At 65.5% G+C, this 56,668-nt stretch carries 50 protein-coding genes and 2 tRNA genes (1 of these 52 running past the window's edge); 23 read left to right on the top strand and 29 right to left on the bottom strand.

The window, feature by feature from the left end; translation table 11 throughout:
- The first annotated feature begins 99 nt into the window (after positions 1-99).
- The gene (locus tag ACXAJT_RS03845) at positions 100-1,659 is read left to right on the top strand and encodes a D-aminopeptidase (RefSeq protein WP_475233179.1); all 1,560 of its coding nucleotides are present in this window, start codon (positions 100-102) and stop codon (positions 1,657-1,659) included.
- A 451-nt stretch (positions 1,660-2,110) separates the two neighbouring features.
- Here the strand turns inward: ACXAJT_RS03845 and ACXAJT_RS03840 are convergent.
- Positions 2,111-2,200 (bottom strand) — tRNA-Ser (locus ACXAJT_RS03840).
- A 407-nt stretch (positions 2,201-2,607) separates the two neighbouring features.
- On the opposite strand from ACXAJT_RS03840, the gene aqpZ reads away from it, so the two are divergent.
- The gene (gene aqpZ / locus ACXAJT_RS03835; protein ID WP_475233178.1) at positions 2,608-3,339 is read left to right on the top strand and encodes an aquaporin Z; all 732 of its coding nucleotides are present in this window, start codon (positions 2,608-2,610) and stop codon (positions 3,337-3,339) included.
- A 69-nt stretch (positions 3,340-3,408) separates the two neighbouring features.
- Here the strand turns inward: aqpZ and metG are convergent, their stop codons facing one another.
- Positions 3,409-5,118 carry a methionine--tRNA ligase gene (metG, locus tag ACXAJT_RS03830; protein ID WP_475233177.1) on the bottom strand — a complete coding sequence of 570 codons (1,710 nt, stop codon included), beginning with the start codon at positions 5,116-5,118 and terminating at the stop codon, positions 3,409-3,411.
- Positions 5,119-5,257: 139 nt separating this feature from the next.
- The gene (locus tag ACXAJT_RS03825) at positions 5,258-5,944 is read right to left on the bottom strand and encodes a ZinT family metal-binding protein (RefSeq protein WP_475233176.1); all 687 of its coding nucleotides are present in this window, start codon (positions 5,942-5,944) and stop codon (positions 5,258-5,260) included.
- Positions 5,945-6,230: 286 nt separating this feature from the next.
- Between ACXAJT_RS03825 and ACXAJT_RS03820 the strand changes: the two genes are divergently transcribed.
- On the top strand, positions 6,231-7,271 hold the full coding sequence (locus tag ACXAJT_RS03820; RefSeq protein ID WP_475233175.1) for an aldo/keto reductase: 1,041 nt from the start codon (positions 6,231-6,233) through the stop codon (positions 7,269-7,271).
- Positions 7,272-7,367: 96 nt separating this feature from the next.
- Complete coding sequence (trmB, locus tag ACXAJT_RS03815) at positions 7,368-8,081, top strand: tRNA (guanine(46)-N(7))-methyltransferase TrmB (protein WP_475233174.1); 714 nt, start codon at positions 7,368-7,370, stop codon at positions 8,079-8,081.
- A 687-nt stretch (positions 8,082-8,768) separates the two neighbouring features.
- Here the strand turns inward: trmB and ACXAJT_RS03810 are convergent.
- Complete coding sequence (locus tag ACXAJT_RS03810; protein ID WP_475233173.1) at positions 8,769-9,473, bottom strand: GntR family transcriptional regulator; 705 nt, start codon at positions 9,471-9,473, stop codon at positions 8,769-8,771.
- A 162-nt stretch (positions 9,474-9,635) separates the two neighbouring features.
- Between ACXAJT_RS03810 and ACXAJT_RS03805 the strand changes: the two genes are divergently transcribed.
- The 7 genes from ACXAJT_RS03805 (at position 9,636) to ACXAJT_RS03775 (ending at position 17,845) form a co-directional block, all read left to right on the top strand.
- The gene (locus ACXAJT_RS03805; protein ID WP_475233172.1) at positions 9,636-10,406 is read left to right on the top strand and encodes a class II aldolase/adducin family protein; all 771 of its coding nucleotides are present in this window, start codon (positions 9,636-9,638) and stop codon (positions 10,404-10,406) included.
- 75 nt (positions 10,407-10,481) lie between these two features.
- The gene (locus tag ACXAJT_RS03800) at positions 10,482-12,029 is read left to right on the top strand and encodes an ABC transporter substrate-binding protein (RefSeq protein WP_475233171.1); all 1,548 of its coding nucleotides are present in this window, start codon (positions 10,482-10,484) and stop codon (positions 12,027-12,029) included.
- 87 nt (positions 12,030-12,116) lie between these two features.
- A complete protein-coding gene (locus tag ACXAJT_RS03795; protein WP_475233170.1) occupies positions 12,117-13,094 on the top strand; it encodes an ABC transporter permease in 978 nt (325 codons plus the stop codon).
- Positions 13,095-13,107: 13 nt separating this feature from the next.
- Positions 13,108-13,941, top strand: coding sequence for an ABC transporter permease (locus tag ACXAJT_RS03790; RefSeq protein WP_475233169.1), 834 nt, complete (start codon positions 13,108-13,110; stop codon positions 13,939-13,941).
- Positions 13,938-15,548 (top strand): ABC transporter ATP-binding protein, encoded by a 1,611-nt coding sequence (locus ACXAJT_RS03785; RefSeq protein ID WP_475233168.1) that lies wholly within the window; start codon positions 13,938-13,940, stop codon positions 15,546-15,548. Before ACXAJT_RS03790 ends, ACXAJT_RS03785 begins: the two co-directional genes overlap by 4 nt.
- Complete coding sequence (locus ACXAJT_RS03780) at positions 15,545-16,438, top strand: 2-hydroxyacid dehydrogenase (protein WP_475233167.1); 894 nt, start codon at positions 15,545-15,547, stop codon at positions 16,436-16,438. The genes ACXAJT_RS03785 and ACXAJT_RS03780 overlap by 4 nt, the downstream gene beginning before the upstream one ends.
- A gap of 18 nt (positions 16,439-16,456) precedes the next feature.
- Entirely contained in the window at positions 16,457-17,845 is a 1,389-nt protein-coding gene (locus ACXAJT_RS03775; protein ID WP_475233166.1) for an amidase family protein, read from the top strand.
- Between the two features lie 107 nt (positions 17,846-17,952).
- Here ACXAJT_RS03775 and ACXAJT_RS03770 read toward each other — a convergent pair whose 3' ends face one another.
- The 4 genes from ACXAJT_RS03770 to ACXAJT_RS03755 all read right to left on the bottom strand — a co-directional run bounded on the left by ACXAJT_RS03770 (position 17,953) and on the right by ACXAJT_RS03755 (position 21,993).
- On the bottom strand, positions 17,953-19,239 hold the full coding sequence (locus tag ACXAJT_RS03770; protein WP_475233165.1) for a TRAP transporter large permease: 1,287 nt from the start codon (positions 19,237-19,239) through the stop codon (positions 17,953-17,955).
- Positions 19,236-19,826, bottom strand: coding sequence for a TRAP transporter small permease (locus ACXAJT_RS03765; protein ID WP_475233164.1), 591 nt, complete (start codon positions 19,824-19,826; stop codon positions 19,236-19,238). Before ACXAJT_RS03765 ends, ACXAJT_RS03770 begins: the two co-directional genes overlap by 4 nt.
- A 62-nt stretch (positions 19,827-19,888) precedes the next feature.
- Entirely contained in the window at positions 19,889-20,878 is a 990-nt protein-coding gene (locus tag ACXAJT_RS03760; protein ID WP_475233163.1) for a TRAP transporter substrate-binding protein, read from the bottom strand.
- A gap of 44 nt (positions 20,879-20,922) precedes the next feature.
- Positions 20,923-21,993 carry a 4-hydroxythreonine-4-phosphate dehydrogenase PdxA gene (locus ACXAJT_RS03755; protein WP_475233162.1) on the bottom strand — a complete coding sequence of 357 codons (1,071 nt, stop codon included), beginning with the start codon at positions 21,991-21,993 and terminating at the stop codon, positions 20,923-20,925.
- A gap of 107 nt (positions 21,994-22,100) precedes the next feature.
- Between ACXAJT_RS03755 and ACXAJT_RS03750 the strand changes: the two genes are divergently transcribed.
- Entirely contained in the window at positions 22,101-22,772 is a 672-nt protein-coding gene (locus tag ACXAJT_RS03750) for a GntR family transcriptional regulator (protein ID WP_475233161.1), read from the top strand.
- A gap of 539 nt (positions 22,773-23,311) precedes the next feature.
- On the opposite strand, the gene ACXAJT_RS03745 is transcribed toward ACXAJT_RS03750, so the two are convergent.
- The 3 genes from ACXAJT_RS03745 to ACXAJT_RS03735 all read right to left on the bottom strand — a co-directional run bounded on the left by ACXAJT_RS03745 (position 23,312) and on the right by ACXAJT_RS03735 (position 26,543).
- Positions 23,312-24,478 (bottom strand): acyltransferase family protein, encoded by a 1,167-nt coding sequence (locus ACXAJT_RS03745; protein WP_475233160.1) that lies wholly within the window; start codon positions 24,476-24,478, stop codon positions 23,312-23,314.
- Between the two features lie 578 nt (positions 24,479-25,056).
- Positions 25,057-25,133: transfer RNA gene (locus ACXAJT_RS03740), tRNA-Met, on the bottom strand.
- Between the two features lie 102 nt (positions 25,134-25,235).
- A complete protein-coding gene (locus ACXAJT_RS03735; RefSeq protein WP_475233159.1) occupies positions 25,236-26,543 on the bottom strand; it encodes an ATPase in 1,308 nt (435 codons plus the stop codon).
- Between the two features lie 225 nt (positions 26,544-26,768).
- Between ACXAJT_RS03735 and ACXAJT_RS03730 the strand changes: the two genes are divergently transcribed.
- Complete coding sequence (locus tag ACXAJT_RS03730) at positions 26,769-27,554, top strand: pyrroline-5-carboxylate reductase family protein (protein WP_475233158.1); 786 nt, start codon at positions 26,769-26,771, stop codon at positions 27,552-27,554.
- A 5-nt stretch (positions 27,555-27,559) separates the two neighbouring features.
- On the opposite strand, the gene ACXAJT_RS03725 is transcribed toward ACXAJT_RS03730, so the two are convergent.
- The 12 genes from ACXAJT_RS03725 to ACXAJT_RS03670 all read right to left on the bottom strand — a co-directional run bounded on the left by ACXAJT_RS03725 (position 27,560) and on the right by ACXAJT_RS03670 (position 38,454).
- Entirely contained in the window at positions 27,560-28,066 is a 507-nt protein-coding gene (locus tag ACXAJT_RS03725; RefSeq protein WP_475233157.1) for a prepilin peptidase, read from the bottom strand.
- 10 nt (positions 28,067-28,076) lie between these two features.
- Positions 28,077-28,937, bottom strand: a complete 861-nt coding sequence (locus tag ACXAJT_RS03720) for a tetratricopeptide repeat protein (protein WP_475233156.1) — start codon at positions 28,935-28,937, stop codon at positions 28,077-28,079.
- Between the two features lie 57 nt (positions 28,938-28,994).
- Positions 28,995-29,579: a tetratricopeptide repeat protein gene (locus ACXAJT_RS03715; protein ID WP_475233155.1), complete on the bottom strand. Its 585-nt coding sequence runs from the start codon at positions 29,577-29,579 to the stop codon at positions 28,995-28,997.
- 5 nt (positions 29,580-29,584) lie between these two features.
- Positions 29,585-30,556 carry a type II secretion system F family protein gene (locus ACXAJT_RS03710; protein ID WP_475233153.1) on the bottom strand — a complete coding sequence of 324 codons (972 nt, stop codon included), beginning with the start codon at positions 30,554-30,556 and terminating at the stop codon, positions 29,585-29,587.
- Positions 30,557-30,566: 10 nt separating this feature from the next.
- Entirely contained in the window at positions 30,567-31,532 is a 966-nt protein-coding gene (locus ACXAJT_RS03705) for a type II secretion system F family protein (RefSeq protein WP_475233151.1), read from the bottom strand.
- 5 nt (positions 31,533-31,537) lie between these two features.
- Positions 31,538-33,001 (bottom strand): CpaF family protein, encoded by a 1,464-nt coding sequence (locus ACXAJT_RS03700; protein ID WP_475233149.1) that lies wholly within the window; start codon positions 32,999-33,001, stop codon positions 31,538-31,540.
- 12 nt (positions 33,002-33,013) lie between these two features.
- Positions 33,014-34,261 (bottom strand): CpaE/TadZ family protein, encoded by a 1,248-nt coding sequence (locus ACXAJT_RS03695; protein ID WP_475233146.1) that lies wholly within the window; start codon positions 34,259-34,261, stop codon positions 33,014-33,016.
- A 219-nt stretch (positions 34,262-34,480) separates the two neighbouring features.
- Positions 34,481-35,113, bottom strand: a complete 633-nt coding sequence (locus ACXAJT_RS03690; protein ID WP_475233576.1) for an OmpA family protein — start codon at positions 35,111-35,113, stop codon at positions 34,481-34,483.
- Between the two features lie 37 nt (positions 35,114-35,150).
- On the bottom strand, positions 35,151-36,569 hold the full coding sequence (locus ACXAJT_RS03685) for a type II and III secretion system protein family protein (protein WP_475233144.1): 1,419 nt from the start codon (positions 36,567-36,569) through the stop codon (positions 35,151-35,153).
- 238 nt (positions 36,570-36,807) lie between these two features.
- Positions 36,808-37,665 (bottom strand): Flp pilus assembly protein CpaB, encoded by an 858-nt coding sequence (gene cpaB, locus ACXAJT_RS03680; protein ID WP_475233141.1) that lies wholly within the window; start codon positions 37,663-37,665, stop codon positions 36,808-36,810.
- A 315-nt stretch (positions 37,666-37,980) separates the two neighbouring features.
- Complete coding sequence (locus ACXAJT_RS03675; protein WP_475233139.1) at positions 37,981-38,184, bottom strand: hypothetical protein; 204 nt, start codon at positions 38,182-38,184, stop codon at positions 37,981-37,983.
- Positions 38,185-38,265: 81 nt separating this feature from the next.
- Positions 38,266-38,454: a Flp family type IVb pilin gene (locus ACXAJT_RS03670; RefSeq protein ID WP_475233137.1), complete on the bottom strand. Its 189-nt coding sequence runs from the start codon at positions 38,452-38,454 to the stop codon at positions 38,266-38,268.
- A 521-nt stretch (positions 38,455-38,975) separates the two neighbouring features.
- Between ACXAJT_RS03670 and ACXAJT_RS03665 the strand changes: the two genes are divergently transcribed.
- From ACXAJT_RS03665 to ACXAJT_RS03640, 6 genes are all read left to right on the top strand, one after another.
- Entirely contained in the window at positions 38,976-39,818 is an 843-nt protein-coding gene (locus tag ACXAJT_RS03665; protein ID WP_475233135.1) for a lytic transglycosylase domain-containing protein, read from the top strand.
- A gap of 146 nt (positions 39,819-39,964) precedes the next feature.
- Positions 39,965-42,406 carry an ATP-dependent helicase HrpB gene (hrpB, locus tag ACXAJT_RS03660; RefSeq protein ID WP_475233133.1) on the top strand — a complete coding sequence of 814 codons (2,442 nt, stop codon included), beginning with the start codon at positions 39,965-39,967 and terminating at the stop codon, positions 42,404-42,406.
- Positions 42,407-42,756: 350 nt separating this feature from the next.
- The gene (locus ACXAJT_RS03655; RefSeq protein WP_475233131.1) at positions 42,757-43,689 is read left to right on the top strand and encodes a LysR family transcriptional regulator; all 933 of its coding nucleotides are present in this window, start codon (positions 42,757-42,759) and stop codon (positions 43,687-43,689) included.
- A gap of 625 nt (positions 43,690-44,314) precedes the next feature.
- On the top strand, positions 44,315-45,316 hold the full coding sequence (gene meaB / locus ACXAJT_RS03650; RefSeq protein WP_475233129.1) for a methylmalonyl Co-A mutase-associated GTPase MeaB: 1,002 nt from the start codon (positions 44,315-44,317) through the stop codon (positions 45,314-45,316).
- A 117-nt stretch (positions 45,317-45,433) separates the two neighbouring features.
- The gene (gene rpmB, locus ACXAJT_RS03645; protein ID WP_475233574.1) at positions 45,434-45,724 is read left to right on the top strand and encodes a 50S ribosomal protein L28; all 291 of its coding nucleotides are present in this window, start codon (positions 45,434-45,436) and stop codon (positions 45,722-45,724) included.
- Positions 45,725-45,932: 208 nt separating this feature from the next.
- On the top strand, positions 45,933-46,364 hold the full coding sequence (locus ACXAJT_RS03640; RefSeq protein ID WP_475233127.1) for a copper chaperone PCu(A)C: 432 nt from the start codon (positions 45,933-45,935) through the stop codon (positions 46,362-46,364).
- A gap of 3 nt (positions 46,365-46,367) precedes the next feature.
- Here ACXAJT_RS03640 and ACXAJT_RS03635 read toward each other — a convergent pair whose 3' ends face one another.
- Entirely contained in the window at positions 46,368-47,057 is a 690-nt protein-coding gene (locus ACXAJT_RS03635; RefSeq protein WP_475233572.1) for an NAD-dependent deacylase, read from the bottom strand.
- Positions 47,058-47,132: 75 nt separating this feature from the next.
- Here ACXAJT_RS03635 and ACXAJT_RS03630 point away from each other — a divergent pair, with 75 nt between their 5' ends.
- The 3 genes from ACXAJT_RS03630 (at position 47,133) to ACXAJT_RS03620 (ending at position 49,033) form a co-directional block, all read left to right on the top strand.
- Positions 47,133-47,588: a low molecular weight protein-tyrosine-phosphatase gene (locus ACXAJT_RS03630; protein ID WP_475233125.1), complete on the top strand. Its 456-nt coding sequence runs from the start codon at positions 47,133-47,135 to the stop codon at positions 47,586-47,588.
- Between the two features lie 135 nt (positions 47,589-47,723).
- Positions 47,724-48,245, top strand: coding sequence for an acyloxyacyl hydrolase (locus ACXAJT_RS03625; protein WP_475233123.1), 522 nt, complete (start codon positions 47,724-47,726; stop codon positions 48,243-48,245).
- Positions 48,246-48,406: 161 nt separating this feature from the next.
- Positions 48,407-49,033: a hypothetical protein gene (locus ACXAJT_RS03620; protein WP_475233120.1), complete on the top strand. Its 627-nt coding sequence runs from the start codon at positions 48,407-48,409 to the stop codon at positions 49,031-49,033.
- A 122-nt stretch (positions 49,034-49,155) separates the two neighbouring features.
- Here ACXAJT_RS03620 and ileS read toward each other — a convergent pair whose 3' ends face one another.
- Positions 49,156-52,140 carry an isoleucine--tRNA ligase gene (gene ileS / locus ACXAJT_RS03615; RefSeq protein ID WP_475233118.1) on the bottom strand — a complete coding sequence of 995 codons (2,985 nt, stop codon included), beginning with the start codon at positions 52,138-52,140 and terminating at the stop codon, positions 49,156-49,158.
- Between the two features lie 454 nt (positions 52,141-52,594).
- Between ileS and ACXAJT_RS03610 the strand changes: the two genes are divergently transcribed.
- A complete protein-coding gene (locus ACXAJT_RS03610; protein WP_475233116.1) occupies positions 52,595-52,891 on the top strand; it encodes a hypothetical protein in 297 nt (98 codons plus the stop codon).
- A gap of 203 nt (positions 52,892-53,094) precedes the next feature.
- Here ACXAJT_RS03610 and ACXAJT_RS03605 read toward each other — a convergent pair whose 3' ends face one another.
- The 4 genes from ACXAJT_RS03605 to ACXAJT_RS03590 form a co-directional block, all read right to left on the bottom strand.
- Positions 53,095-53,793: a VIT1/CCC1 transporter family protein gene (locus ACXAJT_RS03605; RefSeq protein ID WP_475233114.1), complete on the bottom strand. Its 699-nt coding sequence runs from the start codon at positions 53,791-53,793 to the stop codon at positions 53,095-53,097.
- A 134-nt stretch (positions 53,794-53,927) separates the two neighbouring features.
- Positions 53,928-54,965, bottom strand: a complete 1,038-nt coding sequence (locus tag ACXAJT_RS03600) for a YcjF family protein (protein ID WP_475233112.1) — start codon at positions 54,963-54,965, stop codon at positions 53,928-53,930.
- Complete coding sequence (locus ACXAJT_RS03595; protein ID WP_475233110.1) at positions 54,962-55,441, bottom strand: N-acetyltransferase family protein; 480 nt, start codon at positions 55,439-55,441, stop codon at positions 54,962-54,964. Before ACXAJT_RS03595 ends, ACXAJT_RS03600 begins: the two co-directional genes overlap by 4 nt.
- Positions 55,438-56,668, bottom strand: the 3' portion of a protein-coding gene (locus tag ACXAJT_RS03590) for a YcjX family GTP-binding protein (protein ID WP_475233109.1). 197 nt of this gene lie beyond the right edge of the window; 1,231 of the gene's 1,428 nt are visible here — the last part of the coding sequence; its start codon lies off the right edge, out of view — the gene reads right to left on this strand; its stop codon occupies positions 55,438-55,440. Before ACXAJT_RS03590 ends, ACXAJT_RS03595 begins: the two co-directional genes overlap by 4 nt.

Genomic DNA, 56,668 nt, shown 5'->3' with positions numbered 1-56,668 from the left:
GGTGGTCACGTCTTGTCATGCGAGCGCGCTCTCCAACCGCCCGCGCGGCCACCTGACGGGCGGGTCGGAGCGTGTCAAACCACCAAAAGGACCGCTGTGATGACTATCGATACCGAGAAACTCCATGCTGCTTTGGACGCCTTGCCGGATGCTTATCGCGGGCCGGGCGGTACGGTCGGGGTCGTCAAGGATGGGAAGGTCATCGCGACGCGCGCCTGGGGGTATGCGGACCTCGTCACCGGTCGGCCGTTGACGGCCAGCACGCGGATGCCGATCTGCTCGATCTCCAAGCAATTCACCTGCGCGGTGCTGCTCGCAGCCATCGACGATCCGAGCCGTTTGGACACACGCGTCGCGGAATTCCTGCCGAATTACAGCGGTCCGCTGCCGACCGTGCGCCAACTGTGTGACAACCAGTCCGGGCTGCGCGACTATTGGGCTCTGACGGTGCTTCAGGGTGGGCTGGCAGAGCAAACATTTTCCCGAATGGACGCATTGCCGCTGATCGCCCGGATGAAGACCGGTCACTTCGCGCCGGGCACGCAGTACTCCTACTGCAACTGTAACTTCCGGATCGTGTCGGAATTGATCGAAAGCGAAACCGGACGCTCGCTGGAGGAACTCTATCGCGACCTCATATGGGAGCCCGCTGGCATGACGGGGGCCGTCCTGACCTCCGACACGCGCCACCCGGCAGACGGCGTTTACGGATACGAGGGCAGCGAGGTGGCGGGCTACTTCAAAGCCGACAACGGCATCTACTGGATTGGCGATGCTGGCATTTCCGCCTCGCTCGACGACATGATGGCCTATGAGGTCTGGATCGACGCCACCCGCAACGATCCGCAAAGCCTGTACACCCGGATCTCGGCGCCCCCGGTTTTTGCAGACGGAACGCCTGCGGCCTATGGCATGGGGTTGGCGCACGAGGTGGTCGCTGGCGTCAACACAACGGGTCATGGCGGCGCGCTGCGCGGTTTCCGCGCGCATCGGCTGCACGCGCCGTCAGAGCGGCTGTCTGTCTTTGTTCACTTCAATCACGAGGCTGACGCGCATGGCGCGGCGGTGGAGGTCATGCGGGCGGCGCTCGGCTGGGAAGAGCCCGCTCCGGGACCTGTCGAGGAGGATTGGGCTGGCCAGTGGCTGTGCTCTGAAACCGGCCTTCTGGCGCGCATCGAGCCGGGCCGTCACGGCGCCGATCTGCGGTTTGCCGTCTCGCCTGATCGGCTAAGGCCTTCGGGTGATGGGTCTCTTGTTAGCGACGCTGTGCGGATCACGCGCAAGGAGGGCCTGCTTGAAATGCAGCGCAGGGGCGACAATCTGTCCGCGACGCTGTCGCCTGTCGCGGAGACTGCTGCACCCGACCGTGCGGAGATCGCTGGCCGCTACGAGGCAGATGAACTCGGTGCAGCGATGCTCATCGAGGCGCGCGACGGTGGCGTATACGCGCGTTTCGAGGGGATGCTTGGCGCGGGCCGGATGGAGCGCGTACATTCTGTTTCCGCGGACACCTGGATCCTGCCCACACGTCGGGCGATGGACGCGCCTGCGCCGGGTGACTGGACGCTCAGCGTCACGCGCGACGACAAAGGGGCGGTGACGGGTGCGGTCCTTGGTTGCTGGCTTGCGCGCAATATCGCGTACCGCAAGACGACATAGCTGTCTGACGTGAGGCTGGCGGTCGCGGATCGGGTGCTGGCCCGCACCCTCGCTTGACGAACGCCCGCGCCTGAAGCGCTCGCCGCTGACGGCCCTGATGGAAACAGCGGAGCAGGCCTCAGTTCCTTCGTGAGCCGCGGCGCCCGATGCGTTCGGCAGGCGGTATGGCGCGCTGGAGAGGGGGGCTGTCCTGGTTTGGAGGAGGGCAGTTGAAATGAGATGCGGGAAAATGCGCAAGAGAGCCTATTCCTGTGATCGGTGTAAGGCCGGGTCGCGCGTAACCGGCGCTCTGGATCATGCCTCGCCCCGCTGAGCAAAGTGGCCAGCCTCCGGTCGCCAGCACCGCAATCCGTGATGCGCCGTTCTTTGCTTAGGTGATATTTCGGATTTTTACACGGCCGGCCTTTGCGCCAGTCGCCATACTCCAGTTTCTCCGCACTCAGGCAGGAAATGGCGGAGACGAAGGGATTCGAACCCTCGAGACGGTTTCCCGCCTACTCCCTTAGCAGGGGAGCGCCTTCGACCACTCGGCCACGTCTCCGCTGACCCGTTTAATGAGGAGCGCAGGGGGAAACAAGGCGAAAGTTTAGGTGCCGTGGGGAAAATTCTACGTCCCGTGAAATCCTCAGGGCCCTTGGATTTCAAAGCCTTTGCAAGGGCCAGGCGGCCCGACTGTCGTGCCTGACCTTCGCGAAAGGTTGCGCGGCCTAACGGGCGCACAGGCCTGCGCGACTCGCTTGTGCCGCGGCCCCGAGCTTTGCCAGCCATGAAACATGTGAAGCCCATTATCCCCAGTACCCAGACGGGCGATAAGTCCCGCAGCGAAATGCGGGCGTTCAGGGCAGTCTTCCATCAGACTCATCGAAACCGCTTTGCGGGTGCGAGCTCCGGTGCCAATATCCCTTTCGCGAGATTTTTCAAAACACATTTCAATCTAAGGAGTTTGCTATGGGGACCTCCCGAAAATATGCGGCCGAACTTATCGGCACCTTCTGGCTGACGCTGGGCGGGTGCGGGTCGGCGGTGCTGGCGGCGTCCTTTCCCGAGGTGGGGATCGGGCTGCTGGGTGTCTCGCTGGCCTTCGGGCTGACGGTGCTGACCATGGCCTATGCGATCGGCCATGTCTCGGGCTGCCATCTCAACCCGGCGGTGACCGTCGGGCTGGCGGCCGGAGGGCGGTTTCCAGCGTCGGACATCCTACCCTATATCATCGCGCAGGTTGTCGGCGCGGTCCTTGGCGCGGCGGTGCTTTACGTGATCGCCAGCGGGGTGCCCGAGTTCGATGTGGTGGCCTCGGGCTTTGCCGCCAATGGCTACGCCGAGCACAGCCCCGGAGGGTATTCGATGGTCTCGGGCTTCGTTGCCGAAGTGGTGCTGACGATGATGTTTCTCGTGATCATTATGGGGGCGACGCACGGGCAGGCCCCGGTGGGCTTCGCGCCGCTGGCGATCGGGCTGGGCCTGACGCTCATTCATCTGATCAGCATTCCGGTGACCAACACCTCGGTAAACCCGGCGCGCAGCACCGGGCCTGCGCTCTTCGTCGGGGGCTGGGCGCTGGGGCAGCTTTGGCTGTTCTGGCTGGCGCCGCTGCTTGGCGGCGTGCTCGGCGGGCTGCTCTACAGCTGGCTGAGCCCGACGCCGACCGGCAGCGTCGAGGGCGGCGTGCCGAGCAAGTGATGCAAAAGGGCGCGGCCTCCTCGGACCGCGCCCTTTCCTTGTTCCCAAAATACGCCCGCCGGAGGCGTCTCAGCGGGTCCCGGCGAAGCGTTCTTGCCAGTCGTCGCGCTCGGCGTCGGTGATCTTGCGGAAGGTCACATCGGGCACCTCGAAGGCGTGACCCGCGGGCAGCGTTTGCAGCGCCGCGTCCAGATCGCCGGGCCAGCTGTCGTCCTCGGTCTTCAGCGCCGCCAGAAGCTGCGCCGAGGCGTCGGGAATGAAGGGCGAGGAGATCACGGCGTAGAGGCGGATCATGTTCAGCGCGAGGCGGATCTGCATCGCGGCGGCCTCGGGATCGGTCTTGAAGGTCGACCAGGGCGCGGCTTCTTGCAGGTACTCGTTGCCCAGCACCCAAGCGGCGCGCAGCGCGCTGGCGGCCTTACGCACCTCATGGGCTTCCATCTGCGTCTCATACTCGCGGATCTTCTCCGCAAGGTCGGCGATCAGCTTGGTCTCCAGTTCGCCCATGGCGCCACCTTCAGGCACCACTTCGCCGAACTTCGAGCGGCAGAACTTGGTGACGCGCGAGGCGAAATTGCCAAGCACATCGGCCAGATCCTTGTTCACCGAGGACTGGAAGTTCTCCCAGGTGAACTCTGCGTCCGAGCTTTCGGGCGCGTGGCTGAGCAGCCACCAGCGCCAGTAGTCCGCCGGCAGGATCTCCAGCGCCTGGTCCATGAACACGCCGCGCCCGCGCGAGGTGGAGAACTGGCCGCCGTCGTAGTTGAGGTAGTTGAACGACTTGATGTAGTCGACCAGCTTCCACGGCTCGCCCGACCCGAGGATGGTGGCCGGGAACGACAGGGTGTGGAAGGGCACGTTGTCCTTGCCCATGAACTGCGTGTAGGTCACGTCGTCCGCGCCCTTGTCGGTGCGCCACCAGCGCTCCCAGTCGTCGCCTTTGCCGGCGTCGACCCATTCCTGCGAACAGGCGATGTATTCGATCGGTGCGTCGAACCAGACGTAGAAGACCTTGCCTTCCATACCGGGCCAGTCTTCTTCGCCCTTCTTCACCGGGATGCCCCAGTCGAGATCGCGGGTGATGCCGCGGTCTTGCAGCCCGTCACCGTCGTTGAGCCATTTCTTGGCGATCGAGGTGGTCAGCACCGGCCAGTCGGTCTTGCTGTCGATCCATGCCTCCAGCTCGTCCTTCATGTTGGACTGGCACAGGTAAAGGTGCTTGGTCTCGCGCATTTGCAGATCGGTCGCGCCCGAGATCACCGAGCGCGGGTTGATCAGCTCCACCGGGTCGAGCTGTTTGGTGCAGTTGTCGCACTGGTCGCCCCGCGCATCCTCGAAGCCGCAGTTGGGGCAGGTGCCTTCGATGTAGCGATCGGGCAGATAGCGCCCGTCGGTGGGCGAGTACATCTGCGTTTCCGACACTTCGCGGATCAGCCCGCGCTCGGCCAGCACTCCGGCGAAATGCTGGGTCAGCTTGTGGTTCTGCGGGCTCGACGAGCGGCCGAAGTGATCGAAGCTGAGGCGGAACCCTTCGGCGATCTTCGATTGGGTCGCGTGCATCTCGGCGCAATACTCGGCCACCGGTTTGCCAGCCTTGGCGGCGGCGAGCTCGGCGGGGGTGCCATGCTCGTCCGTGGCGCAGAGGAACAGCACCTCGTTGCCGCGGGCGCGCTGGTAGCGGGCGAAGAGGTCGGCAGGCAGTTGGCTGCCCACGAGGTTTCCAAGGTGCTTGATCCCATTGATATAGGGGATCGCCGAGGTGATCAGATGACGTGCCATGTTCGTCCCGCGTATGAATCTGGAGTTGTCGCGCTCTTAACGGATGTTGTGCGGGCTTGCCAGTGCGGCGGTGCGGGGCTGGATAGGGGGCCGGATATGAGGTCGGGCGCGCGGCACGGTGGGCGCGCCCGATGCCGGTTCAGTGGGCCATCATCTCATTGGCGATCTCTTCGCCGCCGAGCCCGGCGGGATAGTAGGTTGGCCAATTGGTCACTTCCTCCAGCAGGGCGGCGCGATCGTCGCCCCAGTAGAGGTGATAATGATCCGAAACCGCCGGTGCGATGCGGTGGTCACTGAACTGGATGAACGCGGGCGCCTCGGCATCGCCGTCGGACTTGCGGAAGATGTAGCGCACGCCGCGGTTGCCCTTGGCGTAGGTGAGCACTTCGTGGCCATCATCGACGTAGGTGCCCTGCAGTGTGGCGTCGGCACGATGGAAGGTAACGTGGCCGTCCTCGATCTCGATGCGGTCCACGTCGGTGGCGTAGCCGGTGCGGTAGTAGGCGGTGTACTCGTCGGCGGTCATGTCGCCGTTCTTGGCCTTTTTCGCCATCACCGGGGCGAGCGTGCCGTCCTGCAGCAGCGGGTAGACCGACTGCCAGTCGCCGGCCCAGTCCGAGAGCGGGCGGGCCTCGATCTGGCTGTCGTCGAAGTAGCCGTTGTAGATGTCGTCCGAGCCATGATCATGCGCGTGGTCGTGGTCGTGGTCGTGGTCGTGGTCGTGCGCCGCATCATGATCGTGCGTTTGCGCCAGCGTGGGCGCTGCGAGCCCGAGCATGGCGGTGGTGGCGATGGCGGTGATCACGGTCGAGAGCGGGTGTTGCATGGTCTGTGCCTTCTTTGTGAGGGTATGATATAACATACCAATGCACCGGATAGCTTCGCGCTGCCGGGTTTGCAAGCGGGGGGTGGCAAGGATTTTAGAGTACGAGAGCAGCGCGTCGGGGCTGTCCTGACGCGCGCCCAGCTTTGAGGCGACGTGCAGACACTGGCGTCCACGGCGCAGGCAGTTCGCCCACGCGCGTCGGCGCAGGGCGGGGTGTGCGGCCGGGGGGCTTGGCATTGCGGCTCAGGTCACTACTGTCCGCCCGAGCGCTAACAGGAGACTCCCAATGAAGAAAAATCCGCTGGGCCGGACTGGCATGCAGGTCACCGAGCTCTGCCTGGGGACCATGACCTACGGCAACCAGACGCCGCCTGAAGACGCCTTCGCGCAGATCGAACGCGCGCTCGACGCAGGCATCAACTTCATGGACACCGCCGAGATGTACCCGGTGAACCCGGTGCGCGCCGAGACCGTGGGCCGCACCGAAGAGATCCTTGGCGATTGGTTCGAGAAGACCGGCCGTCGCAAAGAATGGATCCTCGCCACCAAGCACAGCGGCCCGACCAAGCTGGTGCGCGACGAGGCTCCGATCAGTTCCGACACGATCCCGGCGACCATCGAGGCTTCGCTTAAGCGACTGAAGACAGACCACATCGATCTGTACCAGTTCCATTGGCCGAACCGCGGCAGCTACGCCTTCCGCCAGAACTGGACCTTCGCGCCGTGGAAGCAGGACCGCGAGGCGACCCGGCAGCACATGGCCGACGCTCTGGGTGCGCTGCAGCGCGAGGTTGAGCGCGGCACCATCCGCGCCTTTGGCCTGTCCAACGACAGTGCATGGGGCACCGCCGAATGGCTGCGCATCGCCGAGGCGCAGGGCGGGCCGCGCGTCGCCTCGATCCAGAACGAGTACTCGCTGCTCTATCGTATGGCCGACACCGATCTGGCTGAGTTGATGGTCAACGAGGACGTCGGGCTGCTGCCGTATTCGCCGCTGGGTGCAGGGCTGCTGACCGGCAAGTATCAGGACGGCGCGCTGCCCGAGGGGTCGCGCATGGCAATCAACGGCGACCTTGGCGGGCGCAAGACTGATCGGGTCTTCCCGGCGGTGGCGGCCTACCACGATCTTGCGCGCGAGTTTGGCATCGACCCGGTGCACATGGCGCTGGCATGGTCGGCGCGGCGCCCCTTCGTGGCCTCGTCGATTTTTGGGGCGACCACGGTTGGCCAGCTTGAGCAGCTGCTTGGCGCGGCGGATGTCACGCTTTCGGACGAGCTGCTGGAGCGCATCGACGCCACCCACAAGGCGCACCCGCTGCCGTACTGACGCGGCCGGGGCAGGGCGCGCGTGGCGCGTCCTGCTCTGCACAAAAGGACGCGGAGAGGATTGCTCCGCGCCCGTTTCGCGGCTAAATCGCCGCGCATGACCACCTCGAACAAGCACCCCGGCGCCCCTTGGCGCAATTTCTATGGCCGCGTGAAGGGCAAGTCCCTGCGCCCGAGCCAAGAGACCTACCTCGAAGAGGATCTGGCGGCGCTGTCGCCGGGGCCGGTCGATTGGGAGGTGAACCCCGAGCGCGAGGCCCTCGACATGGATGCCATGTTCGGTGGCAAGCCGGTGTGGCTCGAAGTGGGCTTCGGCGGCGGCGAGCACATGGTGCATCAGGCGGCCAGCAATCGCGACGTCGGGATCATTGGCTGCGAGCCCTATATCAATGGCGTTGCGATGCTGCTGGGCAAGATCCGCGAGGCCAAGGTGGACAACCTCAAGGTCTACCCGGGCGATGCGCGCAATATGTTCGATGTGCTGCCAGAGGCCTGCCTCGATCGCGCGTTCCTGCTCTATCCCGACCCGTGGCCGAAGAAGCGCCACCACCGCCGGCGCTTTGTGACGCAAGAGCATCTGGAGCCGCTGGCACGTGCGATGAAGCCCGGCGCGATTTTTCGCGTGGCCACCGACATTCCCGACTACGTGCGCCAGACGATGATCGAAGTGCCCAAAGCCGGGTTCGAATGGCTGGCCGAAGGGCCCGCCGATTGGCGTGAGCCTTGGGGAGATTGGATTTCCACCCGCTACGAGCAGAAGGCGCTGCGCGAGGGCCGCACGCCTCATTACATGACCTTCCGCAAGCGCTGAGTGCGGTTCTCCGGCTTGGCTGCGCCTGTTCGGAGAGCACGGGCAGGGGCTAGCGATGTAGTGCTCAACCCATGCGATTGGTGAAAGGTCGGCAGCGGCGGGCCCGGTCAGTATGTCGCAAAGGCGACCACAGGCGTAAATGCACGCGCAAATGACTGCGTTGACGGATGGTGATGGCTGGACTCGGCGAGTATCCGCCGATAGGCTGATCAACCCAAGGGTGTCTTTTGACGGTTGGTTGCGAATGATCGGCGCGGAACTGCATTTGGGGGTGGAGCACCGCGCCTGCCGGGAGTATCGGCAGGATACGTCCGAAAGCAACGCCGCGCCGCGCTCGTCAAAGAAAGCGCCGGCGAAGACGTTCTGAGACCCGTCACCAAGGCAGGGCAGGCACGCCTGCTGCGGTGATGTGGACAGCGAGAAGGCCCCGGACCGGCTTCCCTCCGGGTTCGGGGCCTTCCAGCCACCAGCGCATGGCCATTGGCACGCAGGCACCGATGCACGAACATCGTCTGACGGCCGCGTGCGGGGCGTTGCAGGTGCCTGTGGATATCTTGCAACCATCCTTGGAGGTGCACGGTTTCGGCGGCCACGGATAAGTCGCTTGGGCTAGGTGCAGGAATCGCCGGCAATAGGCGCCGCAATGGCGTTCCGCTCGACCAATGACAGCGGGCTCGCGCGGGGAGGTCAGCCGTCGGCGTCGCCAGCGTCGAGGTTGCGGAACTGCTCGGTCACCAGCTCTTGCGCCACGCCGATGTGGTAGCGGATCGCGTCGCGGGTGGCGGCCTCGTCGCTGCGGCGCAGGGCGTTCACGATCGGCTCGTGTGTCTCGGCGATCTTGTGCGGATCATCGTAGAGGCGCCCGATCACCATGATCGAGAATTCCGTCTCGGCGGCGATCTGTTCGAAGACATGCAGGAATTTCGGATTGCCGCTGCCCGCGCAGAGCAGGCGGTGAAACTCCATGTCCGCCTCGACCTGCGTGAGCATGTCGGCCCCCTGTGCGGCGACCTCATGCAGAGCCTCGATCTGCGCCGCGAGTTGGTCGATGGTCTTGTTGAGCCCGTGGCGGATCACCCGCATGGCGGCGGCGGTCTCGATCACGATGCGCAGTTCGTAGAGATTGTTGAGCGCCTCAGCCGAGGTTTCGCGCACGAAAAAGCCGCGGTTGGCTTTGTAGGTGACCAGACCGGAGTTCTCGAGCAATCGTGCCGCCTCGCGCACCGGTGCGCGGCTGACGCCCAGCTCGCGCGCAACCACCGACTCCGACAGCCGCTCGCCGGGGGCGAGTTGGCCGGTGACGATGGCCTTGGTCAGTAGCGTCGAGACGCGCTGAACCAGCCCCTCGCGGTCGAGAGGTTGGAAGCCGGGAGTGCGTGGAGGTTTTGTCATGCGGTGATGTGAGGGTCTGTCGCCTGAATTTTCTTCAGAATAATTGTGCTTTTGACGATTGTCGACAATTTGCTTGACCGGGATGGGGGCGCTGCACTTACTCTGTCTGTAAATGTAGCAGACAGACTCGCCTTTTAGGTGAGCGACCTCAGGGAGCCTCTTATGCCCGATGGCACACCCCCGTCCGACGTGCAGGACCTTCGCCGCGATCTGGCTGCGGCCTACCGGCTGATCGCGCTCGAAGGTATGGACGACGGCATCTACACGCACATCTCGGCGCGTCTGCCTGACGGGCCGAACGGCGAGAAACGGTTTTTGCTGAACCCCTTCGGCCTGCGCTTTGACGAGGTGACCGCCGCCAATTTGGTAACGGTGGACGAGACCGGCGCGGTGATCGACGATCCCTATGGGGCCGGGGTGAACGCCGCGGGCTTCACCATCCATTCCGCCGTGCACATGGCGCGGCATGATGCGGTCTGTGTGCTGCACACGCACACGGTGGCCGGGGTTGCTGTGTCTTCGGTCAAGGAGGGGCTGCTCAGCCTCAACCAATGGTCGGCGCAGTTCCATGGTCGTATCGCGTACCATGAATACGAGGGCATCGCTCTCGATCTGGCCGAGCGCGAGCGCATCGTCGCCGACCTTGGCGAGAAACAGGTGATGCTGCTGCGCAATCATGGCACGCTTCTGCTGGGCCGTTCGGTGGCCGAGGCAGTGAAGCTGGCGCTCAACCTCGAACGCTCATGCAAGGCGCAGGTGGCGGCACTGGGCATGGGTCTTAGCGCAGACCCGCTGCCCGACGACGTCGCCGAGCATACCGCGCAGCAGTACCAGCGCGCCTATGATGGCGTCGAACTGCGCGGCAAAGCCGATCCGGAATGGGCCGCGCAACTGCGCCGGCTCGACGCTCACGATCCCGGCTACCGGGGCTGAGCCACGGCGCGCCCCGGCCGCAACGGGGCCTGACTTTCAAAGAAAAGCAGACAATCAAAACCGACAGGGACCATCATGAACAAACTCAGAGCGACCACTTTTCTGATCGCCGCCGCCCTTGCCGCGCCGCTTGCTGCGCAGCAAGAGGGCGGTCGCCTCGACATCGTTGTGCAGCCGGAGCCGCCGGGGCTGATGCTCGGCCTCGTGCAGAACGGCCCGACGCAGCTTGTGGCCGGGGACATCTACGAGAGCCTGCTGCGCTACAACACCGACCTTGAACCGCAGCCGAGCCTCGCCGAAAGCTGGGAGATCTCGGACGACGGGCTGACCTACACCTTCCATCTGCACGAGGGGGTGACTTGGCACGACGGCGAGCCGTTTACCGCCGAGGATGTGGTGTTCTCGGCCGATGTCTTCCTGCGCGAGACCCACGCCCGCCTGCGTGCTTCGCTGGCCTATGTCGACAGCATCACCGCGCCCGACGACACCACCGTGGTGTTCACGCTGAAAGAGCCTTTCGGCCCGTTCATCAACGCTTTCGAGGCGGGCACCATGCCGATCGTGCCCAAGCACATCTATGAAGGCACCGACTACGCCACCAACGAGATGAACGCGACACCCATCGGCACCGGCCCGTTCAAGTTCGAAGCGTGGGAAAAAGGCAGCTACATCCACCTCGTGAAGAACGAGGACTACTACATGGACGGGCTGCCCTATCTCGACGAGGTCTACTACAGGGTGATCCCCGACGCCGCCGCGCGGGCCGTGGCCTTCGAGACCGGCGAAGTGGACGTGCTGCCGGGCGGCTCGGTCGAGAACTGGGATGTGCCGCGGCTGACTGAGATGGAGGGCGTGTGCTCGACCGGCTCGGGCTGGGAGTTCTTCGCTCCGCTGGCGTGGATGTGGATGAACAACCGCGAGGGTCCGACCTCGGACGTGCGCTTCCGTCAGGCGGTGATGTACGCCATGGACCGCGAGTTCGTGAAGGACGTGGTGTGGAACGGCTTCGGCAAGGTCGCGACCGGACCCGTCGCCTCGGCGACCAACTTCTACAGCGACGACGTCACCCAATACACGCATGACCCCGAAAAGGCCGAGGCGCTGCTCGAAGAGATGGGCTACGACGGCGCGCCCGTGCGCATCCTGCCGCTGCCCTACGGCGAGACGTGGCAACGCTGGGCCGAAGCGGTGCGCCAGAACCTGTCGGAAGTTGGCATCAATGCCGAGATCGACAGCACCGATGTGGCGGGCTGGAACGAGAAGACCTCGCAGTGGGACTACGATCTGGCCTTCACCTACCTCTACCAGTACGGCGACCCGGCGCTTGGTGTGTCGCGCAACTACACCGCCGACCGGATCAAGAAGGGCAGCCCGTGGAACAACGTCGAGGGCTACGAGAACCCCGAGCTTGATGCCAAATGGGCGGCAGCGGCCACCATGGTCACCCCCGAGGAACGCGCCGCGGCCTACGCGGAGATCCAGAAAGAGATCGTCGACGACGTGCCCGTGGCATGGTTGCAGGAACTGGAGTTCCCGACCATCTACCGCTGCGACGTGCAGGACCTCGTGACCACCGCGATCGGGATCAACGACGGTCTGCGCGACGCCTGGGTCGAAGAGTAATCTCCAAGCCAAGGGGCGGGCCGTGCAGGTCCGCCCTCAACAAGCTCCCGGATCGGGGGCGGCAACCAACGGGACGACCGGGGGCCAATGAGCATATTCACAGTCATCCTGTCGCGGGCCTTCAAGGCCTTCGTGACGCTTCTGGCCATCGCGGTCCTGAACTTCTGCCTGCTGCATGCGGCGCCGGGCGATCCGGCGGTGGTGCTGGCGGGCGAGGCCGGGGCCGCTGACGAGCAGATGATCGAACAACTGCGCGAACGCTTCGGCCTCGACCAGCCGTTCTACGTGCAACTGGGCAAATACGTCGGCGGCGTGCTGCAGTTCGATCTGGGCTATTCCTTCCGGCAGGGCGCGCCGGTCTCCGAGCTGATCCTCGACCGGCTCCCGGCGACGCTGCTGCTGACGCTGACCGCCTTCGTGATCTCGCTGGTGCTTGGCATTGCCTTCGGCGTCGCGGCCTCGGCTCGGGTCGGCAAGCCATCCGACAGTCTGCTGACCACGCTGGCGTTGCTGTTCTACGCCACGCCGCTCTATTGGGCGGCGCTGATGGCGGTGCTGGTGTTCTCGGTCTGGCTCGGCTGGCTGCCCGGCTTCGGCTACGAGACGGTGGGCGCCGATTACTCCGGCATGGCGCGGGTGATCGACATCGCCAAGCACCTCGTGCTGCCGGCGCTGACGCTGGGCCTGTTCTTCATGGCCGTCTACATGCGCATGACCCGCGCTTCGATGCTCGAGGTCAGCCAGCTTGATTTCGTCAAGACTGCCAAGGCCAAGGGGCTTTCGGGCCCCGCCATCCGCCGCCGCCACATCCTGCGCAACGCGATCCTGCCGGTGGTGACGCTGGCGGGCCTGCAGGCGGGCCAACTGGTGGGCGGCGCGGTGCTGACCGAGACCGTCTTCGCATGGCCCGGCATCGGGCGGCTGATGTTCGAGAGCCTCGCGGCGCGCGACTACAACACCATCCTCGGCGTCTTTCTCGTGTCCGCCGCCATGGTGATCCTGTTCAACATCGTGACCGACATCGTCTACCGGCTGGTCGATCCGCGCATCGGCGCGCGTGCGTAAGGGGGTTTAAGACATGTGGAAACGTTTCTCCTCCAATATCGGCGCGATGATCGGCGTGGTGCTTCTGGTGGCGGTGATCGCCATCGCGATCTTCGCCCCGCTGCTGTTCAGCCACGACCCGTGGCAGATGGTGCAGCGCCCGTTCCTTGCACCGTTCACTGTAGACGGTCTGCCGCTGGGCACCGACACGCTGGGCCGCGATGTGGCTTCGCAGCTGGCCTACGGCGCCCGTGTCTCGCTGCTGGTGGGTCTTGTGTCGACGCTGGTAGCGCTGCTGATCGGCGTGCCGCTTGGCGCGCTGGCGGGGTTCTATGGCAATTGGGTCGATGAGGGCGCCATGCGCTTCACCGAGTTCTTCCAGACCATCCCCAACTTCGCGCTGGCCATCGTGCTGGTGGCGATCTTCGAGCCGACATTGGCCTCGATCACCATCGCCATCGCCATCGTCTCCTGGCCGCCGGTGGCACGCCTCGTGCGGGCCGAGGTGATGTCGGTGCGCAAGCGCGAGTTCGTCGATGCCGCGCGGCTGGCGGGCCTGTCGCGCCCGCGCATCCTGATCAGTCAGGTTCTGCCCAACACCGTCTCGCCGATCATCGTCATGGCCTCGCTGATGGTCGCCACGGCGATCCTGCTGGAAAGCTCGCTGTCGTTCCTCGGCCTTGGCGATCCCAACGCGATGAGTTGGGGCTACATGATCGGGGCGGCGCGCACGGTGATCCGCAGCGCGTGGTGGCTCAGCTTCTTCCCGGGCATCGCCATCGTCATCACGGTGCTGGCGCTGAACCTCATCGGTGAGGGTCTGAACGATGCCCTCAACCCCCACCTCAGCCGGAAGGGCAAGGCATGAGCGCGCTGACCATTGACCATCTCAGCATCGGCCTGCCGCAGGGTGCCGACCGGGCCTTCGCGGTCGAGGACATCTCCTTCGCCATCGAGAAGGGCGAAATCCTCTGCGTCGTGGGGGAAAGCGGCTCGGGCAAATCGATGACCGCCAACGCGCTGATGGGGCTGCTGCCGCCGGGCGTGACGGTGAAGGCGGGCCGCGCCATGTTCGAGGCGCGCGACATCCTGCGCCTGCCGGAGCCTGAAAAACAGGCGCTGCGCGGCGAGCGCATCGCGATGATCTTTCAGGAGCCGATGACCGCGCTCAACCCGCTGATGCGCATCGGTGAGCAGATCTCTGAAGTCTTTGCCGCGCATGATCGCTTTAGCCAGCAGGAGCGGCGCGAGAAGGCGTTGAACCTCATCCGCGAGGTCGGCCTGCCGGACCCCGAGAAGATCATCCGCGCCTATCCCTTCCAACTGTCGGGCGGGCAACGGCAGCGGGCGATGATCGCCATGGCGCTGGCATTGGAGCCGAAGCTGCTGATCGCCGACGAGCCGACCACGGCGCTCGACGTGACCACGCAGGCGCAAATCCTCAAGCTGATCCTCGACCTGCGCGAGCGGCACGGCATGGCGGTGATGTTCATCACCCACGACTTCGGCGTGGTGGCCGAGATCGCCGATCAGGTGATCGTCATGCGCGAGGGCAAGGTGGTCGAGCGCGGCAGCGCCGCTTCGGTGCTCACCGAGCCGCAGCACGACTACACCCGGCGCCTGCTCGACGCGATCCCCACAGGCAAGCTGCCGCCCGCCCGCGCCCCGCGCGATGTGCCGGCGCTGGAGATCAAGGGGCTGCGCAAGGTCTACCGTACAGGCGGGGGCTTCTTCCGCCCGGTGCGCGAGGTGCGCGCGGTGGATGATGTCTCGCTCACCGTCGGGCGCGGCGAGGTGCTGGGGCTGGTCGGCGAATCCGGCTCCGGCAAGTCGACGCTGGGCCGCACCGCGGTGCGGCTGGTCACGCCGGACGGCGGGCAGGTTCTGGTCGGCGGCACCGATCTGGCGGCGCTGTCGGAAGAGGAACTGCGCAAGCAGCGCCACAAGGTGCAGATGGTGTTTCAGGATCCCTATGCCTCGCTCAACCCGCGCCAGCGCATCATGGGGGCGCTCACCGACGGGCCGATCACCAAGGGCGTGCCGAAGGCGCAGGCGCGGGCCCGCGCCAAGGAACTGCTGGAGATCGTCGGCCTTGGCGCAGACGCCGCCAGCCGCTTCCCGCATGAGTTTTCTGGTGGGCAGCGTCAGCGCATCGGCATCGCCCGCGCGCTGGCCATGGACCCCGAACTGATCATCGCCGACGAGGCGGTCTCGGCGCTGGACGTCTCCATTCAGGCGCAGGTGCTGGACCTTCTGCGCGATCTGCGCGAGCGGTTTGATCTGTCGATCCTGTTCATCACCCACGATCTGCGGGTGGCGGCGCAACTCTGCGACAGGATCGCCGTGATGCAGAAAGGCAAACTGGTGGAGATTGGAACCGTGCACGACATCTTCCTCAACCCGGCGCAAGCGTACACACGGCAGCTGTTGGCGGCCGTGCCGGGGGCGGACTGGGCCAGCGAGGGCGCCGCATGAGGGGCGTCATCACCAGCAGCGGCGGCGTCGATCTCTGGCCGCACTACAGCGAGATCTTCGCCAAGGACGCGCCCGAGCTGACCGTCATGCGGCGCGAGGAGATCACCGATCCTGCGCAGGTGGATTTCGTCTTCACTTTCATCCCGCCCGCCGATGTGTTCGAGGGCATGAGCGGGCTCAAGGCGATCTTCTCGGCGGGGGCGGGCACCGATGCAATTATGGCCTGCCCGTCGCGCCCCGAGAGCGTGCCGGTCTATCGCGTGGAGGATGCGGATCAGGCGCTGCAGATGGCGGGCTTTGCCGCCTTCCATGTGCTCTGGCATCACCGCGGCATGGGGCGCTACGTCGCGCAGCAGGCGCAAGGCAAATGGTCGCGCACCGTGACCGGCCTTTCGCCCACCTACCGCCGCGTCGGCGTGCTGGGCTTTGGCCATATGGGCCGCGCCATCGCCAAGGGGCTGATGGGGCTGGGCTACGCGGTGGCGGGCTATTCGCGGCGCGCGCCCGATCCGGCAGAACCCGGGGTCGAACATTTCCACGGCGACGGGCTGGATGACTTCCTTGCGCAGACCGACATCCTGATCAACGTGCTGCCGCTGACCGACGCCACGCGCGGGTTGATCGGCGCAGGCTTTCTGCAAAAGCTGCCGCGAGGCGCGGCGCTGGTGCAGATCGGGCGCGGCGGGCAGGTGGTCGAGAGCGAGTTGATGGCGGTTCTCGACAGCGGGCATCTTTCCGGCGCCTCGCTCGACGTGTTCGAAACCGAACCCTTGCCCGGCGATCATCCGCTCTGGACCCATCCCAAGGTGCTTCTCACCCCGCATGTGGCCAGCATTCCCGAGCGGCGCTTCGTCGTGCAGTCGATCCGCGAGCGGCTCTCCTCCCTTTAACTTTCCGAAGGCCCTTCCATGACAGACCCCAACGAGCTTTCCGCCCGCAACCTCGCGGCGGCGATCCGCAGTGGCCGGATGCGTGCGCAGGATGTGATCCGCAGCACGCTTGACCGAATCTCGCGTGAGAACCCGGCGATCAACGCCATCGTGCAGGACTGCAGCGCAGACGCCATGCGCGAGGCCGAGGCGCTGGACGCGCGCATCGCCGCGGGCGAGGACGTGGGCACGCTGGCCGGGGTGCCGGTGACGGTGAAGGTGATCGCCGACCAGAAGGGCTATGCCACCACCAACGGCACCACGCTGGCCAAGGACCTCGTCGCCACCGAGGACGCCGGCTTTCTGCGCAACATGCGGGCACAGGATGCGATCGTCGTCGGCCGCACCAACTGCCCGGCGTTTTCCTATCGCTGGTTCAGCTCGAACAAGCTGCATGGCACCACCAGCAACCCGCACAACCCGGCCCTGACGCCCGGTGGCTCGTCCGGCGGGGCAGGGGCGGCGACGGCGGCGGGGCTGGGGCACATTGCCCATGGCACCGACATCGCCGGATCGATCCGCTATCCGGCCTATGCCTGCGGCGTGCAGGGTCTGCGCCCGACGCCGGGCCGGGTGCCGGCGCAGAACCACACCGGAGCGGATCGCGCCATCGGTCCGCAGTTGATGGCCGTCGCCGGTCCGCTGGCGCGGCGGGTGGACGATCTGCGGCTCGGGCTGGACGGCATGTCCGGCTACGCGCCCGAGGATCCGTGGAGCACGCCGATGCCGCTCATCGGTCCGCCGCTGCCACGCCGCGTCGCGCTGGTCAAACGGCCCGGCGGCATCGACACCGATCCGCGCATCATCGCTGACCTCGAGCGCTCTGCCGCCATCCTGCGTGCCGCGGGCTGGCAGGTGGACGAGCCCACCGAGGTGCCCGACATCCGCGAGGCGGTGGACGTGCAGATCGACCTGTGGCTGTCGGATGCGCATGCGGACAAGCTGGCGGCGGCGAGGCTCGAGGGCGATCCCGGTGCCATCGCGTTGCTGAGCTTCTATGAAGAGCGGGCCAAGGCGATCGACGTGGCAGGGTTCGGTGCGCTCTTCACCCGCCGCTCGCGGCTGATCCGGGCGTGGCGGGCGTTCCTTATGGATTATCCGATCGTGCTGATGCCGGTCTCGTCGGAACTGCCCTTCGCGCAGGACGAAGACCTGAACGGCCCGGAGGCGATCGCCCGGCTCTGGGAGGCGCAGGTGCCGCAGATCGGCATTCCCGTGCTGGGGCTGCCTGCGGTCTCGATCTGTTCGGGCGTCGAGGCGGGCGTGCCCTGCGGCGTGCAACTGGTGGCGCCGCCGTGGCGCGAAGACATCTGCCTCGAAGCGGGCGAGGTGCTGGAAACGGCTTTCGGCCTGCATCCGCCAGCCTAAAGTTCTGCACGCATTTCGGACGCAAAAACGCCGGCCCACAAAAAGGGCCGGCGTTCTGTTTTGCGCGCAGGGTGGGCACCGGGGAGAGCCCTCCTGCGCGGGATCGGTCACTGTCCGTAGACCAGATCCACCAGCGAGAGAGACACCGCCGGCACATAGGTGACGAGCAGCAGCACCAGCACCAGCACGCCGACGAAGGGCAGGTTGGCAACCGAGGTGCGCCACACGTCGGTGCGCGCGATCGAACAGGAGGTGATCAATACGCTCGCCACCGGCGGCGTCTGCTGGCCAAGCGCGATATTCAGCGTCAGCAGAATACCGAACTGGATGGGGTTGATGCCCAGCTCATGCACCAGCGGCATGAAGATCGGCACCGTCAAGATGATCGCCGCCGCGCCGTGCAGCACCATGCCGACGAACAGCAGAAAGACGTTGATGATCATCAGCACGGCGAAGGGATTGGTGGTGATCCCGGTGATCCCCGCGGCCAGCCGCTGCGGCATCTCGGTCTCGGTCAGGTAGAGGCCGAGCACCGCCGAGGCGGCGACCATCAGCATCACCACCGAGGTCTGCAGCACCCCGTCGACCAGCGCCTGATAAAGATGCCGCAGGTCGATCTCGCGGTAGATGAAGACGCCGATGAAGAGTGCCGCCACCACTGCAAGCGCCGCACCCTCGGTCGCGGTGACCACGCCGCCGAAGATGCCGCCCAAGATCACCACCGGCAGGATCAGCGCCCATGCGGCCTCCTTGCCGGTTTCGGCGAGGCGGCGCAGCGAGAAGGCCTCGTCGCGCGGCAGGTCGTAGCGGCGGGCCATGTAGTAGCACAGACCCATCAGAAGCCCGCCGCCCAGCACGCCGGGCACGATGCCGGCGACGAAGAGCTTGACCACCGAGGTGTCGGACATGGCGCCGTAGAGGATCATCGGGATCGAGGGCGGGATGATGATCGCCAGCGAGGCCGAGGACGAGGTGATCGCCGCCGCGAGGCGCGGCTTGTACCCCTTCTGCTTCATTGCCGGGATCAACACCGACCCGGTGGCGGCAACGTCGGCCACAGCCGAGCCCGAGATCTCGGCAAAAAACATCGACACGCCGACGTTGACCATCGCCAGCCCGCCGCGCACGAAGCCGATCAGCGCCGAAACGAAGGCGATGAGCCGGGTCGAGATGCCGCCGGTGTTCATCAGCGCACCTGCAAGGATGAACAGCGGGATGGCGATCAGCGGGAAGCTGGTGGCGCCGTCGTAGAGCGACAGCGCGGCGTTGAGAAAGCCAAGCTCGCCGTTGAGCAGGAAGACCCCCAGAAGCGCCGAGCCGAGGATTGAGAAGGCGATGGGCATGCCGACGGCGATCAGCACGAACATGAAGAGCAGAATGCCGGCCTCGATCATTGGGTCACCTCGCGCTGCGTGGGGTGGGACGGGTGGCTCTTGCCACGGGCCTCGGCCAGTTCGGCCTCGGCGCGGGCGATCTCATGCTCGATCTCAGCGGTGTCGGGGTCGACGCCGTCTCGGACCGCTTGCAGACGCTTTGGCAGGGTCATCAGGCGACCGATGAACATCAGGCCAAAGCTCACCGGCAATACGCCCTGCAGCACCGCACGAGGCACGAAACGGACGGTGGTCATCACCTCGTCGCCAAAGATCTCGAGGATCGCCCAGCCGGCCCATGTGACGATCGCGCAGATGGTCAGGAACAGCAGCTCGACGAGGCCGAAAAGCACGAAACGTCCGGGGCCGGGCAGGCCGAACATCAGGCCGTTGAACCCCATGTGAGAGTTGCGCAGCACCGCCAGCGCGGCGCCGGTGAAGGTGATCCACGCGAGCAGCGCCGCGGCGACCTCGTCGTACCAGATCAGCGACTGGCCGGTGTAGCGATAGGCGACGCCAAGCAGCACCACGACGGCCAGCACGACGATCATCGCGATCGTGGCGATCTGCAGGGCGAGATCAAGCCAGCGGATGGGACGGGACAGCACGTTTGCCTCCGTGTGAATTGGGGGGAAGGGCGGCGCGGCAAGGGCCGCGCCGCCGGGATGGCTCAGGAGCCCGAGCCGTTTGCCAGCGAGAGCGCCTGATCGATCATCTCTTGTCCGCCCTCCACTTCGGAGGCGAACTTTTCGTAGATCGGCTTGGAGGCTTCGACGAAGGCTTCGCGGTCGGTCTTGTTGACCTTGAGGCCACCCTCTTCGAGCTTGCCCACCAGTTCCTCATCCTGCGCCGCGCCGGTCTCGCGTGCCCAGAAGGCGACCTCCTTGGCGGTTTCCTCGATGATCGTCTGCACCTCGGGGTCGAGCTTTTCGAAGGCCTTCACGCCGACGGTCGGGTAGGCCGGCGAATAGACGTGGCCCGAGAGCGAGAGATACTCCTGCACCTCGTTGAGCTTTCCGCCGTAGATGTTGGTCATCGGGTTTTCCTGCCCGTCGACCACGCCGGTCTGCAGCGCTACGAACAGCTCCGAGAAGGGCATCGGCGTCGGGTTGGCGCCGTATTCCTTGAACATCGCCACACGCCAGCTGGAATTCGGCGTGCGGATCTTCAGCCCCTCAAGATCGGCGGGGGTGGTGACCGGGCGCTTGGAGTTGGTGATCTGGCGGAAACCGTTCTCCCAGATCGCCAGCGGCTTGTAGCCCTTGGCCTCGGCGGCGGGTTTCAGCACGCTGTCGAACAGCGCCTCGTCGATCTCCGCCAGATGCGCGCGGTCGGCCACCAAGAAAGGCAAGTCGAACAGCGCGTATTCCGGCGCAATCTCGGGCATGGTCGAGCTGGGCAGGGTGATGTGCATCGTGCCCAGCTTGATCTTTTGCAGCATGTCCTTGTCTTTGCCCAGCTGCGAGCTGTCAAAGACCTTCACCACCGCCATGTCACCGAGCTTTTCATTGGCGCGGCGGGCAAATTCCTCGGCGGTCTGGTCCTGCAGCGAGCCGTCGGCGGCGCTGAGCCCGAAGATGATCTCGGTCTGCGCCAGCGCAGGCGCGGCCTGCAGCGTGGCGGCGACGGCGCCGATCAGTGCGATATGCTTGAGTTCCAAGAGTGTCTCCTCCCTGAGTGCTTGGTCCTATTGGTGGGGTGGGCTCAGCCGGCCAGAACCTCCGGTTCGGTGAGCGCCGCGATGGCCCCGGCCGCGTGCGTGCGGTCCTCCTCCGTGGCGGGCGGGCGGGGCTGCAGCCCGGCCAGCTTGCGGCCGAGTGCGATTGCGTTGAACGTGGCGCCGGTGTCGGCGCGGCCCTTTCCGGCGATGTCGAAGGCAGTGCCATGCGCCGGGGTGACGATCGGGAAGGGGTAGCCGGCGATCAGCGTCACCCCCCGGTCGAAGCCGATCAACTTCATCGCGATCTGGCCCTGATCGTGGTACATGGTCATCACCGCGTCGAACTCTTCGCCCTTGATGGCCCGCACAAAGACGGTATCGGAGGGCACGGGGCCGGTCACGTTGATCCCTTGGGATTTGGCGATTTCGATGGCCGGGGCGATCACGTCGTCATCCTCGTGGCCGAAGTTGCCGCCATCGCCGGCATGGGGGTTGAGCGCGGCGACGCCGATGCGCGGGTTCGGAATGCCGGCGGCCGTCATCACCTCCGATGTCAGTTTCAGGCTGTTCGCCACCCGCTCCGTGGAGATCGTGGCCGCCACCTTGCTCAGCGGGATATGCGAGGTCACGCGGGCGTTCCACACCTCATCGAGCACGTTGAACTCGCGGCCCGATTGCTGGGCCTCGATCACCGCGTCGACGAAACCGATCTCGTCGACGTAGCTCGACCGGGCGAGGCGCATCGAGTGCTTGTTGAACGGGGTGAAGGCACAGACGCCTGCGATCCCCGCCTTGCCGAGCAGCAGCGCCGTGGCGAAGTTCTGCAGCGAGGCGCGGCCTCCGGCCTCCGACGATTTGCCAGTTGGCACCGTGGCCGGATCGCAATTTCCCAGATCGAGCAGCAGCGAGCCCTTCGGTAACGGACGCGTCAGATCGGCGGTCGAGATCACCGGCAGATCGACCTTGAGGCCCGCGTCCTGCGCGCCTTTCGCCAACAGCCGTGCATCCCCGATGACGATCAGATCGCCAAGGTTCGCCTGTGCATCCGCCACGATCTTCGCAGCCAGTTCAGGCCCGATCCCGGCGGCATCCCCGATCGCCAATGCCACTCGCATATTCGATTCTCCTCCACATGTATTTTGTATATTTTGTGATCCAATACGGTATCGCGTGGCAAGAGAAAACTTGGTAAGTTGGGTGCATCAGTCATTTCGGAGGTGTCATGGACCTGTCTTCAGCTTCGGCCATGCCATTGCAAATCAAGAAAGAATCCCTTCATGATCAGGTCGCGAACCGGATCAGGGATCTGATCATCGAAGGCCATCTCGAACCCGGAAGCCGCATCGACGAAGTGCAACTGCTGGAACAACTCGGCGTCTCGCGCACGCCGTTCCGCGAGGCGCTGCGCACATTGGCGGCTGAGGGGCTGATCGTCATACAGCCATCGCGCGGCGCCACGGTGCGCAAGCTCTCACCGCAGGATGTGTTCTCGATGCTCGAGGTTCTGGGCCATCTGGAAAAGCTGGCTGGGCAGACCGCCTGCGCGCGGGCCAGCGACGAAGACATCGCCGGCATGCGCGCGCTGCACGAAGAGATGCTGGCGCATTATCGCAAGCGCGACAGGTTGCCCTATTACAAGCTGAACCAAGAGTTTCACTCGCGGCTGGCGGCCTTGTCGGGCAACGAGACGCTGCAGGAGATTCAGCAGAACATCCAAGGAAGGCTGAAGCGGATCCGCTTTGTCGGTAATGGCACCGAGGATTTCTGGGCCGAGGCGGTGGCCGAGCATGAAGAAATGATTGCCGCGCTGGAGGCCCGCGACGGAGAGCGGCTCGGCGAGGTGATGTCGCGACATCTGACCAACACGTGGGACCGGGTGAAAGAGACGCTTTAACCCTCATCGTCGGAACCGCAGGGAAGCCGAAGAGACGCCCGGCAGCATCGCCGGGCGCTTTTGCGTCGATTTCAGTTTTGCGGCAAAGGGGCGTGCGCCGCTGAGTCCGCCGGCTTCGCCCGTGGACAGGGCGGCCATCGCGCCGCGATCTGCATCGAAGTCGGCTGGCGTGGTCAGCGCAGCGGTTCTCCCATCGGTCTAAGCCCGATGAAGCACCACAGGGCCCGGGCACCGGGCAACGTCTTGAACACCCGACTGTCAGGATCAGTCACCCAAGCGCAGGTCGCCCCGGCAATCGACTTCGGCGTTGCGGTTGCGGCGCGTGGGGCGGGGCACTGGTTCGCAAGCGGGCATGGATTGACCGAGAAGGCCCGCGCGTGCTGGCGGAGAGTCGGTCAAACTCGATACCCAGCGCGCGCAGAGCGTCGTCTGCGATGCATCGGATTTTACGCAGCGGATGCCGGGTCGGGATGCGCTCCTCATGATCGACATGCCCGTCGAGGCCGGAGTTTTTCAGGGACCTATTAAGTTCCGCAGACCTACCGGTCACGTATGCTCTCTGCTGGCGCTCTTGGAGGTTGCGGGGAAACCTCACCGTTGAACAACAGGCGCGCGACACTGGATTTGCTGATGCCAACTGCGAATATGAGGGAGCCGAATAAGACCGCGATTGATCCGAGCAAGAAAAGAGCGAGTGCAGGTGCGCTTACCGTTGCCAAGAAAGCGCCGACAACGAGGACCAGCGGGTGATGCACAAGGTATATCGAGAACGAGTATCCCACAAAGCTCGAAATGATTTTTGACTCAAAATTCAAAAACTTTCTGAAGAGAGAAAGCGTGATTTGGGTTAAGGTCAGCGCCAGTCCTGCGTCTATGATTATCTCGGAGATTTTGTCCCATCGTGTTTCAGTTGGTCCTTGGGAAAAATAGGCGAGGATAAAGAGTAACCCTAGGGCCGTGAACATAACTGATGGCTGGGAAAATCGATCTGTCAGCCTACGATCTTGGAAAAGCACCGCTCCGAGAAGGAAGAACGGTAAGAATAGAGAAAGCTTCCGCAGTGGTATGAGGCCGTTGAGAATATTTGGATCGAATGGGAGCTTCCCGGCCAAGACTTTGCCTGCAATGCAAAGCAGAGCGATTGCAGCGACCATGACGAGGGGAAGCCACCTCGTGCGCGCCATGAAGGCGCTGATGGTTCGCAGCATTCCGGCGAGCCCGCGGCCCCAGAGGGCCGCGAGGATGACGCAACACCAGATGAGAGTTGGCAGGAACCAGAGGTGACTGATCCAATGAACGCCGGAAGTTGACAGCAGGGTCGCAGCCGCATCAAACGCCGCTTGCCAGCTGTCGGTTGTCACGCGCGCTATAATCAGCATCTGGATGGGAATAATTGTGAGTACGGATGCGATGAAGGGAAGTCCGAGGCGAATGACTCGTGAAGAGAGCCAATCGTTGGGCGACCTCCTGTTCAGCATCATCGCTGCGAAGAATCCCGCAAGGAGGAAGAAGGCGTGCATTCGAAAGGCATGGATTAAATCCGATATTGCAGAAATAGCTACGCTTCCATCGAGTGGGGAGTAGATCCAAACTACATCAGAGCTGAACAGAAGGGAGACATGAAAAGGAATCCCCAAGAGCATGTATGCCGCTCTAGCGGAGTCCATGAAGTGCAATCTTTCATTCGGAGAGGATGTTCCGGACATGAAATTCTTTCTCTGGGCAATGGGTATTCAAAAAATAATGTTTTGCGACCTTAAGGTCGGCGTAAGGGTCTTGGCGTGAAATCTCTGCCAAGACTTTTCCTCAGTGGAGCCGACGATAACGGGTCCGCTCTGGTCAGTGTTTGGTGCTCTAATGACCGCTGATGATACCCCGACGGGATGTGTCCGTCGAGCCTCGTGTTCGGAGGGCGGTGAGTGTCGTCGTCGCGCGATCCACTGTGGGCCTGTCGCGCTCTAGGCCCACTCCGCGTTCACGGGTTCCACTCATCGTGACCTTGAAGCCGTGTTGCCGCAGGAACTCTTGGCAATCGTCAGAACAGACCTGGCTGCGGAGGTCCGTGTGATGAATGCGGCCCTTGGCGGTCGCGGCAGTGCGGTGGCCTTGCTCAACGTCCGGGGCGCTTTGAATGTATTGCTCGGCCTGGCCGTGATGCGTGAGGCACAGTGATACTCGGTTCTCTCTTGAGGACGAGCCTGCGGCACAATCTTGATATGCGCGATGGGAAGAAAGCCTCTCAACCAAGGTTTGCCTTTAGGCACAACGGGTTGTGATGAGGTAATGGTAGCGGAGGAGGGACTTGAACCCCCGACACGCGGATTATGATTCCGCTGCTCTAACCAACTGAGCTACTCCGCCAAGAAGTGGGGGCTGAATATGGTTATGGGCGGGTATCGTCAAGCGGAAAAAACACCTGTCGCAGCGGAAATTTCCAACTTTTTCGACGCGCCGCGAAAGGCGCTATTTCACGATGGTTTCGTCGCGTACGAAGAGGTTCGCCCAGGCACGGTCGACCAGGTCTGGGGTCATCTTGTAGGGCCAGCCTTCGAAGTCGCAGATCGCTTTCATCTGGTCGATCAGGAAGACCGGCTGGTAGTTGGCGTAGACATTGTCGATGGTCGGATATTTGGTCTTCAGCAGGTGCACCAGCGAGGCCTCGTCGAGCACCATCTGCTTTTTGCGCGCGACCATGGCGAAGATTTTCAGAAAGTCCTGCTGGTTAGGCCCGTCGATCTTGATCTTAAAAAAGATCCGGCGCAGCGCCGCCTTGTCGAAGATCTCGTTGGGATGGAAGTTGGTCGAGAAGATCACCAACGTGTCGAAGGGCACCTCGAACTTTTCACCCGACTGCAGGGCGAGGATGTCCTTGTTCTCTTCCAGCGGCACGATCCAGCGGTTCACCAGTTTCTGCGGCGGCTCGGCCTGGCGTCCGAGGTCATCGACGATGAACAGCCCCCCAGCCGATTTCAGCTGCAGCGGCGCCTGATAGGTGCGTGCGGTGGGGTTGTAGACCAAATCGAGCATATCCAGCGACAGCTCGCCGCCGGTGATCACCGTGGGGCGGTCGCACAGCACGTAGCGCGAGTCGAAGCGGGTGTTTCGGCGCAGACGGGTGGGGTCTTCGACCTCGGTTTCGGCAGCGGAGTGCACGATCGGGTCGTAGACGGTGATCACCTGACCGGAATATTCGATCGCGCGCGGCACATAGATGCGATCGCCGAGCGCCGCGCGAATGCCGTTGGAGATCGAGGATTTACCGTTGCCCGGGGGGCCGTACATCAGGATCGAGCGTCCGGCGCTGACCGCCGGACCAAGGTGCGAGATCAGATCGTCGGGCAGCACGAGGTGCCCCATGGCGCCGGTCAGCGCCTCGCGGGTCATCTGAATGTTGCGGATCGATTGGCGCTGCACCTGTTCGCGGTAGACCGACAGCGGCACCGGCATGGGGCCGAAGTATTCCGACTGCGAGAGCGCATCCAGCGCCCGGGCTTTGCCGCTGTCGGTCAGCTGGTAGTTCATTTCGCTGGTGCCGACCTCGCCGCGGGTGCCCATGGCTTCGATCAGCCCGTGGCCGCGCCCGACATCGACCAGTTCCTGCGTGATCACGATGGGCAGGCAGATCGCATGGGCCAGTTTGGTGACCTTGGTGATGTTGCTGCGGAACATGGTCTTTAGAACGATGTCGCGCATCATGGTGCGCGGCAGCACCATGTCTTCGAGCCGTTTCGGCGCCGGAGGCGCGATCACCCCTGTGGTTTGCATGTTCATCGGTCGATTGTCCCCATCTGGCCCGCGTTGCGGCAAAGGCCATGCCTGTTCTCTTGCTGCACAGAAAGCCGCAGCAATGTGGCAAGAGCTTGGCTCGGTGCGGGAATTGCGGGGGCGCAGTGGCGGCGGGCGAGAGGCGGGCTGGGGGTGGTTCACAGGTGTCGGCTTGTGCCGGGTGCGGCGACCGGCGAAGCTCGTGGCGAGCGGCCGATATAGGAGACGAGGATGGACGAGAAAATGACGGTGGGAGTGATCGGCGGCACGGGGATGCTGGGTCGCAGCCTCGTCGCGGCGCTGCTGGACAGCGGCGTCGTGCGGGCAGGGGATTTATGGGTGTCGAACCGCTCGGGCCGGGATGGTGGCCTGCCTGCAGGAGTGACAGTGACCCCACGCCCGCAGGAATTGGTCAACGCGTGCGAGGTGGTGATCCTGTCGGTGCCGCCGGCGCAGTTCGGGGCGCTGCAGATCGATGCGCGCGGCACGCTTGTGATCTCGGTCATGGCGGGGGTGAGCCGCGCGCAGCTTGCCGCGCGGACAGGTGCCGCGCGGGTCGTCCGCGCCATGTCGAGCCCCGCGGCCGCGAAGCGTCTGGCGTTTTCGCCATGGTGCGGCGCGTTGGACGACGGCGACCGGGCGCGGGTCATGGCGCTGTTTGGCGCGTGCGGCAGCACCGCCGAAGTGCCTGATGAGGCGCAGATTGAGATTTTCACGGCGCTCACCGGCCCGGTGCCGGGGTTCGTCGCGCAACTTGCCGCCGCGATGGCTGACTATGCCGAGCGCCGCGGCGTGGCGCCGGAGGTGGCCGATATGGCGGTTCGGCAGCTGTTTCTAGCGTCGGGCGAGATCTTGGCGGACGATCCGCCCACGGCCTCGGAGCATGTGCGCTGGATGATCGACTACGCTGGAACCACGGCAAGCGGGCTGCTTGCGATGCAGCAGGCAGGGTTCCAATCATCGGTGGATGCGGGGCTGGATGCTGCGGTTGCGCGCACGCGCGAGATCGCGGGGTAGGGGGCTCAGACGGGCTCGGCTCCGTAGAACGTGCCAAGCAGAAGATAGAGGCCCAGCGTGCCGCCCAAGGCCAGCCCCATGGGGAAGCGGCTGCCACTTTCCCAGCTGGCCCATTCTGGGGCGAGACGGCGCAGCGGTGAGGCGCGCACCAGCCGGTGGCTGACGAAAGCGGCGAGCAGCGTTGCCGCGAAAAGGGCCATGACGAACCGCAGATCGCCGATGTGGATGAAAGGGGCTGCCGCGGCGGCGAACTTCGCGTCGCCGGCGCCCACGGCACCACCGGCGTTCAGCGCGATCCCGGCAACCAGCACGGCCAGCAACTGAACGTAGCGCCACGCGTATTCGCCCAGAGGTAGCACGAAGGGACCGATCAGCGCGAAGACCACGAAGAGCGCGATCACCGCCTTGTTGAGGATTTTCATCTGCTTCATGTCGGTGAAGCAGACCCAAAGGCAGATGGGCAGCACCAGCGGGAGGAACCAGAGCGCAGCGGATGCGGAAATCACCAGCACCTCCCCAGCCTCAGTTCACCACGGGCGCTTCGAGTGCGTCCAGCGCACGGGCGGCGGCCTCGAAATGCTGCGGGTGGGTTTCCAGCGCATCGCGCAGCAGCCCTTTGCCGATCTCCACGTCGCCGCGTTTCACCGCCGCAAGGCCAAGCGTCTGCAGAAGTTCCGCGCGCTCGATCTGCGTCATGTCCATCACCGGCAGGGTGTAGTTGCCCTGCGCACCCCGCGCCAGCACGAGGTTGTTCTTGGCGGTGAAGAGCTTGGGGTCGCGGCGGATGGCGTCGGAGAAGAGTTTCTCGGCATCGGCATAGTCGCCGCGGCTGAGTTTCGAATAGCCCCAGTTGTTGAGCACGGACCCCGGCTTGTTGGTCAGCCCCGAGGCGATTTCATAGAAACTGTCGGCCTTCTGCCATTGCTGGTGGCTGTCGGCGATCATTGCCTCGAGGCGGTAGCGCTGAAAGGTCTCATGGGTCGGCGGGATGCTGTCGAGCACCTGTTCGGCTTTTGGCCAGTCGTTGTTGCGGATCAGCGCGTCGGCCAGCGCCACGCTGTCCTCGTTGCTGGCATCCGACCGCGCGACGACCCCGGTCCATGCGGCGACCGCTTCGGGATAGCGCTTGGCGCGGACGAGCGATTTGGCCAGCCCGCGCTGAAAGTCGATACGTTCGGGTTGCTGATCGGCGCTGCGAGAGAAATAGGCCACCGCTTCTTCGGGATCGCCGGCGCTGAGCATGACCTCGGTCAGACCGGCGCCGTCGATGGCATTGACCCCGGTGAACTCGCGGTCGACCGCGTCCTTGTCGATGTCTTTGCTGCAGGCGGACAGGCCGATAAGACCCGCCACGCAGGCGATCAAAACGTTCCGGTGGCGCATTTTCTGCGTCCTTTTGCTGCTCTTGCCTCGTCTGGGGCCTGCTTGCAGGCCTAGGGCTTAGCCGCCGTGCCGGATCAGATAATCGCCACCGCCCCGGCGGATCAGCCTATAGTCTTGATTTTGCGCTGGATCATAACCCGTATCGTCGAGCTTTGCGAGCGCCAAGCGCAGGTTGTCCCGGATTTCGTCACTTTGGCCGTTGTCGAGCGCATAGGCGCGGCGCAGCACGCCTGCGGCCTCTGAAGTTTCGCCCGCCTCGATCAGCACCACGCCGAGGTTGTTCCAAGCCTCGGGCCAGTCGGGTTCGACCTCGACCGCGCGGCGCAGCAGCGTTTCCGCCTGCCCCAGACGTCCCAGCGCCAGATTGGCCGAGCCGAGCGAGCTGAGCACCTCGGCGGTGAGCCCGTGGTTTCCGGCGGCTCGGGTGTAGGCCTCCAGCGCCAGTTCGGGCTGTTTGGCCTGCATCAGCCTGTGACCGACGAGCAGCTGGTCGACCTCGGCGCCACGGGGGTCCAGCGTCGGGGCGTAGGGCGTGCCCGGTTCCTGCTCCAGCGTGTCAGGTTGCCCGAACGCATCAAGGCCGCCCGAGGAACAGGCGGCCAAGAGGAGCGGGATGAACAAAGGCGTGAGCGCGCGGGGCATGGGGCCTAGTTGGCAATGTTTCCGAGATTGGAGATGCCCACCACCGACGGACCCACGAGGATCAGCAACAGCGGCGGCACCGTGAGGATCATAGTGGTCAGCGTCATCTTTGTCGGCAGCTTGTTTGCCTTTTCCTCGGCGCGCATGACCCTTTTGTCACGCATTTCCGAAGCATAGACCCGCAGCGCGTCGGCGATCGAGGTGCCGAAGGACGAGGCTTGGTTCAGCACCGTGACAAAGGACGACACGTCCTGCACGCCGCAGCGTTCGCCCATGTCGTTGAGCACGGCGGCTTTCTCTTTGCCCGCCTTCATTTCGTTGCTGATGGTTTCGAACTCGTCGGCCAGCGCGGGGTAGGAGGCGTGCAACTCTCCGGCGACACGGCGGATCGACTGATCGAGCGATTGCCCTGCCTCGACGCAGACCAGCATCATGTCGAGCGCGTCGGGGAAGCCTTCGACGATCTGCTGGCGACGTTCCTCGACGCGGCGGGTCACCCAATACTTTGGGGCGAAGTAGCCGGCGGCGCCCGGGCCGATCATGAACAACATCTTTTCGTGCAGCGGTGCGTCAGGCGTGCCGAGCACCAGCAGGTAATAGGCGGTCCCGATAGCCAGCAGCCCCAGCCCCAGCACCATCTGCGCAAGGTAGTAGATGCGCACGGCATCGCGAGAGCGATAGCCCGCCTGCATCAGCTTCAGGCGCACCGCGCCCAGTTCTTCCTCGGTCTGTGGCTCGAGGTACTGCGCGTATCTGTTGAGCTTTTCATTGCGCCGCGTGTCGCGCAGCACCGCGCGGGTTTCCTTCTGCATCTTCTTGCGCGAGGTCTCGCGCAGCTTGTCCATCGGATCGGGCCGCGAGCGCAGCATCAGCGGAATGCTGGCGAGGATCAGGACGAAGGCGAGGCCAGCAACCACCATCAGTGGCCCGGCGGGACCCAGTTTGGCGGTGATCAGGGCGTTGAGCGTGTCAAGCATGGCTGAAACCTCAGACTTTGATGTTCACAAGCATCCGCATCACCAGAAGGTTGGCGGTGAGGAAGAAAGCCACGGCAAAGCAGCACGGGATGAAGAGCGGGTGGTCGACCACCTCGTCGTAGTAATGGGGGTCGAGCACCTGAATCGCGAGCAGCACTGCCACCGGGAAGCCGGAGAGAAACTTGCCGGACCACTGCGCCTCGGCGGTGATGGCCTTCACCCGGCGGAACAGGCGGAAGCGCGCCCGGATCACCTTGGCCAAACCGTCGAGGATCTCGGCGAGGTTACCGCCCGATTGCTGCTGGATGGTCACTGCCACGGCGAGGAACCGAAGGTCCTGCATGTCGAGACGTTCGGCCATGTGCTTGAGCGCTTCGCCGATGTCGCGCCCGTAGGTGGCCTCATCCGAGATCACGCCGAACTCGGTGGCCAGCGGGTCTTTGATCTCTTTCGACACGATGGTGATGGCTGAGCTGAACGGGTAGCCGACGCGCAGGCTGCGCACCATCAGTTCGACCGCGTCAGGTAGCTGTTCCTCGATCAGCGCAAGGCGCTTCTTGGCCTTGCTGTTGACCCACATGAAGACGCCGCCGATGCCGATCACCACGCCCATGATCAGCCGCACCGGCAGCGTGGCCTCGGTGCCGATGGTCAGGCCGAAGAACGCGAAGACGCTCACCCCGACCATGATCAGCAGCAGTTGCTGCGGGCTGAAGGCCAGCGCGGCTTTCTGTGCGCGGTCGGCCAGCAGAGAATAAAGCGGGATGCCGCGCCGTTCGAGATGCTGGTCCATCTCCTTGCGCAGCTTGGCCAGCACCTCTTCGCGGCTGTCGTGCTTGTTGAGCATCTCCAGCCGGCGGTTCACTCGGCTGTTGAGGCTGATCGATTTGCCGAAGGCCACCAGATAGACGCCCTCGACCAGCACCAGCACGCCGATGAAGATCAGGCCGTAGATGATCGGTTCTGCACTCAGCATGGCGCTTACTCCGGGCGGAAGGGTTCGTAGATCGAGGGCGGCACGTCATAACCCCACATGCGGAAGCGCTCGGAGAAGTGGCTGCGCACGCCGGTGGCGGTGAAATGGCCGAGGATCTTGTTCTCGGGGGTGAGGCCGACGCGCTGGTAGCGGAAGACTTCCTGCATCGAGATCACGTCGCCTTCCATGCCGGTGATCTCGGTGATCGAGGTCATCCGGCGCGAGCCGTCTTGCAGGCGGCTGGCCTGCACCAGAATGTGGACCGCCGAAGAGATCTGGCTGCGCATGGCCTTCAGCGGCATCTCGACACCGGCCATGGCGATCATGTTCTCGAGGCGCGAGATGGCATCGCGCGGGTTGTTGGCGTGGATCGTGGTCATCGAGCCGTCGTGGCCGGTGTTCATCGCCTGCAGCATGTCGATGACTTCCTCGCCGCGCGTCTCGCCGACGATGATCCGGTCGGGGCGCATCCGCAGCGCGTTCTTGAGGCAATCGCGCGGGGTGACCGCGCCTTTGCCCTCGACGTTCGGCGGGCGGCTTTCCATGCGGCCCACGTGGGTCTGCTGCAGTTGCAGTTCCGCCGTGTCCTCGATCGTCAGAATGCGCTCGCTGTCGTCGATGAAGGACGACAGGGCGTTGAGCGTGGTGGTTTTGCCCGAGCCGGTACCGCCAGAGACGATGACGTTGAGACGCGTGGCGACAGCGGCCTGCAGGTAGACGGCCATCTCTTCGGTGAAGGCGCCGAAGTTCACCAGATCGTCGATGCCCAGCTTGTCTTTCTTGAATTTCCGGATCGACACCAGCGAGCCGTCGACCGCGATGGGCGGCACCATGGCGTTGAAACGCGAGCCGTCGGCAAGACGGGCGTCGACATAGGGATTGGATTCGTCGACCCGGCGTCCCACGGCAGAGACGATCTTGTCGATGATCCGCATTAGGTGACGTTCGTCCTTGAAGGTCACGTCCGACAGCTGCAGCCGGCCATCGCGTTCGACGAAAATCTGCCGCGGCCCGTTCACCAGGATATCCGAAACGGTGTCGTCCTTCAGCAGCGTCTCGAGCGGGCCAAGGCCCTTCACCTCGTCGTAGAGTTCCTGATTGAGCGTGCCGCGTTCGTCGCGGTTGAGCACGATGCCCTTTTCCTGCAGCACCTCGGCGGCGATGGCGGCGATCTCTTCGCGCAGCTCGCCCTCGCTGGCCTGATCGATGGCCGCAAGGTTGAGGTTGTCGAGCAGCGCCCGGTGCAGTTCGAGCTTGATCTCGCCCAGCCGTTCCTTGCGCTTTTTTTCACGATCCTGCGGCGCGGCCTCGGCGGCACGCTGTGGCTTGGGCTTGCGCTTCGGCAGCGGTTTGGGGGCGGCAGTGGGCGCAGGCGCAGCGGGAGCGGCCGCGGTGGCCGTTGCCGCTTCGGCGGGGGCAGGGGCCGGCGCGGCTGGTTTCGACGGGGTCTTCTTGTAACGCGAGAACATGGCGGGCTCCTATTACGCGGCTTCCGCATCCGTTTGGCCGACGGCGTAAAGCTCGGCAGCCAATTTGGCGATTTCCTTGCGCAGGGGGTTCTTGGCGGCCTGCTTGGCCAGGGGCACGCCATGGTCTCCGGACATCTGCACTTGCTTGCCGCCGTCGGGCAGCATGACGCTGAATTCGATACCCAGCCCTTCGGCCATGCGCTTGGCGCGGGTCTTGCCCTGCAGGTCGGTGAACTTCGGCGCATGGTTCAGCGCAAAGCGGATCTTTTCGAAGGGCAGGTCCTCGGACTGCAGCGCGCGCTTCAGGCGCAGCGCATTCTGCGCCGAGCGCATGTCGAGTTCGACCAGTGCGAAATAGACCTGAGACTCGGTCAGCACGGTGTCAGTCCAGTCCGAGATCGTCTTGGGCAGGTCGATCACCACGAAGTCGAAATGCTCGCGCGCGACGTCGAGCAGGGCTTTGACGTCGGTGGGCGAGAGCATGTCGATCGGCAGCATGTCCGGCGGCGCGGTAAGCACCTGCAGGCGGTCATCATAGGTGGCCAGCGCCTGGGCGAAGCTGTCGCCATCCATCGCGGGAATGTCGCTGAGAAGTTCCAGCACCGCATCGCGGCGCGGCAGATCGAGATAGGTCGCGACGGTGCCGAACTGCAGGCTCAGGTCGATCAGGCAGACGCGCGGCGAGGCGTCCTTTTGCACGGTGGCCAGTTCCCACGCGAGGTTGACCGCGAAGGTCGTGGTGCCGGTGCCGCCGCACAGCCCCTGCGCCGCGATCAGCACGCCGTCGCCGCCGCCTTCAAGCTTCGCGGCGCTGGGGGCCGGGGCGGCAGCGGTCGCGGCAGCCTCGGCGCGGGCGCGAATGCGCGCCACGGCGTGCGCCAGTTCGCCCTCGGGCAGCGGGTAGGGGGCAAATTCGTCGGCACCGCCGCGCAGCAGTTGGTGCAGCGCCGCGGGGGTCACATCCTCGGCGATCAGCACCACCTTGATGCCGCGCTCGGATGCCCGCGAGATGATGGTGCACAGCAGCGGCAGCCTGTCTTCGTCTTCGCTGTCGATGGCCAGCGCAATGAATTCCAGAGTGCCCGCGTCGGGCTGGCCGAGGAAGGTCAGCGCCTCCTCGAACCCCAGATCACCCCAGCCTTCGCCAAGCAGGGTTTCCATATCCTCGATAAGCAGGTCGAAGTTCTGCACGTCCCGACTGACGGTACAGGCCAAGATCGGGGCGGGGGCGGCGCTCTGCCTCTCGAGAGTGGTCGTCATGCGTCTAGTCCTTTACCTCAGGCGGTGACGCGGATGGCAGGACGCGTTTTGCATCCTGAATGACCCATCCGCCGCGCGGACCGACTCGTGATCGAGCCGGGTCCGCCCCGCTGAAGGAGAAATTGTCGGTAGAGTGAGGCAACATTTTGACCGAAAAACCGTAATTGTACGGTATTCTCGGACGATGAGTTGAGCGGGAAGGGGTGTTTGGGCCGGGCGTTATTCGCCGCCGCCACCGCCGGTCAGCGAGCCACCACTTAGCGTTGAGGCGGGCTGCGCGCTGCGCACGTATTCGCGGTAAATCACCTGGGCATACTTGCCGTCCAGAAGGTTCGGGTGATCCTGAACGAATCCCGAAACCTCGGTCACCGTGCGACGGTTGCGGCGCTCGCGCCCTTCGGTGACGATCAGCGGCTGTGTTTCGCCAAACGAGACAACCGCCTCGAGCCGCGAGGTCGAGATGCCGCGGCTGGAAAGATAGCGCACCACCGCCTGCGCGCGGCGCAGGCCGAGCGACTTGTTGTAGGCGGCGTTGCCGACCAGATCGGTATGGCCGTAGACGCGAAAACGCACCTCGGGGAACTGGCGAATCCAATCGGCCTGCTGGCGCAGCACCTGCTGCGCGCTGGCGTCCAGCACCGTGCTGTTGAAGGCAAAGTTCACCATGCTGGGCACTTCGGCGGCGAAACGGCTGGAGAGATCCTGCACATAGCTGCGCTGGCCGGTCATCAGCAGCGTGTTGTTCATCGTCGCATTGCCGAAGTTGCCGCCATCGGCGTCAGAGCCGGTTTCTTTTTGCGAGCAGGCGGCGACCAGCCCCAGCGCGAGGGCGGCGGTGCCGCCCTTGATCATCATCCGTGTTGTCCGCACCAGTCCTGCCCGCATCAGATTAATCCATCACATAGCCGTAAGAGCCGCTGAAGTCCTGCTTGGCGACTTCGCCTGCCGCGCCGTTCACCGGGCGTTTGCCCTCGTCGGTCACGCGGCCATAGAGGAACAGGTCGCGCTCGGAGGGCGGGCGCACGCGGTCGGTGGGCAGGGCCAGCGCCTGACCGCGGGTCGGCGTGACCAGATGCGGCGTGACGATGATCACCAGTTCAGACTGCTGGCGGCTGTATTCGGCGCTGCGGAACAGCGCGCCCAGCACGGGCACATCGCCCAGCCACGGCACCTGACCGTTGAGATCGGTGAAATCGTCCTGCAGCAGCCCTGCGATGGCAAAGCTTTCGCCGTCACGCATCTCGACGGTGGTCGAGGTCTCGCGGCGGCGGAAGGCATCGATGCGGATACTCTCCTGATCAAGCCCGTTGGTGCTGTCGATCGACGAGACCGCGGCTTGCAGTTCGAGGTTTATGAGATCGCCATCCACCACGCGCGGAATGAAGTTGAGCTCGACGCCGAAGGGTTTGAACTCGACCGAGATCGCCCCCTCGTCCTGCGCCACGGGCACCGGGTATTCGCCGCCGGCAAGGAATTTCGCTTCCTGCCCGGAAAGCGCGGTGAGGTTCGGCTCGGCGAGTGTGCGCACAACGCCTTTGGATTCCAGCGCTTCGAGCAGGATGCCCACTTCGAGCCCGCCAGCGTTGAAGCCAAAAAGCGCGGCGCCTTCGGTGTCTTCAGACAGCGTCAGCGCGGAGCCCAGTTCGTTGTTATTCTGCAGCCAGCTGCCGGATTCCGAGTCGAGCCCCAGATCGCCGCCCAGCAGATCGCCACCCATCGACAGCGAACTGCGCAGGGTCTTGGCGACCGAGCGCTGCATCTCAGCAAAGCGCACCTTCAGCATCACCTGCTGCACGCCGCCCACCGACATCAGGTTCGACACCCGCTCGGGCGCATAGCGCTCGGCCAGATCGAGCGCACGCTGCAGCTTCTGCGAGCTCGATACGGTGCCCGAAAGCACGATGCCGTCGTTGGCGGTGCGCACTTCGATTTTTTCGCCGGGTAGGATCTGCCGAAGGCGTTCCTTGAACTCGGTGACATCGGCGGCGACGCGCACGTCGACATTGGTGATCAACTGCCCGGCGGCGTCGAGGATCGTCAGCGTCGTTGTGCCGGGCGTCTTGCCCAGCACGTAGATCGTGCGATCGGACAGCGACGAGATGTCGGCGATGGCGGGATTGGCGATGGAAAGCTCGGCGAAGGGCGCGTCGCTCTCGACCACCACGGCACGGTTCATCGGGACGTTCAGCGCGCTTTCGGTGCCGGTGCGGACGACGCGCAGGCTGTCTGCCCATGCCGGGGGGGCAAGGGTGGTCACGCTCAGCGCGAGCCCAACAAGGGCCGCTTTGAAGATGCTGTCAGCTGTCATGTGACCTGCCTTTCGATCACGCCTCGGAGGCGGGTCTTCTTGCCCGCATTTCTTGCCACTCTGCGCGCAATGGCGATTTTATGCAATAATCAATGGGTTCGCTGCGTCTCTTGTTGTGGATCCGTGGCAACAAAAGGGCAGCGGAGCGCATAGAAAAGGGACGCCCGGAAGGACGTCCCGCATTGATTTGGGCGCTTGAGGTCGCGCGTGTCGCGGCGGAATTACCTCTTCGCTGCGGTCAGTTGGTGCAGGGAATCGCGATCTCGGCCACTTCGCCGCCGCGGCGGACGCGGGTGGTGCAGACCTGCGGCGCGCGTGGTTCCGGTTCCACCTGCGTTGCGGTAAATCCCAGCAGAGACCGCTGGTCGACCTCGATCGCATCGGCGACCGTGGTGTCATTGGCGTTCATCAACGATAGCGACAGCCGGCCCGTGCTCTGCGCCTGCGCAAGCGAAGCGATCTGCTGCGGGCTGGCGGCCACGGTGACCGACCGGGCCACGTTCACGTCGGCGTCTTCCATATCAGCGGTCTGGTCGATCGCCAGCAGCCGCACGCCGGTTTGGATCAGCTTGGTGAACTCGCCGCGCGGGCGGTTGGCTTCGTCGCTCGCGACGCGGCCCGTCCAGTAGATGTCGACCCGGTCACCCGGGCGCAGGAAACCCGAGACGCCGGAGTGCACGTCCACCTTGATCGCAAAGGCGCGCTGGCCCGGCTGGAGACGGGACGTGAGGCCCGCGTCGCCGCCGGGTTCGCTGATCTTGGTGGGCACGACGGCTTCGAACTTCTCCATCGGTCGCATGGCGACACGCGGGGCATCGCCCTCTTGAAAGAGCGGTGCTTCCGTGTCGAAGACATCGTCTGGCAGGATCTCGACCGGCCACGGAGCGAGGCGCACATCTTCGGATGTAACGACCTGTCCGTGCGCGATCGCGCGGGTGGTCACATAGATCTTCTTGGTGGGCACGGCGGCGACCGATTTTGCGCGCTCTTCCTGCAGGGCGGCCTGATACGTGCCGACGTAATTCTGCGCCATGTGGACGGCGAAGCCGGCGAGCCCGAGCCCCGCGATCAAAACCAGTCCGAATAGCAGTCGCATGTCATACCCTTTCGAGACCGGGCCACAGAGGCCCATGTATCTTGTCACGCGGTGTCGCTGTTTCCCGCGCGCTTCCAGTCATCAAGGATGACTTGGGATTGTGTTCAAAAATGGCCGGTAGTTTGCTTTCACAGCGGCAGTTGCAGGGCGGGGGCGAGCATTGCCTGTGCAAACGCGTCGATGGCCGCGCCTTGCAGGTGCAGCCTCTCCGCGGGGTGCGGAGGAAAGGTAAGTGTCTGACAACATGACGACGGTTGCGCAGCGTGAATGTGCTCCGCCCAGAGGTTTCCCGCCGCCGAAGCGCCTTCCGGAGACTCAGTTCCCGGTGTCGGTGTCTTCGAAGATCGCGGTTTCCGCAGCCAGTGCGGAGCCGGCGGAATCCATCAATTCGCCGCTCGCGTTGCGGGTCATGTAGATTGAGACTGCGGACATGGCGACGACGGAAGCGGTTAGGATCACCCAATCGACCGTTACGGCGCCAGACTCGTCGGTCGCAAAACGTTTCAAGACTTTTGGCATGCGTGCTCTCGCTTGTTTTGGTCTTGCGGGTGCCGCCGGGCCTGGGCCCGACGGCTTTAGTCAGGATCGTGGGTCGGCCGATTACTCAGTGAACAGGCTCGTCTGACCGGCCACTTGCGAACCGGTGGCGCTGAGCAGTGTGTTCGCGTTATCGTCGATCACCGTGTAGGCGCCAATCGCCATGGCCACCACGGCGGCGGTCAGCACGACCCAGTCCACAGTCACTGCGCCGTCTTCGTCCTTGCGGAAGGTTTTGATGAACTTCAGCATTGTGTCTCTCCGTAAATCCAGTTTGTGTTCTTCAACCTGCGTGGTTCCCGTCGCGGGCCTCTCTCATTGCCCAGGTTCCTCGCGGCCTGGACCCAATAAAGCCGTTGGATTGAGGCGGGAATTTGGCACAATCGGATTGTTTTTGGCGTCGAGGTTGAATCGCGAGATGCTTACGTAAGGCGATGAATTTTATGTATTTTTACTTCGGCGGCTCTCTGTTTTTGGCAAAGGCGCGTCCAACGACATGCCGATTGCCCGGGTTTGCTCTGGGAATCAGCGGCTTAGCTTGGTCGATCAGGGATTCTATGCAACACTGTATAAGGATGGGGCAGGCGATGTCTGTCCCGCAATAACGACTCGCGCGGGCTCTGCCAGACGGTGGTGTCTTAGGGCGGGCAGATTTTGGCAGGACTTCAGGACCGTAGGGCGTATCGCCGAAGATGCGCGGCGGTCAGGCATCATGATCCAGTGTTGCCGGACTCTCGTGTTCGGCACGCAGCAAGGAAGGCGAGCAGGCAGCAATGACCAGCATAGGCAGAGTTTTCGGCCCCGCGCTCCTTGCGGTGCTTCTGAACGCCGCGATCGCGCTCCCGCTTCTGGCGGAGCAACCGTCACCTTTTCCTGACTTCTCGGCCAAGCGGGTGACCCCGCCCAAACCCGGCACCAAGAAGCGGATCACCGTACAGATCGCCCCGGCGCCGGCCAAGCCGGTGCCGCTTGCGCCACCGCCCGGCTCTGCCGCGCCTTCTGCCGGCCGCGCCGAGGGCGGCGGCAGCTACGCGTGGTTCTGGCAGGCGGTCTCGCCCGAACTTGCGGCATCGGGGCCGGGCCGGCTCGAACCCGCGCTCCTCAAGCTCGCCAGCGCGCCGCAGGGCGCGGGTGTGCGCGCGCCGCGGCTGCAGCAGTTGCAGGACATCGCCGCGCGCTATGGCCGCGACCTGCTGGGCGCCACCGTGGGCTCGCGGGTCTCGCCGGCTCTGGCGCTGGCGGTCATGGCGGTGGAATCCGGCGGGCGCAGCGACGCGGTCAGCCATGCCGGGGCGCAGGGGCTGATGCAACTGATGCCCGCCACCGCCGCGCGCTTTGGCGTCGCCGATGCGCTCGATCCGGTGCAGAACATCAAGGGCGGCGTCGCCTTTCTCGATTTCCTGATGGAGCGGTTCGACGGAGATCCGATCCTCGTGCTCGCGGGATATAACGCGGGCGAGAATTCCATTCCGCAGCATCAGGGCGTGCCGCCCTACAGCGAAACCCGCGACTATGTGCCCAAGGTGCTTGCCGCCTTCACCGTCGCCAAGGGGCTCTGTCTGACGCCACCGCAGCTGATCTCGGATGGCTGCGTCTTCCGGGTCAGCGCCAACTGACGCCTTCTTCTCTTCGAAAATACGCCGGGGGAGCCGCGCGCAGCGTGGCGGGGGCAGCGCCCCCATATAGCGCTGCTTCTGAAACACCTCGGCAACGTGTGGGCCACCCCTCGACGCGCCCGCAGCGATCCCGCATAACCGCGCGCATGGACCATCTGCCCATCGACGCCGCCCTTCCCGAGCTCATTTCCGCCCTGCGTGCCAAAGGGCGCGCCGTGCTGCAGGCGCCGCCGGGCGCTGGCAAGACCACCCGCGTGCCGCTGGCGATGCTCGAGGCGGGGCTGACCAAGGGCCGCATCCTGATGCTCGAGCCGCGGCGGCTTGCCGCACGCGCCGCCGCGACGCGCATGGCCGAGACGCTGGGGGAGGCACCGGGAGAGACCGTCGGCTACCGCATCCGGGGCGAGAGCAAGTCCTCCAAGGCAACCCGTATCGAGGTGGTCACCGAGGGCATTCTCACCCGGATGATCCAGTCCGACCCTGAATTGGCGGGCATCGGCGCGGTGATTTTTGACGAGTTTCACGAGCGCTCGCTCAATGCCGATCTGGGGCTCGCGCTCTGTCTCGAGATCGCCGGGGCGCTGCGCGACGATCTGCTGCTGCTGGCGATGTCGGCGACGCTTGACGCGGGGCCGGTGGCAGATCTGATGCAAGCGCCGATCGTCACCTCCGAGGGGCGCAGCTTCCCGGTCGAGGATCGCTGGCTGGACCGGTCCGTGCCGAAAGGACAGCGCTTCGAGCCCGCGATGGCCGATCTGATCGCGCAGGCCGCGCGCGAGACCACGGGCGGCATCCTCGCCTTCCTGCCGGGCGAGGGAGAGATCCGCCGTACCGAGGGGCTGCTGAAAGGACGGCTGCCCAAGGATGTGACGATCCGACCGCTCTTTGGCGCCATGGAGTTTGCCGCGCAGCGCGCTGCCATCCGGCCTGAGGGGCAGGGGCGCAAGCTGGTGCTTGCCACCTCGATTGCCGAAACCTCGCTCACCATCGAGGACATCCGGGTGGTGGTCGATGGCGGGCGTGCCCGCCGCGCGCGTTTCGATCCCGGCTCTGGCATGTCGCGGCTGGTGACCGAAAAGGTCACCCGTGCCGAGGCGACACAGCGTGCGGGCCGGGGCGGCCGGGTGGCCGAGGGGGTCGCCTACAAACTCTGGACCAAGGGCGAGGAGGGCGCGCTGCAGGCCTTTCCGCCCGCCGAGATCGAGACCGCCGATCTGGCGGGGCTGGCGTTGGAACTGGCACTGTGGGGCGCCACGCCCGAAGACCTGCCCTTCCTCACCGCGCCGCACCCCGGTGCCTATGCCGAGGCGAGGGCGCTGCTGACCATGCTCGGCGCGCTTGATGGGTATGCGCGGATCACCGATCATGGCCGGGGACTCGCCCGATTGCCGCTGCACCCGCGGCTTGCGCATATGCTCAGCTTTGCCGGTCCGGACGCGGCGCCGCTCGCTGCGCTGCTGGCCGAGCGCGATCCGCTGCGCGGCGCGCCCTCCGACCTTGGCTTCCGGCTCGAGGCAATCCGCGATCTGCGGCGCTTCAGCCAGAGCCGCCCCTACGAGGTGAACCGCGCTGCGCTGGAACGGATCAAGGCCGAGGCCAAGCGGCTTGCGCGCGCGGCAGGCAAGGGCGCCGAGCGCATGTCTCCGGCGGCGCAGGCGGCGCTGGCCTATCCTGACCGTATCGGGCTGCGCCGCAAGGGCGATGCGCCGCGCTTCCAACTCTCGGGGGGCAAGGGTGCGGTGATGGACGAGGCCGATCCGCTGGCCGGCACAAGGCTCATCGTGGTCACCGATACCGACGGCAACCCGCGCGAGGCGCGCATTCGGCAGGCGATTCCGATCGCCGAGTCGGACCTGCGCGACCTCTTTGACGAGCAGATCGCGTGGCACGATGTCTGCGAATGGTCAAAGCGCGAGCGCCGCGTCATCACCCGGCGTCAGGAGCGGTTCGGGGCCATCGCGCTGGATGAGCGGCTGTGGAAGGACGCCCCGCCAGAGGCCGTTGCCGAAGCGATGCTGGACGGGGTGCGCGATCTGGGGCTGGCGCTGTCCGATGCCGCCCGCCGCTTCTGCGCGCGGGTGGAGATCGGTCGCGAGGCGGGGCTCGATCTGCCGGACATGGGCAGCGAGGCGCTTCTCGCCGATCTCGAGAACTGGCTGCTGCCGTATCTGACGGGCGTGAAATCCGCCGACGGCTGGAAGCGGTTCGATCTGCTGCCGGCGCTGCGCGCGCGGCTCGACTGGGGGCAGATGCAGGCGCTGGACGCCTCTGTGCCGGGCAAGTTCACCACACCGCTGGGGCGCGAGATCCCGATCGACTATTCTGGCGAACACCCGGAGATCACCCTGCGCATTCAGGAAATGTTCGGCCAGCGCGACCATCCGAGGGTCGGCAAGCAACCGCTGCGCGTGACGCTGCTGTCGCCAGCGCGCCGCCCGGTGCAGACCACCATGGATCTGCCGGGCTTCTGGGAAGGATCCTACGCCGACGTGCGAAAGGACATGAAGGCACAATATCCCAAGCATCCGTGGCCCGAAGACCCGCGCGAGGCCGATCCCACGCTGCGCGCCAAGCCGCGCAGTCGCTGAGCGGCGCGCCTATCGGGGGCGCGATGTCGTCTGGTGGCTGGGCGCGCTTGGCAAATGGGACGCCGAGGCGCCCTCCGGGTCCGACCACACCGCCATCGCGGTTGGCGGCGTTTATGGCGGGCCTACGGTCTTGCGCCTCGGTTTGGGCCCGCGACCTCAGCCGCGCCATGATGTTCTCGGACGCGCGAGCCGCCAGCGCGGACACGAGCAACACCGTCGACGCGCTGTCGGCCCCCTTCTTCGGCACATACTCTGCGCCAAAGGCCGGCCGGATCGGCTACTGAGGGCGCTGGCGCGGTGGGGCGGGGTGCATTAGGGTATGCCTAACAATCCCGATCCCGGAGTGAGCCGTGCCCTTACGCTTTACGCTGCGCCAGATGGAATATTTCGTCGCCGTGGGGGAGTGCGGCTCGATCGCCCTCGCCGCCGAAAAGGTGAACGTTTCCTCTCCCTCCATCTCTGCGGCGATCTCGCAGTTGGAGGCGGAGTTTGGTCTGCAGCTTTTCATCCGCCGCCACGCTCACGGGCTGTCGCTGACGCAGGGCGGAGCGCGCTTCATGACCGTCGCGCGCGAGTTGCTCGAAAAAGCCGCGATGCTCGATGATTTGGCCAACGACATCTCGGGGCAGGTGCGCGGGCCGCTGAACGTTGGCTGTCTGCTGACCTTCGCGCAGATCGTGCTCCCGCAACTGCGCCGCAGCTTCGTCGACAGTTGGCCGGACGTCGAGTTCCGCCAGTACGAGCGCGACCAGCAGGAGTTGTTCGACGGGCTACGCGCGGCGCGGATCGACGTGGCGCTGACCTATGATCTGAACGTGCCCTCCGACCTTGAATTCCTGCCGCTGATCGAACTGCCCCCCTTCGCGCTGGTACACGAAGGGCACGCGCTTGCGGCGCTCGACAGCGTGACCCCCGCCGAGCTTTCGGACTATCCCATGGTGCTGCTCGACCTGCCGATGAGCGGCGAGTACTTCCTGTCGTTCTTCACCAAGCTCGGCATCACGCCGATGATTGCCGAACGGACCCGCGACATCGCGGTGATGCGCTCGCTGGTGGCCAATGGCTTTGGCTACGGCATGGGCAACACGCATCCGGCCACCGATCTTGCCCCGGACGGACGTCGCCTGAAGTTCATCCCGATGACCGGACCGGTGCGCACGCTGCGGCTGGGGCTTCTGATGAGCGAGGGCGCGCGCAGTTCCCGGACCATCCGGGCCTTCATCGAGCACGCGCAGACAAAGATCACTGAAACCCAAGCGCCGGGCCTGCAAATGCGCCAGTGAAGGTGTTCTGTCGCTGATTAGACGCATCGTTTCATCCCTGAAGTGCGCATGCAAGCTGCCGCCCGACAATGCGATTTGGGGGCGCTACGCTTGTCTTCGGCGCGATTGGCCGACCGCGCCGCTTCGCCGTTCTCTGCCATCCAAAAGGCGCGAGCGCGCGCCCTGGGCCGAGAACGTGCCCGATCAGCGCATCGCCTTCGACGCGGTGATCGACGCCTAGACTACGGGTAGCAGCGGCGACGCGCTCTGTACCGAAGACGCGCGGGGCCGCCTTGCGCCGGGCATGGCGGCGGGCTGGGGGCTGCTCGCAGGAGGTCCCCGGGCGGTTGAAGCGAGGGGTCGACGCCTGCGGGTGCCAGCGAGCATCTGCGATGGGGCGACTCTCCGACGATCTTGGCCAGTTCGAACCTTGCGCCGATTGACCGGGTGCAGCGCTTTCTGCGCGAGGCTGGCGTCACCGTCACCGTCACCGTCACCGTCACCCGAGTCGAGGCTGAATGGCAGCCAGAGGTCGGGCTGCTGCCGCGCGTGCGGGCGGCGCTGCGGTTTTTCCGCGCGGCGCGCCCGCGCGGGTGGACATTCCCTCCGCCGGTGGCCCAAATCGGGGCAAACGGAGCGAGGTGGCATGGATACCGAGGATCTGGCAACACGGATCGAGGCCGGCGAGCGGCGCGCTTTGGCGCGCGCGATCACGCTGGTGGAAAGTGGCCGCGCCGATCACCGCGCGCAGGCGACCGCGCTGCTTGAGCGGCTGCGCGGGCAGGGCCGGGGGCGCGAGGGGCTGCGTATCGGCCTGTCCGGCACGCCCGGTGTCGGCAAATCGACCTTCATTGAAGCCTTCGGCATGATGCTGACCGGGCAGGGGCTGAAGGTCGCCGTGCTGGCGGTCGATCCCTCCTCGGCGCGCTCTGGCGGTTCGATCCTCGGCGACAAGACCCGCATGGAGCGCCTGTCGCGCGACCGTAACGCCTTCATCCGGCCCTCTCCGGCGCAATCCCAGCTCGGCGGCGTGGCTCGCCGCACGCGCGAGGCGATCGGCCTGTGCGAGGCGGCGGGCTTTGACGTGATCCTGATCGAGACCGTGGGCGTCGGCCAGTCCGAGACCATGGTGGCCGAGATGTCGGACCTGTTCCTGCTGTTGCTGGCGCCCGCCGGTGGCGACGAGCTGCAGGGCGTCAAGCGCGGCATCATGGAGACCGCTGACATCATCCTCATCAACAAGGCCGACGGCGATCTGCGGGCCACTGCAACGCGCACCTGCGCCGATTACGCTGGCGCGCTGCGGCTCTTGCGCAAGCGCCCGCAGGACCCCGACGGCTTTCCCAAGGCGATGACCGTCTCGGCGCTCGAAGAGGCCGGGCTGGAAGCGGCGTGGCAGGAGATGCAGGCGCTCACCGACTGGCGCCGGGAGGCGGGCCAGTTTGCCGCCCGCAGGGCCGAGCAGGCGCGCCACTGGTTCGAGGCGGAGGTGCGCGAAGGCCTGCTGGCGCGACTGCGGCAGGAGCCTGTCCGCGGTGCCATGGAGGCGCTTGCGCGCCGCGTCGAATCCGGCGAGATGGTGCCTGCGCGCGCGGCAGATGAAATCCTGCGGACTTATCTGCCGGGCTTTGCCGGGAAGGGCACTTGACGCCATCCTGCCTTGGAGCTAGAGAAGCGCGACCAGATTCCGGGCGCTGTGAAAGCGGCGCCCTTTGATATTGGCGGAAGGCCCGCTTTCGCCCCGAGACATGAAGGAATGGACCAAATGTCGCGCGTATGCGAACTGACCGGCAAAGGCCCCATGACGGGCCACAACGTGAGCCACGCCAACAACAAAACCAAGCGTCGCTTTCTGCCCAACCTGAACGACGTTACCCTGCAGTCGGAAGCCCTCGGCCGCGGCGTTAAGCTGCGCATCTCGGCGTCCGCCCTGCGTTCGGTCGACCACCGCGGTGGCCTCGACAAGTTTCTCGCCAAGGCGAAGGACACCGAACTGAGCGCCAACGCGCTGAAAGTCAAAAAAGAAATCGCGAAGGCTCAGACGGCGCAAGCCTGATCTGGTCCACAGAGATTTCCACAGCCCCGAAGCAGGCCGCTTCGGGGCTGTTTTCGTTTGTTTTCAGAATATTGCCCTTGCCCGCATTGGTGCGCGGCAAAATCTTCTCTACGGGTTATCCCCACGTCACGCTCTTGCGTCCCGGCTGTGGATGGTTCACGAAACGCCTGTCGGTTCTGTCGCTTGGGGAGGGAAGCTGAGAATGCGGATGAACTTTGTCGCGGGTCTTGTGCTGGCCCTGTCCACAGCGTTTGGCGGATACGCGCATGCCGAGATTCTCGTCGAGGATGCCTATGCCCGGGCGGCCATGCCGTCGGCCCCCACCGGGGCCATCTTCATGACGTTGCGCAACACTGGCACCGAAGACATGCATCTTGTCTCGGTCGACTCGCCGGCCGCGGCCAAGACCGAACTTCACACCCATCTTGCGGGCGACGACGGGGTGATGCGCATGCGTCCGATCGAGGGCGGGCTGGTGATTCCCGCAGGCGGCAGCCACGCGCTGGCCCGTGGCGGCGATCATGTCATGCTGATGGGGCTGACCCAGCCGTTTGAGCCGGGCACCCGCATCGATCTCAGCCTCGGGTTCGAGTCCGGCGCGCAGATTCGCATCGAGGTGCCCGTCGATCTGGAGCGCTGACGCTCAGCCCGCCAGCAACTCGTCGACCCAATGCGGTACGATCCGGCTCGCCGGGCCGACCCGATGTTCGGCGAACAGCCGCGATCCCGCGCTGTCGGCCAGATTGAGCTCCACCGTGCGCGCGCCCGCGTATGCCGCCTCCTGCACAAAGCCGGCGGCGGGGTAGACCTCGCCAGAGGTGCCGATGGCGGCAAAGAGATCGCAGGTTTCCAGATGCCCGGCGATCTCGTTCATGTAATAGGGCATCTCGCCGAACCAGACGATGTCGGGCCGTGTGGCTGCGCGCCCGCAGGAGGGGCAGGGGTCCGCCGGCGCCATGACCAGCGGCGCCTCCCAGCGCACCCCGCAGGCGGCGCAGAGCGCCCCTGTCAGCGTTCCATGCATGTGCAGCGCCGCAGCGCCCGCCGCCTCGTGCAGCCCGTCGACATTCTGCGTGACGAGGATCACCTCGCCGGGGTGCTCGCGCTGAAGCCGGGCCAGAGCCGTATGCGCCGGATTGGCAGCGGCCCCGGCGGCCTGCGCACGGCGCGCATTGTAAAAGTCATGCACCAGCGTTGGGTTGCGGGCGAAGCCCTCGGGCGTGGCCACATCCTCGATCCTGTGTTGCGCCCAGAGGCCGCCTTCGTCGCGGAACGTGCCCAGCCCGCTTTCGGCGGAAATGCCCGCCCCGGTGAGAATGACGATCTTGCCCAGTTCTGCCACTTGCCCGTGCTCCTGCTTTGCGCCCGCGCGTTTGACGCGGTATCACGGGCCCGGAAGGAGACCCGCATGGCTTACCGTATCCTCTTTGTCTGCTTGGGCAATATCTGCCGCTCACCCTCGGCAGAGGGTGTGCTGCGCGTGATGGCCGCCGACCGCGATGTGCCGCTCGAGATCGACAGCGCGGGCACCGGCGACTGGCACGTGGGCGAGCCGCCCTACGGGCCAATGCAACGCGCCGCGCGCAGCCGCGGCTATGATCTGTCGCGCCTGCGCGCGCGGCAGGTGGAGGCCGGGGATTTTGAGCGTTTCGATCTGATCATCGCCATGGACCCGTCGAACCTTGAAAACCTGCAGCGTCTGCGCCCGGCGCAGGGCGGCGCGGACCTGCGGCTGTTCACCGACTACGCCCCGCAAAGCGGCGCGACAGAGGTGCCCGATCCCTATTTCACGCGCGATTTCGACGGCGCGCTGGAGTTGATCGAACACGCGGCCAAGGGGCTGTTGGACGAATTGCAACGCTAAGCGCATGTTGCCGCTAGGGACCGGCGCAGGCGGCGCGCGTCGCGGGCGGGTGGACAGCCTGCGCCGCATGCGCCATTGAGGCGCTAGGCAATACCGAGGCGCGGCAGGCGCCGGGGCAGATCGGAAGGTAGAAGAATGGCAGACGGAACCTTTGCAGTGCTGATGCTGATCGCGGGTCTCAGCGACATGGGCATGAACTATTGCGGCACTTCGAATGGCTGTGTCGGCAGCAACGAAACCTCGCCGCGGGTCGCCTTCTCGGCGGGCACCGTGGTTGAGCGCAACGCAGAGGCCAAGCCTGAGGCCTATCTGCGCTATGATTTCGGCCGCAAGTTCGGCCCCTTCGGACAGGCGATCGGCGTGTCGGTGGCGGAAGACGGCGAAAGCTGGATCGGCTACGGCGCGACGTGGAACATGGCTCTGGGCAACACGCCGTTTTATACCGAACTGCACGCCATGCCGGGCCTTTACGCCGACAACGGTGGCTTTGATCTCGGGGGGCCGATCGAGTTCCGCTCGGGGATCGAAGTGGGCTATGAGAACCGCATGGGCTGGCGCTTTGGTCTGAGCTACGATCACCGCTCCAACGCCGAGATCTACGACGAGAACCCGGGCATCGAGACGGTGCAGTTCCGGGTCAGCATTCCGACGCGCTGATCCAAATCGCTCGGCACACCGCTAAAGGCGCCGGCAGGGGCGCCTTTTTGCGTTTCCAGAGGGAGGCCGCGCGGGGTGACGAATTCGTCATGATGCATATAAATTTTGGCCGCGGTGGCAAAGCGGTGTAAATTGCGGCTGCCTGTCTTGGGAGAAAGCCTATGTCGCGTCCGCACAAACATCCGCGTCGCCCTGCCTTGCTTGGCCAGATGTCTGGCCTGATGTCTGCCCTGATGTCTTGCCTGATCGCCGCGGTGCTGTTGCTCGGGCCCGGCGATGCGAGCGCGCAAATGTCCGGCCACGGCTCTGGCATGATGCACGGCCACGGCGCCGATGGCACCGGCCATGACGAGGCCACCATGCCCGGCCTGCGCGGTCTTAATGTCACGCCCGCGGAGAGCGCCGAGATGGCCACGATGTTCCGCAATTTCCCGACCTTCTCGCGCGAGGTTACCAATCTGCCGAACGGCATCCGAACGGTGACCCGCTCTTCCGATCCCGAGGTCATGGCCGCGCTCGTCAGCCATGTCACCGGGATGATCGCCCGGGTCGAGGCGGGTGATGATCCCAAGGTCTTCATCCAGAGTCCGACGCTCGACATCTTCTTTGCCCGACCAGAGGCGATCGACACGCAGATCGAGGTTACCGACGCCGGGATCATCGTCACCCAGACCTCCGACGCGCCGCAGATGGTCAGGGCGCTGCAGACCCATGCTGCCGAGGTCTCTGACATGGCCGCGCGCGGCATGCATGCGGTGCACCAGCGGATGATGCATCAGGGTGGCTGAGCCGCGGCGGCAGACCCCACGCAAAAGGGCCGGGGTGATCGCCACCCCGGCCCTTCATTGTACCTAACATACGCGATCCCGCCCCTTGCCGCCTTAGCGGCGCGGGGCAGGGGCGCGGCGGTTTATCCCAGCGCCTCGTCACAGCGCGCGCAGGTCGCAGAATGGCTGTGCGTCCCGACGTCGGGCAGGATCTTCCAGCAGCGCTGGCACTTCTGGCCCTCGGCCTTTTCAAACACCACGCCGACATTCGCCACTTCCGCCATGCGGAAGGCTTCGGCCGGGGCCGGATCGGCGGTCAGCCAGACCCCGGAGGTGATGCAGATGTCTTCAAACGCGACGGTCTTCAGCGCCTCGAGCATCTCGGCGTCCTCGACGTGCACGATCGGTGCGGCCTCGAGCGAAGCGCCGATCACCTTCTCGGTGCGCTGCAGTTCCAGCGCCGCGGTCACCGCACGGCGGGCCTGACGCACCTTGCCCCACTTCTCGGCCAGCGCGGCATCGCGCCAGTTGTCGGGGGTGTCGGGGAAGTCCTGCAGGTGCACCGAGCTTTGCGCGCCCGGGAAACGGTCGAGCCAGACGTCTTCCATGGTAAAGCACAGCACCGGCGCCAGCCAGGTGGTCAGGCGGTGGAACAGCAGGTCCATGACCGTGCGCGCGGCGCGGCGACGGGCAGTGTCGCCGTCGCAGTAGAGCGCGTCCTTGCGGATGTCGAAGTAGAACGCCGACAGGTCCACGGTGCAGAAGGTGAAGACCTGCTGGAACACGTGCTGGAAGTCGTAGGCGCGATAGCCCTCGCGCACCACCGTGTCGAGCTCGGCAAGGCGGTGCAGCACCCAGCGCTCAAGCTCGGGCATGTCGGCGGGATCGACGCGGTCGCTTTCCTCGAAGTGCCCCAGCGCGCCCAGCATGAACCGCATGGTGTTGCGCAGGCGGCGGTAGCTGTCGGCCACGCCCTTGAGGATCTCCGGCCCGATGCGCTGGTCAGCGGTGTAATCGGTCTGCGCGACCCACAGGCGCAGCACGTCGGCGCCGTATTGCTTCACCACTTCGGCGGGCACGATGGTGTTGCCGAGCGATTTGGACATCTTGTTGCCCTTCTCGTCCAGCGTGAAGCCATGGGTGACCACATTGCGATAGGGCGCGTGGCCCGTGGTGCCGACCGATTGCAGCAGCGAGCTGTGGAACCAGCCGCGGTGCTGGTCGGTGCCTTCCATGTAGACGTCGGCGATGCCGTCCTTGGTGCCGTCTTCGCGGTCGCGCAGCACGAAGGCGTGGGTCGAGCCGCTGTCGAACCACACGTCGAGCACATCATAGACCTGCTCCCATTCGTCGGCGTTATACTCTGCACCAAGGAACCGCTGCTTGGCGCCATCGGCATACCAGCAGTCGGCGCCTTCGGTCTCGAAGGCCTCGCAGATGCGCGCGTTGACCGCCGGGTCCCGCAGCAGGAAGCCCTCGTCGGTGGGCAGCGCGCCCTTGCGGGTAAAGCAGGTCAGCGGCACGCCCCACGCGCGCTGGCGCGACAGCACCCAGTCGGGGCGGGCTTCCATCATCGAGTGCAGGCGGTTGCGGCCCGATTGCGGCGTCCATTTCACCTGATCGATGCAGGTCAGGGCGCGGTCGCGGATGGTCTTGCCGTTCTCGTCCTGCCCATCGTTCACGTCGCGATCGATGGCGGCGAACCACTGCGGCGTGTTGCGGAAGATCACCGGCGCCTTGGAGCGCCAACTGTGCGGGTAGGAGTGGCTGACACGGCCACGCGCGATGATGCCGCCAGCCTCGACCAGCTTGGCGATCACGGTGGTGTTGGCCTTGCCTTCCTTGCCCTTCTGATCGAACACGCGCAGCCCGGCGAAGAACGGCACATGCGGCAGGAACTCGGACTCCTCGCCCACGTTGTGGGTCATCCGGTCGATCCAGTTGCGCTTGACGAAGCACTCGTAGTCGTCGGCGCCGTGGCTGGGCGCGGTGTGCACGAAGCCGGTGCCCGCGTCGTCGGTGACGTGGTCGCCGTCGATCATCGGCACGTCGTAATCCCAGAAGCCATCCGCACCTTCGGCCCCGCGCAGCGGGTGGGCGAGCGTGAGGCCCGACAGCTCATCAGCCGAGACGCCGCGCTTGCGCGAGACCATATCGGGCTCGAGACGGGCGGCCTTGAACACGTCGCCGGCCAGCTTGTCGGCCACCACGTAAAGATCGCCGACCGAGCACCAGCATTCCTCGGGGGTGCCGGTGACCTCGTAGAGCCCGTACTCGATGTCGGGGTGATAGGCGACGGCCTTGTTCGACGGGATGGTCCACGGCGTGGTGGTCCAGATCACCACGCGGGCGTGCTGCAGGTCCTGCGCCAGAAGTTCGGTGTCGGCTCCGGCGTAGTCGTCATCCTCGCCCTGCGGCAGCGCCATGTGGCCGCCCGAGACGATGCTGAACGGCACCCAGATCGTGTGCGATTTGTGGTCGTGATACTCGATCTCGGCCTCGGCCAGCGCGGTCTTCTCGACCGGCGACCACATGACCGGCTTCGAGCCCTGATAGAGCGTGCCGTTCATCAGGAACTTCTGGAATTCTTCCGCGATCACCCGCTCGGCGTGGAACGCCATGGTGAGATAGGGATCGTCCCAGTTGCCGGTGATGCCAAGGCGCTTGAACTCGTCGCGCTGGATGTCGACCCAGCCTTCGGCGAACTTGCGGCATTCCTGCCGGAAGTCGATGACCGGAACCTCGTCCTTGTTCTTGCCCTTCTTGCGGTACTGCTCTTCGATCTTCCATTCGATCGGCAGGCCGTGGCAGTCCCAGCCCGGCACGTAGCGCGCATCATGGCCCATCATCTGGTGGCTGCGCACGATCATGTCCTTGATCGTCTTGTTCAGCGCGTGGCCGATGTGCAGGTGGCCGTTGGCGTAGGGCGGGCCGTCGTGCAGCGTGAAGGGCGTGCGGCTGCCGTCTTCGGCTTTGTCGCGAAGGCGGTCGTAGATGCCGATTTTCGCCCAACGGTCGAGCCATTCCGGCTCGCGCTTGGGCAGGCCCGCACGCATCGGGAACTCGGTCTTCGGAAGGTTCAGCGTGTCCTTGTAGTCAGGCGTCTGGGTGGTTGTGTCGGCGCACATGTTCTGCGGTCCCGGAAGTTATGTCGGATGTCTGAGAAAGATCGGCGCGGCGGTCCATACGCCTTGTCCCGGCGGCTCTATTGGTCAGAGCGCCGGGCATGTAATTCGAATGATGATCGCATTGCGGGGCATCATGGGCGCCTTATAGGCGTCCGACTCGCGATGGTCCAGTGGTTGCGCGCCTGCGGATGTGCCGGGCGGTATGGGCGGAAATCCCCCCGTGACGCTGCGGCAATCCGGCGTTCTGCCGCCAGCGCCGGGGACGGCTGGCGGGGATCGGCCAATGCATGGCGGGCGATGTGGCGGCAGGGCGCCGGAATCCGCGATCACACAAGAAGTGAGGCGCTCGGCCCGGCGAAATGGGGTTTCTACGGGCAACCGCAGCGCGGGCCGGGCTACTGCCATCTCACAGAGTTCCGAGCCGCCGCATGCCCAACGACCCCATGGAGACTTCATGGCCTATCGTGACGACAAGCTGCCGCAGGGCAGCCCCTTCGGCTCGACCCTCAGGGCGGAGCCGACACTGCGTATCGCAGAGCCGCCGCAAACCGGCGCCTTCGGCAATTTCGCCGGCGGGCTGCTGGTGGCGGTGCTGCTTGCCCTCGGCCTGATGGTCGGGATCGGAACCCTGAGCGTGCGCGGGGATGGGGACCTCCCCGCCGCTGCGCCGGGGGACGAAGCCCTGCGCTTCGTTCCGGGAGGGGATGGCGGATCGGAGAGCGCCGCCCCTCGTGTGGCGCCGGCCTATTGAGGCTGGCGTTGTGTACCCCTCGTCCTGCCGCACGGGACCCGCTATCACTCACGGATGGTACGGGCGGGGGTGTCCTCCCATGAATTGGCCTGCGTAACGGGGCCTGCTCAGGCCAGTGCCGCCGGGGATCGGTCCCGAGACCCCGCGCGGTGCTGGCCAACCCTCTCGGCGCAGTCTCCCCCCGCGATCCAGCAAGTCCGCGCTCACAGCGCGAAGAGCCGCCCGACGACGAAGGCGATGCCCGCAGCGACGCCGCCGATGGCCAGCGTCTCCAGCCCAGAGCGCCACCATGGGCTAAGCGACCAGCGGCTCTTGTAGGCGCCGATGGCAAAGAAACAGGCCAGCGTCAGCACCGTTGTCACCATCAGCGCGTTTTCCAGCGCCAGCACGAAGGGCAGCAGCGGCACCAGCCCGGCGGCGAGGAAAGCGCCGAAGGTGGCGAGCGCCGCGCGCATCGGCTTGGGGTCCACCGCCGACAGCCCGTGGTCCCCGGCCAGAAGCTGCGTGCACCAATGCTCGGGGTTCTGGGCGATCTGATCGGTGGCAGCCTCCAGTACCTCGCCCGATAGGCCCTGCCGCGCCAGTTGCGCGCGCAGGTCGCGGCGGGCGGTTTCGGGGGCGCTGTCGATACGGGCGCATTCGGCCTGCCGCAACCTGTGCAGATCGTCGAGTTCTGCCTTGGTGCCCGAGTAATTGCCCGCCGCCATGGAAAACCCGTCGGCCAGCACATTGGCAAAGCCGAGCGCGAGGATGATGAACGGCGACAGCTCGGCCCCGGCCACCCCGGCGACGATGGCAAAGGTGGTCACCGACCCGTCGATGGCGCCATAGACGATGTCGCGCAGGCGGCCATGGCCATCGGGCTGTGGCAGGTCGGCGGGTGTGTCGGGCTGGCGGGTCATGCGGCTGGCTCCTGCTTGCGGGCACAAAGTGACCTTGCCGCAGGGCGCGTGCCTTGTCCTCAATCAAACTGCCCTCAATCAACTTGGCCCTTGATCAAACGGGCCGGTCATCTTGAGGTCGTGAAATCCGGTTATCAGCCCTTGCCGGCGTCCTTCACCACCAGCCCCGCCAGCGCGGTGCGGATGATCTCGCGCACAGAGGGGCGCTTGCGCCGGGTGAAGGGCAGGGGCCGGCAGACCTCGATCGCGGCTACCCCCACGCGCACGGTCAGCGCGCCGTTCACCATGCCCTCGCCAAAGCGGCGCGACAGCTTGCCGAGCAGACCGCCCCCCAGAACCGGCTCGAGCATGTCATCGCCCACCGCCACGGCGCCGGTGGCCACCAAATGCGACATCACCGCCCGTGTCAGCCGCCAGCTGCCCAGCGTGCCCGAGCGACCGCCGTAGATCTCGGCGATGCGGCGGATCATGCGGATGTTGGACGACAGCGCGGCGATCACGTCAGCCAAGGCCAGCGGCACCAGCGCCGTCACCGTCGCCACCTGCCGGGCCGCCGCCTCGACCTCGCGCCGGGCGGCTCGATCGAGCGGCTCCAGCAGTTCGGTCTCGGCCAACCCGATCAGCCCGGAGGCGTCGAACACCTCTTCGCCGCGCTCCTTGAGCCGCTGGCGGCCCCAGCGCGTGTCCTCGCGCCCGGCGTAGAGCGACGACAGATCGCCCACCAGCTTGCGCGCCGCCTTGAGGTCTTCGGCGGCAAGCGCGGCATCGGCGGCACGGTGCAGCGCGTCGACCTTGGCCAGCCGCGAGATCGCCGCCAGTTCCTTCACCACGATCGCCAGTGCCACCAGCACGAAGAGCGCGATCAGCACTGTCACCGCCAGCCCCAGCAACGGCACCGAGGCGATGAGGTTCATAACGAAACGCCATGCGGCGATCGAGATGAGGGTGGTCAGCAACGCGCCCGCCAGCGCCCAGAACCAGCGCGCCAGCTTCGACGGGCGCCGCGCGGCCAGCGCTGCGGCGGTGGTCATCGCCTGTCCTTGCGGGCCGGGCAGATCGGGCTCGGGCACCGGCGGTGCCTCGGACGGGCTGGCCACCGGCCCTTGGTCCTCGTCGAGATCGAACAGGATCGGACCCTGACGCGCAGGTTTGTTCGGGGGCAGATCGCTCATCCGCGGGCCTCCATGCTGGGGGAGGCGGCGGCCTCCCAGACGTAGAAAAGATCGGGCAGGCCTTCGTCGTTGGCCGACCCGTCGCCGCGCTTCGCCACGGCGAAGCCGGCACGCTCGTAGAAGCGCCGGGCCCGGGTGTTGGCGACAAAGGTCCAAAGCTCCAGCCGGTCTGCCGCGCGCTTGGCGGCGTCCAGCAGCGCCCGACCAACGCCGCGTCCCTGCGCCTCTGGCGTGACGAAGAGCGCATGCACATAGCCCTGCTCGCGGGCGAGGAACCCCATCAACTGTCCGCTCTCGGCCTCTGCCACGGTCACCCAGCCGCGCTCGATCATCTGCCCGGCATGGGCGATGTCCTCGGCGGCGCTGTGCAGCACCGGCTTCCAAGCGTGTGCGGCCACCGCATCGCTGATCATTGCGCCAAGCTGGCCTGCGTCGGTGGACCGCGCGGCGCGCAGGGTCGGGGTTTGCCCGCTCACAGCCGGTCCCCGAACAGGAACTGCGCCGCCCGGTCGAGGCGGATGTGCGGCGGGCCCTCACCGGGTTTCAGCGTCAGCGGGGCGGGGGCGAAGCGCATGATCTCGTAGTCGTCGCCGAGCCAGCTTTGCGCGCCTTCGCGCGCTGGGGTCAGCAGATGTGCCGGGTCCTCGGGCAGCGCGCCGGGGTAGAAGGCGGCCTGCCGCCCGCGCGTGCCGTCGGCGTTCAGCAGCGTGCCGCGCACGCAGTCGAGCTCGCGGCCCTCGTGCGGCAGCGTCTGCTCCACGGTTGCGCGCAGCGCCGCCATCGACATCGCCGAGGTCTCGGCCCCGGCAAAACGCGCGCGGTCGCGGGCCTCGCGGGTCAGCGCCTCCATGATCGCCGACAGGCGCCCGTGCTGGCTGTGATGCAGGTGGTCGGCCTTGGTGGCGGCAAAGAGGATCTTCTCCACCCGCCGCCCGCGCAGCAGCTGCGCCAGCCAAGCGTTCGACCCGGGCCGGAAGGCGCCGAGAATGCCCGCCATCGTGCGCCGCAGATCCTCCAGCGCCTGCGGTCCGGCGTGGATCGCGCCAAGTGCGTCGACCAGAACGATCTGCCGGTCGATGCGGGAGAAGTGATCGCGGAAGAACGGTTTGACGATCTGCGCCTTGTAGGCTTCGAACCGCCGCTCCATCTCGCGCCAGAGACCGCGCCGGGCGGGGCTCTCGGGTTTCGGCATCGGCGCGAAGGTCAGCGCCGGGCTGCCCTCCTTCTCGCCGGGCAGCAGAAAGCGCCCCGGTGTGCAGTCCGAGAACCCGGCCTCGCGGGCGGTGTTCAGCGCCTCGGTGAACGCCGCTGCAAGGGCTTTGGCCTTGGGCTCGGAGAACTCCTCGTTGGGATCGACGCCGCCGATCAGCGCAAGGAACGGCTCGGCGCCCGGGCGCTGCGGCAGCCGTTTCAGCGTCGCCTCGGTCCATTGCTCGAAACTCTGCTCGAGCAGCGACAGGTCGAGCAGCCATTCGCCGGGGTAGTCGACGATATCGAGATGGATCGTCCGCGGCCCCTGCAGCCCCGCGAGCATGCCCGTCGGCCGCACCTTCAACGACAGCCGCAGTTCCGAGACGGCGCGGGTGCTCTCGGGCCAATGCGGCGCGCGGGCGGTGAGCGCGGCGAGATGGGTCTCGTAGTCGAACCGCGGCACCGTGTCGTCGGGCTGCGGCTGCAGGTAGGCGGCCAGAATGCGCGCCTCG

It is taken from the genome of Salipiger sp. ABF4_146 (assembly GCF_056161345.1).
The sequence above is the reverse complement of the archived record's forward strand: the minus strand, read 5'-3'. Positions and strand labels throughout refer to the sequence as shown.

Bases quoted from the DNA above. Each gene is read 5' to 3' on its own strand.
- trmB (WP_475233174.1), top strand. From the start codon at position 7,368: ATGACCACCTCGAACAAGCACCCCGGCGCCCCTTGGCGCAATTTCTAT.
- ACXAJT_RS03695 (WP_475233146.1), bottom strand. From the start codon at position 34,261: ATGACGACCACTCTCGAGAGGCAGAGCGCCGCCCCCGCCCCGATCTTG.
- ACXAJT_RS03820 (WP_475233175.1), top strand. From the start codon at position 6,231: ATGAAGAAAAATCCGCTGGGCCGGACTGGCATGCAGGTCACCGAGCTC.
- ACXAJT_RS03705 (WP_475233151.1), bottom strand. From the start codon at position 31,532: ATGCTGAGTGCAGAACCGATCATCTACGGCCTGATCTTCATCGGCGTG.
- cpaB (WP_475233141.1), bottom strand. From the start codon at position 37,665: ATGCGACTGCTATTCGGACTGGTTTTGATCGCGGGGCTCGGGCTCGCC.
- ACXAJT_RS03825 (WP_475233176.1), bottom strand. From the start codon at position 5,944: ATGCAACACCCGCTCTCGACCGTGATCACCGCCATCGCCACCACCGCC.
- ACXAJT_RS03700 (WP_475233149.1), bottom strand. From the start codon at position 33,001: ATGTTCTCGCGTTACAAGAAGACCCCGTCGAAACCAGCCGCGCCGGCC.
- ACXAJT_RS03640 (WP_475233127.1), top strand. From the start codon at position 45,933: ATGAACTTTGTCGCGGGTCTTGTGCTGGCCCTGTCCACAGCGTTTGGC.
- ACXAJT_RS03720 (WP_475233156.1), bottom strand. From the start codon at position 28,937: ATGCGCCACCGGAACGTTTTGATCGCCTGCGTGGCGGGTCTTATCGGC.
- ACXAJT_RS03790 (WP_475233169.1), top strand. From the start codon at position 13,108: ATGTGGAAACGTTTCTCCTCCAATATCGGCGCGATGATCGGCGTGGTG.
- ACXAJT_RS03780 (WP_475233167.1), top strand. From the start codon at position 15,545: ATGAGGGGCGTCATCACCAGCAGCGGCGGCGTCGATCTCTGGCCGCAC.
- hrpB (WP_475233133.1), top strand. From the start codon at position 39,965: ATGGACCATCTGCCCATCGACGCCGCCCTTCCCGAGCTCATTTCCGCC.
- ACXAJT_RS03750 (WP_475233161.1), top strand. From the start codon at position 22,101: ATGGACCTGTCTTCAGCTTCGGCCATGCCATTGCAAATCAAGAAAGAA.
- ACXAJT_RS03755 (WP_475233162.1), bottom strand. From the start codon at position 21,993: ATGCGAGTGGCATTGGCGATCGGGGATGCCGCCGGGATCGGGCCTGAA.
- metG (WP_475233177.1), bottom strand. From the start codon at position 5,118: ATGGCACGTCATCTGATCACCTCGGCGATCCCCTATATCAATGGGATC.
- ACXAJT_RS03670 (WP_475233137.1), bottom strand. From the start codon at position 38,454: ATGCTGAAGTTCATCAAAACCTTCCGCAAGGACGAAGACGGCGCAGTG.
- ACXAJT_RS03735 (WP_475233159.1), bottom strand. From the start codon at position 26,543: ATGAACATGCAAACCACAGGGGTGATCGCGCCTCCGGCGCCGAAACGG.
- ACXAJT_RS03810 (WP_475233173.1), bottom strand. From the start codon at position 9,473: ATGACAAAACCTCCACGCACTCCCGGCTTCCAACCTCTCGACCGCGAG.
- ACXAJT_RS03745 (WP_475233160.1), bottom strand. From the start codon at position 24,478: ATGTCCGGAACATCCTCTCCGAATGAAAGATTGCACTTCATGGACTCC.
- ACXAJT_RS03795 (WP_475233170.1), top strand. From the start codon at position 12,117: ATGAGCATATTCACAGTCATCCTGTCGCGGGCCTTCAAGGCCTTCGTG.
- aqpZ (WP_475233178.1), top strand. From the start codon at position 2,608: ATGGGGACCTCCCGAAAATATGCGGCCGAACTTATCGGCACCTTCTGG.
- ACXAJT_RS03620 (WP_475233120.1), top strand. From the start codon at position 48,407: ATGTCGCGTCCGCACAAACATCCGCGTCGCCCTGCCTTGCTTGGCCAG.
- rpmB (WP_475233574.1), top strand. From the start codon at position 45,434: ATGTCGCGCGTATGCGAACTGACCGGCAAAGGCCCCATGACGGGCCAC.
- ACXAJT_RS03665 (WP_475233135.1), top strand. From the start codon at position 38,976: ATGACCAGCATAGGCAGAGTTTTCGGCCCCGCGCTCCTTGCGGTGCTT.
- ACXAJT_RS03605 (WP_475233114.1), bottom strand. From the start codon at position 53,793: ATGACCCGCCAGCCCGACACACCCGCCGACCTGCCACAGCCCGATGGC.
- ACXAJT_RS03625 (WP_475233123.1), top strand. From the start codon at position 47,724: ATGGCAGACGGAACCTTTGCAGTGCTGATGCTGATCGCGGGTCTCAGC.
- ACXAJT_RS03730 (WP_475233158.1), top strand. From the start codon at position 26,769: ATGGACGAGAAAATGACGGTGGGAGTGATCGGCGGCACGGGGATGCTG.
- ACXAJT_RS03710 (WP_475233153.1), bottom strand. From the start codon at position 30,556: ATGCTTGACACGCTCAACGCCCTGATCACCGCCAAACTGGGTCCCGCC.
- ACXAJT_RS03600 (WP_475233112.1), bottom strand. From the start codon at position 54,965: ATGAGCGATCTGCCCCCGAACAAACCTGCGCGTCAGGGTCCGATCCTG.
- ACXAJT_RS03715 (WP_475233155.1), bottom strand. From the start codon at position 29,579: ATGCCCCGCGCGCTCACGCCTTTGTTCATCCCGCTCCTCTTGGCCGCC.
- meaB (WP_475233129.1), top strand. From the start codon at position 44,315: ATGGATACCGAGGATCTGGCAACACGGATCGAGGCCGGCGAGCGGCGC.
- ACXAJT_RS03610 (WP_475233116.1), top strand. From the start codon at position 52,595: ATGGCCTATCGTGACGACAAGCTGCCGCAGGGCAGCCCCTTCGGCTCG.
- ACXAJT_RS03785 (WP_475233168.1), top strand. From the start codon at position 13,938: ATGAGCGCGCTGACCATTGACCATCTCAGCATCGGCCTGCCGCAGGGT.
- ACXAJT_RS03690 (WP_475233576.1), bottom strand. From the start codon at position 35,113: ATGATCAAGGGCGGCACCGCCGCCCTCGCGCTGGGGCTGGTCGCCGCC.
- ACXAJT_RS03770 (WP_475233165.1), bottom strand. From the start codon at position 19,239: ATGATCGAGGCCGGCATTCTGCTCTTCATGTTCGTGCTGATCGCCGTC.
- ileS (WP_475233118.1), bottom strand. From the start codon at position 52,140: ATGTGCGCCGACACAACCACCCAGACGCCTGACTACAAGGACACGCTG.
- ACXAJT_RS03685 (WP_475233144.1), bottom strand. From the start codon at position 36,569: ATGACAGCTGACAGCATCTTCAAAGCGGCCCTTGTTGGGCTCGCGCTG.
- ACXAJT_RS03775 (WP_475233166.1), top strand. From the start codon at position 16,457: ATGACAGACCCCAACGAGCTTTCCGCCCGCAACCTCGCGGCGGCGATC.
- ACXAJT_RS03845 (WP_475233179.1), top strand. From the start codon at position 100: ATGACTATCGATACCGAGAAACTCCATGCTGCTTTGGACGCCTTGCCG.
- ACXAJT_RS03800 (WP_475233171.1), top strand. From the start codon at position 10,482: ATGAACAAACTCAGAGCGACCACTTTTCTGATCGCCGCCGCCCTTGCC.
- ACXAJT_RS03675 (WP_475233139.1), bottom strand. From the start codon at position 38,184: ATGCCAAAAGTCTTGAAACGTTTTGCGACCGACGAGTCTGGCGCCGTA.
- ACXAJT_RS03630 (WP_475233125.1), top strand. From the start codon at position 47,133: ATGGCTTACCGTATCCTCTTTGTCTGCTTGGGCAATATCTGCCGCTCA.
- ACXAJT_RS03805 (WP_475233172.1), top strand. From the start codon at position 9,636: ATGCCCGATGGCACACCCCCGTCCGACGTGCAGGACCTTCGCCGCGAT.